The organism is Ruegeria sp. CK2, from assembly GCF_056536585.1.
Genome location: NZ_JBQFPW010000019.1, coordinates 1 through 57671, shown reverse-complemented (window position 1 = coordinate 57671; position 57671 = coordinate 1). Strand labels below are relative to the sequence as shown.

Here is a 57671-nt window from a genome sequence, read left to right as displayed (position 1 = left end):
CATGTTCCTGATGTGGCTGGGTGAGCAAATCACCGCGCGTGGCATCGGCAACGGTATCTCTCTGATCATCTTCGTCGGCATTATCGCCGAGGTTCCGGCCGCACTGGCGCAGTTCTTCGCGTCGGGCCGTTCGGGTGCAATCAGCCCGGCTGTGATTGTCGGTGTAATTATCATGGTCATCGCAGTCATCACCTTTGTGGTGTTCATGGAGCGCGCATTGCGCAAGGTTCATATTCAGTATCCGCGCAGACAGGCGGGTATGAAGGTCTATGAAGGCGGTTCCAGCCATCTGCCGGTCAAGGTTAACCCGGCGGGCGTTATTCCTGCTATCTTTGCAAGCTCGCTGCTGCTGTTGCCCGTGACGATCTCGACCTTTTCGTCAGGTGCCACGAACGGACCGGTGATGTCTTGGCTATTGGCCAACTTTGGTCCCGGGCAGCCGCTATATCTGCTGTTCTTTGCGTCGATGATCGTTTTCTTTGCGTATTTCTATACGTTCAACGTGTCGTTCAAACCGGACGATGTCGCCGATAACCTGAAAAAGCAGAACGGTTTTGTTCCGGGTATCCGTCCTGGCAAGAAGACTGCCGAATATCTGGAATACGTGGTCAACCGCGTTCTGGTTCTGGGCTCAGCCTATCTGGCGGCGGTGTGCCTGCTGCCTGAAATCCTGCGTGGTCAGTTCGCCATCCCGTTTTACTTCGGCGGCACCTCTGTTCTGATTATCGTCTCGGTCACCATGGACACGATTCAGCAGGTTCAGAGCCATTTGCTGGCGCATCAATACGAAGGGCTTATCGAAAAGTCCCAGCTGCGCGGTAAAAGCAAGAAACGCGGCAGGAAGGGACCCGCTCGTCGATGAACATCATTTTGTTGGGCCCGCCGGGTGCGGGCAAAGGAACGCAAGCGCGTCATCTGGTTGAAATGCGTGGTATGGTGCAACTGAGCACCGGTGACATGTTGCGAGAAGCCAAGGACAGCGGGACCGAAATGGGCAACCGCGTCGCCGAAGTGATGGCCAAAGGTGAACTGGTAACCGACGAGATCGTCATCGGCCTGATCCGTGAAAAGCTGGAACAAGGTGCCAAGGGCGGTTTCATTTTCGACGGTTTTCCGCGCACGCTGGCACAGGCTGACGCGTTGGGAGATCTGCTGAAAAGCACCGGCGAAACGCTGGATGCGGTCATCGCGATGGAAGTCAACGATGACGCGCTGGTCGAACGGATCACCGCCCGCTCGACCTGTGGAGGCTGCGGCGAGGTCTACAATGACATCACCAAGCCGATCCCTGCCGACGGAAAATGCTCCAACTGTGGTAAGGAAAACGACTTTAAACGCCGCGCAGATGATAATGAGGAAAGCCTCAAGACCCGTCTGATGGAGTACTACAAAAAGACCTCGATGCTGATCGGCTATTACTATGCCAAGGGCAACCTGTCCTGGGTTGACGGCCTGGGTGAAATTGACGCTGTTCAAAACGAGATTTCGCAGGTTTTGGATGGTGGCGTCGACGTCGGAAACGACTGATCCATTTCTGCCCTTGACCTGAGCGGGAAAAGCCAATATCGACCCCCATCCCTAACGGGAATCACGACCGCATGCGGGATTCGTTCCGGATGCCCCGACCACCTCGAATAATACTGGATCCTCTGGCGTCACTGCCAAGATCGAGTGTTGTGAAAAAAGGTTCCGGAACTACGGAACCGCAACAAAAAAGGAAAGTGACACGTGGCACGTATTGCCGGCGTAAACATCCCGACTGCAAAGCGGGTACCTATCGCCCTCACATATATCACCGGTATCGGAAACACCTCGGCCAAAGCGATCTGCGAAGCCGTAGGCATCGACGCGACTCGTCGCGTCAATGAACTGTCCGACGCCGAAGTTCTGGCCATCCGCGAGCATATCGACGCAAACTTCACCGTTGAAGGTGACCTGCGCCGCGAAGTTCAGATGAACGTCAAGCGCCTGATGGACCTGGGCTGCTACCGTGGTCTGCGTCACCGTCGTAACCTGCCCGTTCGCGGTCAGCGTACCCACACCAATGCTCGTACCCGCAAAGGCCCCGCAAAGGCCATTGCTGGTAAGAAGAAATAAGGAGGGTCTGACTGATGGCACGCGAAAAGACTCGTACCAAGAAAAAAGAGCGCAAGAATATCGCATCGGGCGTCGCCCACGTGAATTCGACCTTCAACAACACCAAGATCCTGATCTCGGACGTGCAGGGCAACGCCATTGCATGGTCGTCAGCTGGGACCATGGGGTTCAAAGGGTCGCGGAAATCTACTCCGTATGCTGCTCAGATGGCTGCAGAAGACGCAGGCAAGAAAGCACAGGATCACGGCGTCAAGACGCTGGAAGTCGAAGTTCAGGGCCCCGGTTCGGGTCGTGAATCGGCCCTGCGTGCGCTGGCTGCCGTGGGCTTCAACATCACGTCGATCCGTGACGTGACGCCGATTGCTCACAATGGCTGCCGCCCACCGAAGCGTCGCCGCGTCTAAGCGATATTATTACTGAGCTGGGGCTGTGTTTTTGCGCGGCCCCGGTTCGCCGTTTTGAAACCTCGGGCGTCTGCACCTGATTGGTCATGGGGCGCAGACAGGAATGGAGGGATTACATGATCCATAAGAATTGGGCAGAATTGATCAAGCCGACCCAGCTGGATGGCAAGCCGGGCAATGATCCCGCACGTCAGGCCACTCTGGTCGCCGAGCCACTGGAGCGTGGATTTGGTCTGACTTTGGGCAACGCCCTGCGTCGCGTTTTGATGAGCTCGCTGCAAGGCGCGGCCATCACCAGCGTTCAGATCGACAACGTCCTGCACGAGTTCTCCTCGGTTGCGGGCGTTCGCGAAGACGTTACCGACATCATCCTAAACCTCAAGCAGGTTGCCCTGCGTATGGAAGTCGAAGGCCCCAAGCGCCTGTCGATCAATGCCAAAGGCCCCGCCGTTGTTACCGCCGGTGACATCAGCGAAAGCGCCGGTATTGAGGTTCTGAACCGCGATCACGTCATCTGTCACCTGGACGATGGTGCCGACTTGTTCATGGAGCTGACCGTCAACACCGGCAAGGGTTATGTCTCGGCTGAGAAGAACAAGCCCGAGGATGCGCCTATTGGCTTGATCCCGATCGACGCGATCTATTCACCGGTCAAAAAGGTTGCCTATGACGTTCAGCCGACCCGTGAAGGTCAGGTTCTGGACTATGACAAGCTGACCCTGAAGATCGAAACCGACGGTTCGATCACACCTGAGGACGCACTGGCCTTTGCTGCACGCATCCTGCAGGATCAGCTGTCGATCTTCGTCAACTTCGACGAGCCGGAATCGGCAGGCCGCCAGGACGAAGACGATGGCCTGGAGTTCAACCCGCTGCTTCTGAAGAAAGTGGACGAGCTGGAGCTGTCGGTCCGTTCGGCAAACTGCCTGAAGAACGACAACATCGTTTACATCGGCGACCTGATCCAGAAAACCGAAGCCGAGATGCTGCGCACCCCGAACTTCGGCCGCAAGTCGTTGAACGAGATCAAGGAAGTGCTGTCCGGCATGGGTCTGCACCTCGGCATGGATGTCGAGGACTGGCCGCCGGACAACATCGAAGATCTTGCCAAGAAATTCGAAGACGCGTTCTAAGCGCGTCCTCCCCAATGCCCGGGATACCGGGGATGATATGGGCACTTCCGCCCCAAGGAGAGCCGGTGACACGCATCGCCGGCCAGACAAAGCAAAAGCTGAAGAAGGAACTAGAAAATGCGTCACGCACGTGGTTACCGCCGCCTGAACCGTACTCATGAGCATCGTAAGGCTCTGTTTGCGAACATGGCTGGCTCGCTCATCGAACATGAGCAGATCAAGACAACTTTGCCCAAGGCAAAAGAACTGCGCCCGATCGTTGAAAAACTGATCACCCTTGGCAAGCGCGGCGACCTGCACGCCCGCCGTCAGGCCGCATCGCAGCTGAAAGAAGACCAATACGTCGCAAAGCTGTTCGAAGTTCTGGGCCCCCGCTACGCCGAGCGTCAGGGCGGTTATGTCCGCATCCTGAAAGCTGGTTTCCGCTATGGCGACATGGCCCCGATGGCGATCATCGAATTCGTTGACCGTGATCTGGACGCGAAAGGCGCGGCCGACAAGGCCCGCGTTGCTGCTGAAGAGGCCGCAGACGAAGAATAAGAAAGCCCGGCTTTCATGCAAAAACCCCCGCGTCTCGGACGCGGGGGTTTTCTTTTTGCCTGCCAGTCAGGCCTTTCGCAACTTACTTGATCCAACCCTGTTCCCGGTAGTATCTGACCGCCCCGGGATGTAGGGGGACAACCATGCTGTCTCGGATCATTTCTGATGGTTGCAAACCCCTCAGGGCTGGGTTCTGCTGGCCCAATTGAGGCAGGTTTTCAAACGTGAATTTGACGAAGGTATAGACATCGTTATCGGAAACGTTAGTGCTGCTTAATAGTGCGGCCTTGTAGCCAAAGGTCATCGTTGATCTCGTCACTCCGGTATACACATTTGCCGGAATCGTCGCTTTGCTGAGTGTATCGGTACCCGCAACCAAGCTATTAATCTGACGACCCGACAACTCGACCAATTGAATCGGGCATGTTTGCGCTGTTTTTTGAACCCACCCAGACGGGTAAGCGACGACGCGGGCAACGGCGTCTATTTCTCCGGAACACAACGCCTTCCGCTGTGCGCTCAGATCGCCGGGCCTGAAGGTGTTGAACGCGGATGTATCCCAATTCGCTTGGTGAGGAAGTTGCCGGACCAGGCGAGAGGCCGATACGCCCAGTTTGACACGTTTGCCATCCAGATCATTGACTAACAAAATACCGGATCCTTTGCGTGCAATGACAGTCAGAGGTTCGCTGTGAATAGAAAACAGCGATCGCAATGAAGAATCCGCGCCCTTGCCTTTGAAAAAACCAGACCCATCTCTCGCGCTTTTTGCCCAGTCAGATCGCGCCACGACGAAATCAAACTTTCCACTGCGCAAATTTGGCAGGTTCTCGCGCGGGCCATCCGTTGTGCGGGCACGGCATTTAAACCCGTCCGTGCCTTGCGCAAAAGACTTGCACAATAGGTCGCCAACCCTAAAAAAGTACCCGCCTTTCCCACCAGTTCCAAAGGTCAATTTGGTGTCTGCCGCCTGAGCCGTCGGGGTGATCAAACCCATCGTTGCGGTCAGGATAAAAAGGGAAGAGAGCAGGTATACTAACTGTTTGCGGCAAAGAGTTTTGAACATAATTTATCCGTTCTGATCGATGTTTTTGAGCGGACCATTCCAATCCCGGCTTCTTAAGTCAACGCGCAAGATCGCTTAACACGCTTGCAATCCCGTCCCTTGCCTCGCATATCCGGATGGCGACTATTTGACGGAATGATCATGCGGAAACTTCTGTATTCCCTGTTGTTGGCGACGTTCGCGGTTTCAGCCTATGCCGAAACAAAGGTGCCAGCATCGCAGGCCGAAATCAGCCTTGGCTTTGCCCCAGTGGTCAAACAAGCCGCGCCGGCGGTTGTGAACATCTATGCCAAGATCGTTCGACAGGGTCGTGCAAACACTCTGTTTTCCGATCCGTTTTTCCAAGATTTCTTTGGCCGAGGGTTTGGTGCGCCGCAGCCGCGTGTTCAAAACTCGCTAGGATCCGGCGTGATCTTGTCCGGTGATGGCTATGTCGTATCCAACTATCACGTCGTGGGCATGGCGACCGAAATTCGCGTTGTTACAACCGACCGGCGGGAGTTCTCGGCCAAAGTCGTGCTGGGGAACGAGGAAAGCGACATTGCCATACTCCGCTTGGAGGAGGCCGAGGGCCTCCCTTACCTAAACCTGCGCGATTCAGATCAGGTCGAAGTGGGTGAGCTGGCGCTTGCCATAGGTAACCCGTTTGGGGTGGGCCAAACAGTCTCATCCGGCATTATTTCCGGGCTGGCGCGAACGGGTACCGCAACCGGCAACGCGCGCGGCTACTTCATCCAGACTGATGCGGCGATCAACCCAGGTAACTCTGGTGGGGCGCTGATCGACGTGAACGGGGACCTAATCGGGATCAACACCTCGATCCTAACACGATCGGGCGGATCGAACGGGATCGGTTTTGCCATTCCCGCTAATCTGGTGGCCGAGTTCTTGCGGCAGGCGCAAGCAGGCAACGACCGTTTTGTCAGCCCCTGGGCTGGTATGGCCGGTCAACATATGAGCGCTGATATCGCCGAGTCGCTGGGTCTGGTCATTCCGCAAGGCGTCGTGATCTCTGATCTACATGAGCTAAGCCCATTGGCCGAGGCTGGTCTTCAGGTCGGGGATGTCGTGACGCATGTGGATGGGGATGAAGTGAACTCGCCCGCCGAGATGAAATTCCGCATGTCTGTGGCCGGAGTCGGCGGCAGGTCGGTCCTGACACGGTTGCGCGGAGAGCAGGTCGCCGATGTCGAAGTCGCACTGATCAAAGCCCCGGAGACACCAGCAGCTGATGAGGCAACCCTGAGCGAACGCACCGTTTTGCCTGATTTGAAAGTCTCGCGGATCAACCCGGCAGTGATTTCTCGTCTGGGGTTGCTGCTGTCCCAAACTGGCGTCGTCGTGGTCGATCCGGGACCCTATGGGGGGCGTGCCGGATTGCGAGTGGGTGACGTTCTGGATGATATCAATGGCGATGAAATGGAACATCCTGGCGACGTCGAAGCGGCGTTGACCGATCCAGGTCGCAGCGTGCAGATGACTATCCAGCGCGGGGGGCGTGCCGTTTCCCTGCGGTTCCGGCTGTAGATCGTGAGCGACCTGTTCGACACCGGGGAGACCGACGCCGTGCCAGCGCCCCATCGCCCTCTGGCCGACCGGCTGCGACCACAAACGCTGGCCGAGGTAATCGGTCAGGAACAGGTTCTGGGTCCCGATGCGCCACTGGGTGTCATGCTCGCCTCGGGCAGCTTGTCCAGCCTGATCTTCTGGGGGCCGCCGGGCGTCGGTAAAACCACGATTGCAAGGTTGCTTGCACAGGAAACTGATCTGCATTTTGTCCAGATCAGTGCGATTTTCACAGGCATACCTGACCTGAAAAAAGTGTTCGAGGCCGCAAAGATCCGGCGCCAGAACGGGCAAGGCACCTTGTTATTCGTTGATGAAATTCACCGTTTCAACAAGGCGCAGCAGGACGGGTTTTTGCCCCATATGGAGGATGGCACCATCCTTCTGGTGGGGGCAACGACAGAAAACCCCTCATTCGAACTGAACGCGGCGGTTCTGAGTCGATCACAGGTTCTTGTTCTCGAACGTCTCAACCTTGCAGACTTGGAACGCTTGACCCAGCGCGCGGAAAAAGAGCTGGATCATGCTTTGCCCCTGACACCAGCCGCACGCGACGCGCTGCAGAAAATGGCCGATGGGGATGGGCGGGCCCTGCTGAACTTGATCGAACAAGTTGCGGCGTGGAATGTCGAAACTCCATTGGACCCTGACGCGCTATCCACAAGGCTGATGCGGCGTGCAGCCAAATACGACAAATCGGGCGATGAACATTACAATCTGATCTCGGCGTTGCATAAATCGGTACGCGGCTCGGACCCGGACGCAGCACTTTACTGGTTCGCGCGGATGCTGACGGGGGGCGAGGACCCTCGGTTTCTGGCCCGCAGGATCACCCGTATGGCGGTTGAAGATATCGGGCTTGCCGATCCTCAGGCCCAAGCGATTTGCCTTCAGTCTTGGGAGACATACGAACGCCTCGGCTCGCCCGAGGGGGAATTGGCACTGGCGCAGGCATTGGTCTATCTTGCGCTGGCGCCCAAATCCAATGGGGCGTATGTCGGCTACAAAGCCGCGATGAAACTGGCCAAGCAGTCGGGCAGCGAACCGCCTCCCAAACATATACTGAACGCGCCGACATCGCTGATGAAAGATCAGGGATATGGGGCAGGTTATGCCTATGACCATGAAGCCGAAGATGGGTTTTCAGGACAGAACTATTTCCCTGAAACCATGACGCGGCCCGTGTTGTACCAACCGGTCGAGCGTGGATTTGAGCGCGAGTTGAAGAAGCGGCTGGATTACTTTGCCAAGCTGCGCACGCAACGAAACAGCTAGTTAACTTCAGCCTGTTGGTCTTATCTTGAAACGTAATTTGTGGCCGAGTGGGTTAGCTTTTTCCCACAAGGTCACCGCGTTTTAGGGAGGAGCGCTTATGGCCGTTTCGATAGATAAGGCGGAAGATGTTTGGACGATCCTTCATGATCGATCCGAAGTCAGAAACGCCGTTGATACAGAACATGCAAAAGCTCTGACGGATGCCTTTCTGGATTTCGAACAGAGTTCTGCCAAGGTGGCTGTGTTTTGGGGCAAAGGCGGCAATTTCTGCTCAGGTTGGGATTTGAAACTCGCCGCGACGCTGTCGGACCCCGAGGCACGTGAGGCGTATTTCAGAACGCGCGACTTTCCGATTGGTGCCGCGCCGTCCGCGCTTGGGCCGATGGGTCCCTCTCGATTGGAGCTGTCGAAACCCGTTATCGGCGCGATTGAAGGTGCGGCAGTTGCCGGTGGGATGGAGCTGGCCTTGTGGTGTGATATTCGAGTGATGGCGGAAACGGCTTTCATGGGCGTGTATTGCCGTCGTTGGGGGATTACCCTGATGGATGGCGGCACAGTACGGCTGCCGCGCCTGGTGGGGCAAGGCAAAGCACTTGAGATTGCCTTGACCGGACGCAAGGTCGAGGCAGATGAGTGTTATCAGATTGGACTTGCGGAGAAAGTGGTGCCGCATGGCGAAGCGCGCATCGCGGCCGAAGCGATGGCCAACGAGATTGCCAGATTTCCGCAAGCGGCAGTTCGGGCAGACCGCCGCTCGATCATCGAAACCCGTGGTCTGCCGGTACGCGACGCCCTCAAGGTTGAATGGAGCAATGGGTTAGAGGCGATCCGGCGCGAGGGCACGGCAGGTGCTGGCAGGTTCCGCGATGGGGCAGGGCGCGGCGGCGACTTTTCCAACATCTGAGACCATGATCTGACGGCGCTTGTCCTTGACTCTTTTGGCTTTGCGCGCGACAGACGCGCATGTTTTCAAAGACACTGACATCGGGACAGTCCGAGCGGGGCAGCCGCACGGTGCAAGGGGCAATGGCATGAGTGGCGTGCAGATGATTACGGTTGCAGAAGGTGATGGCGATCAACGCGTGGATCGGTGGCTGCGCCGCCTGTTCCCGCATGTCAGCCAGGGTCGCATCGAAAAGATGTGCCGTAAGGGTGAACTGCGCGTAGATGGCGGTCGGGCCAAGGCTTCGACCCGGCTAGAGGCCGGACAGGTTGTGCGGGTTCCACCCTTGCCGGATGCGGATCACAAGCCTGTTGAAGTGAAACGGCGGGTCTCTGAGGCGGATGCCAAGATGATCCAGTCTTGTGTCATCTACCGAGACGATCACGTCTTGGCGTTGAACAAGCCTCAGGGTTTGCCGGTTCAGGGCGGCAGTGGTCAAACCCGCCATGTTGACAGCTTGTCCGAGGCTTTGCGGTTTGGCTATGACGAAAACCCGCGCCTTGTGCATCGTTTGGACAAGGACACGTCCGGGGTCTTGTTGATGGCCCGCACCCGCGAAGCCGCCAAAGGTTTGACAGCCGCCTTCCGGCACCGTGACACGCGCAAGATCTACTGGGCCTTGGTGGCCGGTGTGCCGACCCCCTATCTGGGGGAGATCAAGACAGGTCTGGTCAAAGCTCCCGGTCGCGGCAAACAGGGCGAAGGTGAAAAGATGATACCGGTTCATCTGAGCGACCTTAACGACACGCCTGGCGCGAAACGCGCCCATACACTGTACGCCACACTGTATCGCGTTGCTGGTCGCGCGGCTTGGGTGGCGATGGAGCCGATTACGGGCCGGACGCACCAGTTGCGCGCGCACATGGCTGCCATTGGACACCCGATCGTTGGGGACGGAAAATATGGTGGCTCGGGTCAGGAAAACATGGGCGACGGTTGGGGTGCTCAGCTGGGCGGGATCATCAGTAAAAAGCTGCATCTGCATGCGCAGCGCTTGTCCTTTCAGCATCCGACGACGCGCAAGTCGATCACAGTGACTGCGCCGCTACCCGATCATATGAAACACAGCTGGGACACGTTTGGCTGGACCGAGGATATGGCGGCCGACGACCCGTTTGAGGCGCTGCAATGAGCGCACCCTTGCGGTTGGTTCTGTTTGATGTGGATGGCACGTTGGTCGACAGCCAGGGCAGCATCGTCCACGCAATGACGGCCAGCTTTCAGGCTGCTTCCGTCGCTGCACCGGATCGTGAAGCGATTCTGTCGATTGTTGGATTGTCACTTCCACACGCGATGGCGTGTTTGGCGCCGGATCAGTCGACTTCGGTTCAGGAAGTATTGGTCGAGGGTTACAAACAGGCTTATTATGCCCATCGTAAGGAACTTGGCGCCGCCAGCTCTCCGCTTTATCCCGGCGCCAGAGAGGCTATTGAAACGCTGCACGAAACCCCCGAGATCCTTCTGGGTGTTGCTACCGGGAAATCTCAGCGCGGATTGGATGCGTTGATCGAGGCGCATGGGTTGGAGCAGTACTTTGTGACCCGGCAAGTTGCAGATCACCACCCATCAAAGCCACACCCGTCGATGGTGCAGACGGCACTGGCGGAAACCGGTGTGTCAGAGGCGAATGCGGCGATGATCGGCGACACCAGCTTTGACATGGATATGGCGGCTGCTGCTGGGGTGACCGGCATAGGTGTGTCCTGGGGCTATCACGACAACTCTGCCCTGACCGCTGCAGCCTGTGTGATTGAAACCTTCGACCAGTTGCCCGCCGCGCTGGCCAATGTCTGGACTTGAACTCATGAGCGAGTGGAAACCGAAACGCTTTTGGACAGAAAGCGCAGTTGTAGAAGCCGAAGGTGGCCATACGGTTGAACTGGATGGCCGCCGGGTCAAAACACCGGCCAGAGAAACATTGATCCTGCCGACCCGCGCCATGGCTGAGGCTGTTGCCGCCGAATGGGAGGCGCAGGAACAGGTGGTGGACCCGACCTTGATGCCGTTCACCCGCACGGCCAACGCGGCGATCGACAAGGTGCGCATTCAGCATCACGAGGTTGCTGAGATGTTGGCCGACTATGGTGATACCGATCTGCTCTGCTATCGGGCAACGCATCCCCAGGAATTGCAGAACAAGCAATCTGCCGAATGGGACCCGGCGCTGGATTGGGCGGCTGAAACGTTTTCCGCTCGGTTGGTACCTGTGTCCGGAGTTCTGCATCAATCACAATCAGATGACGCGCTGGCAATTCTGCGACAGCGTGTTCACGCATTGGATGAGTTTCAGCTGGCTGCTTTCCACGATCTTGTCAGCCTGTCCGGGTCATTGATTCTCGGGTTTGCGGCGGCGATGGATTGGCGCGCGCCGGACGAGATTTGGCGCATTTCAAGGCTCGATGAGCTTTGGCAGATCGAACAATGGGGCCATGATGACGAAGCCCATGCCGTTGCCGAAACCAAGAAAACCGCGTTTTTGCATGCCAAGAACTTCTTCGACATATCGGTTTGATCCTTTCTGACCAAAAAATTGGCCGCATGAGCAAATCCATTGGGCTCGACCCATCGTTTTCACTGATCCAACCCTTGACGTTTGTTTATGAATGCGACCAAACTCATGCCCACTAAAGGGGAGACACCTTTGGGGTAACCTTTCTGGCATCCACTTGCCGGACAGAGCCGCCTCAATCAGGGGCGGAAAATCAGGAAGAGGTAAAAATGAAAAAATCCGTAATCTTGGGCGCGGCAACAGTTGCCGGTCTGGCCGCTGGTGCAGCCGTGGCAGGAACCGTCGACGACGTTAAGGCGCGCGGTACACTGAACTGCGGTGTGACCACAGGTCTGGTCGGCTTTGCAGCGCCTGACGCAAATGGCGAATGGCAAGGTTTTGACGTATCCGTCTGCCGTGCGGTTGCTGCGGCCGTTCTGGGTGACGCGAACGCTGTTGAATTTGTTCCGACCACCGGTAAGACACGCTTTACCGCGCTGGCGTCGGGCGAGATCGACATGCTGGCCCGTAACACAACCTGGACCTTCAGCCGCGACGTCGACCTGAAGTTCGAATTCGTTGGTGTTAACTACTATGACGGTCAGGGCTTCATGGTTCCCAAGGCACTGGGCGTAAGTTCGGCCAAGGAACTGGACGGCGCCCGTGTCTGCATCCAGACCGGCACCACCACCGAGCTGAACCTGGCCGATTTCTTCCGTGCCAACAACATCAGCTACGAGCCGGTTCCGATCGAAACCAACGCCGAAGCACAGCAGCAGTACCTGGCCGGTGCGTGTGACGTATACACCACTGACGCTTCGGGTCTGGCCGCAACCCGTGCCACGTTCGAAAGCCCGGATGAGCACGTGCTGCTGCCTGAAATCATCTCGAAAGAGCCGCTGGGCCCACTGGTCCGTCACGGCGATCACGAGTGGGGCGATGTTGTCCGCTGGACTCTGAACGCCATGATCTCAGCCGAAGAGCTGGGCGTCACTTCGGCGAATATCGATGAGCTGAGCGCTGGCACCGACAACCCGGAAGTCAACCGTCTGCTGGGCACTGAAGGTACCCTGGGCGAGATGCTGGGCCTGGACGCTGATTGGGCGGCACGCGCTGTTAAAGCGGGTGGTAACTATGGTGAAGTATTTGCCAAAAACATCGGGGAAGAAACTCCGATTGGTCTGGCACGCGGTCTGAACGCACAGTGGACCGATGGCGGTCTGCTGTACTCACCGCCGTTCCGCTAAGACATAAACGGAAGAGGGCGCGGGGCAACCCGCGCCCTCTTCCACAATAAACTGCTGCGGGCAGATGTAGAGCGGGGAAAACCTCGCCAGAGTAAGTAGCCCGCAAGCTACGGGGATCCCAAAATATGTCGACTATGACTGACCCGCCGAAATCTGAATTTCGGCTGTCGATGCTCATAAACGATACCCGCTATCGCTCACTAACATTTCAGGTGATCGCGGCCATCGTTATTGCGCTTTGTATCTGGTATCTAGGCAACAACCTGATCCAGAATTTGAGAGCCGCAGGGCTCAATATTTCCTATTCATTCCTCGGCGACTCTGCCGGGTACGACATCAACCAGCGACTGGTCGAATACGACAGCCAATCCTCGCACGCACGTGCGGCTCTGGTCGGTCTGCTGAACACGCTGCTTGTCGCGTTTCTTGCCTGTATCACCGCGACCATCTTTGGTGTCGCCGCCGGTGTGTTGAGGCTTTCCAACAACTGGCTCGTGTCGAAACTTATGGCGGTCTACGTCGAGATCTTCCGGAACATTCCGGTGCTGATCTGGATCATCATCATCTTTACGATCATGACGGCCGTTCTACCTGCACCAAGCGCTTTTCGTGGCGAAAACCCGTCATCCAGCATGCTGTTCGACGCTTTTGCGTTCACCAACCGGGGTGCATATATACCGCGCCCTGAGTTCGCGAATGGGCTGTTCAGCTCAACAGCACTCAACTGGTTGCTGGTTATTGCGTTTCTGATTGGGTCCTGGTTCGCCACGCGCGAAATCGAAAAACGCGCAACAAAGAAGCAGGAAGAGACCGGTGAACGGCCCAAGACGCTGCTTTTGAAACTGGGTGTATGGCTGGTGCCCTTTGCACTGCTGATGCTTGTGATGGGCCTGACCTGGAACATCCCGGAACTCAAAAGGTTCAACTTCAGCGGCGGCATCAATGTAGGTGGCCCGCTGATCGCGCTGTGGTTTGCACTGTCGATTTATACTGGCGCGTTTATCGCAGAAAACGTGCGCGCCGGCATTCAGGCCATCTCGAAGGGTCAGACCGAGGCCGCGGCCGCTCTGGGGTTGCGTCAGGGCCGGATCATGAACCTTGTGGTGCTGCCACAGGCGCTGCGTGTGATCATTCCACCATTGATTTCTCAGTATCTGAACATCACCAAAAACTCGTCGCTGGCGATTGCCGTGGGATATGCGGATATCACTGCGACGCTGGGTGGCATCACGCTGAACCAAACCGGTCGCGCGATCGAATGTGTTTTGTTGCTGATGTTGTTCTATCTCACGGCTTCGCTGCTGATTTCGACGGTGATGAACTTCTACAACGCTTCCGTTAAGCTGAAGGAGCGCTGAGCCATGGCTGATCAAACAAACAATCCGATCGCGTTTGTGGCTGACGGGAACATCCCGGAGTCACCCCCTCCTGCCCGCGAAACGGGCGTGGTCAAGTGGCTGCGTGAGAACCTGTTTTCAGGCGTGGCGAACACGATCCTGACGGTTCTGTCGCTGATCCTGATCTATCTGCTGTTAAAAAACACGTTGCCTTGGATCTTTAATGGGGTCTGGAATGCGAATTCGTTGGCAGAGTGTCGCGAGATATTGGCGGGTAAAACCGGTGCGTGTTTCGCAGTTCTTGCCGAACGCTGGCCGCAGCTGATTTATGGCTTCAAATACCCCGTCGATGCCTATTGGCGTCCAAACCTGGCCTTTATCCTTATGCTGGTTGCGTTTGCTCCGGTTCTGTTCTTTGACCTGCCGCGCAAATTGCTGTTGTTCACAGCCGTCTACCCGTTCATCGCGTTCTGGCTGATCTGGGGTGGCAGCATCCTGGTACCGCTGGTTGCCCTGATCGGATGTGTGGTTGCAGGCGGCGTCTTCCAGAAATTTGGCAAGAACAGCTTTGCTGCGGGGTTCTTTGGGGCCATCGTTGTTGCATTGGTGATCTGGAACATCGGCGGCGCATTGATCCCTGAAAGCGCATCAGAAAATGCGTGGCTTTCACCCGTGCCCAGCCGTGATCTGGGTGGCTTCATGTTGAACATGATGCTGGGTGTGACCTGCGTGTCGCTCTCTGTGCCTTTGGGTATCGCGCTTGCATTGGGACGTCAGTCGAACATGCCGCTGATCAAGTGGGTCTGCGTCATCTTCATCGAATTCATTCGTGGCGTGCCTTTGATCACGCTGCTGTTTGTTGCTTCGGTGATGCTGGCGTATTTCTTCCCGCCTGACAGCACGGTCGACCTGTTCCTGCGCGTCGTGATCATGATCACCATGTTCTCGGCCGCTTATATCGCCGAGGTGATCCGCGGCGGTCTGGCAGCCTTGCCGCGCGGGCAGTACGAAGCAGCGGACAGTCTGGGTCTCGACTACCCTCAGGCTATGCGGCTGATCATCTTGCCGCAGGCACTGAAGATCTCGATCCCTGGTATCGTGAATGTCGCAGTGGGTCTGTTCAAGGATACCGTGCTGGTCTCGGTCATCTCGATGTTCGACCTGTTGGGCATGATTCGCGGACCGATCCTGGCTTCGACCGAATGGAATGGCGTTTACTGGGAGCTGCTTGGCTTTGCATCGCTCCTGTTCTTTGTCGTGTGCTACGGCATCTCACAATATTCGCAGTGGCTCGAACGTCGTCTTGCCACTGATCATCATTAAGGAGTTCAACACATGTCTGAACTTGCAATTGAACGTGAAATCGACCGCTCCAAAATGCAGGTGAGCGATGAGATCGCCATCGACATCAACGGAATGAACAAGTGGTACGGATCTTTCCACGTGCTGCGCGACATCAATCTGACCGTCAATCAGGGCGAGCGGATCGTGATCGCGGGCCCGTCGGGGTCAGGGAAATCAACCCTGATCCGCTGCCTGAACGCGCTGGAAGAACACCAGCAGGGTTCTATCGTTGTGGATGGGATCGAGCTGTCGAATGACCTCAAGAATATCGACAAGATCCGGTCCGAGGTTGGCATGGTGTTCCAACACTTCAACCTGTTCCCACATCTGACCATTCTGGAAAACTGCACGCTGGCCCCGATCTGGGTGCGCAAGACGCCCAAGAAAGAGGCCGAAGAGCGTGCGATGCACTTCCTGGAAAAGGTCAAGATTCCAGAACAGGCCGACAAGTATCCCGGTCAACTTTCGGGTGGTCAGCAGCAGCGTGTGGCGATTGCCCGAAGCCTGTGCATGATGCCGCGGATCATGTTGTTCGATGAACCGACATCGGCGCTGGACCCGGAGATGATCAAAGAGGTGCTCGACACCATGATCGAGCTGGCCGAAGAAGGTATGACCATGCTGTGCGTGACCCACGAGATGGGCTTTGCCCGTCAGGTCGCCAACCGCGTGATCTTTATGGATGCCGGTCAAATCGTGGAACAGAACGAACCGGAAGAGTTCTTCAACAACCCCAAAAGCGAGCGGACCAAGCTGTTCCTCAGCCAGATTCTGGGGCACTGATCCAGTTCAATATCAATGTAAGAAGGCGGGGCAGGTCCCCGCCTTTTTCTATTCCAGCAGTTCTCGCGGAATGACAAAGCCCAAAACCTCACCGCTGTGCCATTGGACATCTGCCCAATTGGCAACACCAAAGCGGATAACGGTCGTCGCACAGGTTGGATAATCGTGGAACCGTGTGTGGTTCGGAGCTTGTCGGACAATCTGCTTGGCAAATGCCGCGATCCCAGGATTGTGCCCCAGCATCAACACACAGTGCCCTGTGGCGCCCTTCAGGACGCTTAGTATGTCATGGGGCCCGGCGTGATACAAACGGTGCGTGAAGCCAGTTGAGTTGGGCCGTAGCCCCATCCTGTCAAACGTTTCGCGTGTGCGGGCAGCGGTAGAACTGATAATCTCATCAGGGAGCCAGCTATTTCTTGTCAACCAAGCACCAATGGCAGGTGCCGATTTGCGCCCGCGTTTGTTCAAAGGACGGTCATGGTCTGATTGCAGCGGGTTATCCCAACTTGATTTTGCATGGCGTGTCAGGATCAAGGTGAGGCTCATGTCGGGTGAAACGCTTTCATGTGGTGGGCTGACTGTTCCGCAAGGCGGCCCGCGCTTTTACTGAGAGGGCAGGCCAATCGCACGGCACATCCACCTGTCATGCAGATTTGGCCCGCTGCCGAGCTCAGGTAATTGTGGCAGGCGTCGACATTGTAGAAACTCTTGGCGTTCAACGCGCCCACAGGGCAGGTCGTTGTGCAAGGCGCGTCGCACGCGGTGCAGGGAGAGGGCGCCGACGCGTCTGGTAGGTCAAATTCAGATAAGAAGTGAAGCGCGCCGCGAAACGAGATCATCATTCCTACTGTGTCATGCACCAGCGCCCCGACAGGGCTGCTGAACGTTCGCCCTGACTTAAGCGCCCAGTCGATGAACGGGGCATATGGTGGGCCGCCAAAGGGAAAATGAGCCTGCGCACCTAGATTCTGAGCCATGTTTCCGATGACCCGCAAAGACCATCGGTCAACTGGATCCGGGCGTTGATCCATCCATTCGGGTGACGTCTTTAGCGCGGGCCAGAATGCTCCAGCTGCGCCGAGCAAAATCAACGTACCAGACTCGAGGTTTCTGGCCTGTGTCGCGCGGGGATGCAGCGCGCCCATCACCATCAGCCCAGCCTCGTTGGCGGCCTCTTCGATCCGGGCGTAGGAAGAATCTGGATCTGGATCAAAGGCGGCCTTTGACTGCTCTACCATGCCCCCTCCGCGCGTTTTCGGCTTAGTCTGGCCGGATCAGTGACCCCGCGCCGTGTTCAGTAAACAATTCCAGCAATACCGCATTCGGCGCACGACCGTCCAGAATGACAACCGCACGCACGCCGCTGTGCAAAGCGTCCAGCGCGGTTTCGGTTTTCGGGATCATCCCTCCGGCAATTGTTCCTTCACTCGTCATCTCGCGGATCTGTCCAGCTTTCAGTTCGGTCACCACATCACCGGCAGCGTTTTTGACGCCAGAGACGTCCGTCAGAAGCAGAAGGCGGTCTGCCTTCAAGGCCGAGGCGATTGCCCCCGCCGCCGTGTCTCCGTTGACGTTGAATGTTTCCCCGTCATTGCCAGCACCCAGCGGTGCGATGACCGGGATCACGTCATGTGAAAACAGATCATGCAAAACCTTCGGATCCATCTGCGCGGGTGTGCCTACGAACCCCAAAGAGGCATCCGTTTGTTCGCAGCTCATCAGATTGGCGTCTTTACCCGAAAGGCCGACAGCGGTGCCGCCCTGACGGTTGATGGCTTGAACGATACGTTTGTTAACAAGACCCGAAAGCACCATCTCAACAACTTCGACCGTGGCTTTGTCGGTGACACGTTTTCCATTTACAAACTCGGACTGGATATCAAGCTTGTCCAACATCGAGTTGATCATCGGCCCGCCACCATGCACGACAACAGGGTTCACACCGACCTGCCGCATCAGAACCACATCACGGGCAAAGCTCTCCATGGCTTCGTCACTGCCCATGGCGTGGCCACCCAGTTTGATGACGACAATGGCGCCGTCATAGCGCTGCAGGTAAGGCAGTGCGCTGTTTAGTGTGGCGGCAGTTGCGATCCAATCCCGGTTCATATCTCTTGTCTTCATGGCTGTCAGTCCTCTGATCAACCCTGTTAGGGCCTTTAGAACGGGCTGCCAAGACCAGATAGCAGCAATTGCTGCAATGTGGGGCCGCGCCTGTTCAGCGCAGCCCGTTCCAGATCAGCTTAGTGCCCGTTTCATTGCTGGAATATTGTTCAGGATCAGCAGATCAAAGGCCAGAACGCCAAGCAGTGTCAGGCCGACCAGCGGGAAGGCCATTGCCGTGAACAGTCCGATCAGAACGGCACCTTTCCAAAGCGGCATTTCCACCGGTAGTGGTGGGGCCGCCAACCGTCCGGCGCTTCGAGGTCGACGTTTAACCCACATCACAACACCTGAGACGCAGACGAAGATCACCGACAAGCAGAACACCACGTTGAGCACAAAGTTCCACATGCCCATCAAACCCATGTGAAACGGGATACCCAGGGCCATACTTTTGCCCATCAGCGAGTAATCCTCATATCGCACATCTGCGAGGATCTTTCCGGTGTACTGATCTACGTGAACGGTGCGGTCACTTACCGGATCTGTTGAATCGCTGCTCATGCTGTCCCGGTTCAGTGTCCAGACCCCGCTGTCACCGTTGGGGTAAGCCACGCGGAAACGGCCCGTCATGTCGAGCGCGGTTCCAAGCGAAACGAGCGCGTCGATATCGATATTCGTACCCTCGGGCACCCCGTCAACACCTGCCTCAGATCCGGACGCGGGCATCGGTGTTTGCTCGAGCGCCCACGGGACGTCATTCTGATGCCCGTGGTTCATGCTGGCATGCAGATCATCCGACAACGGGACATTGTCCCATTTCTCGGCTGGAAAACTGCTCCAGGCCTGGACGAACATACCGCCCCAGACGCCAGCCCAGGACAAGCCTGAGATTAAGAAGACCACCAGCAACCCCGACATCCAGAACCCGACGACGGCGTGAAGCGACTTCCACAGGGCGCGTCCCCTGGCGCGAAGATTGGGCACAAACGCTGACATTGCGTTTCCACGCGGCCACCAAAGGTAGAGGCCGGTAAAAACCAGAACCAGGCTTAGCCCGGCAGCAATTTCGAGAATCCGGTCTCCGGTCGTTCCGATCATGAGGGATGAGTGAACGTTGTCTGCAAAATCATACCAGCCAGCCCTGCGATCCCATATTTCCAGCACCTCACCAGCATAGGAATCTACGGCGACAAGGCGCTGACCGCCTTCCGTTTCGATGCGGAAAACAGTGGCCAGATTGTCTGCTTTTGGGCCAATCCACTCAACCACCGATCCCGGCACTTTGGTCAGAGCGACCTCGGCTTGTTGAGAAGCGGACAGGGCCATGCCCTGAACTTCGACGCTGATCTTTTCGCCATCACGGCCGTCAATTTGCGTGATGAACATCATCATCAACCCGGTTGCGGCGAGAATTGTCAGGAATGGGATCACAAATATGCCGGCGTAGAAATGCCACCTCCAGGCAGCAAAATAGAGTTTTTGCGCAGTACTGTTCTGCGCCGGGCTTTCACCCACAGTTTGGCCGTTCATTGCCATATCAATCTCCAGATGCGGAATTGCCCCGCGCACGAGGTGCGCAGGTTCAAACAGGACTTCCCTAATTCAGGAGATTTGGGGTGGCGCTCGCGCGTCATAGCGCGCATGGAAACCCGCGCTGCGGCGGGTGAATTCTGCGTGCGCCCAGCGCAGTTGTACCGGAAAGTCGAGGTGTTTCAGGGCGCCCGAATTTGGCACATGTACATCCGCAAACAGCCCCGCAAACGAACACTCCGATCGGCGGTCCGTCTCATCATGCATTGGGTCGCTTGGGTCCAGATCGACCCATTGCTCGACCGCTCCTTCTCCGGTGCATATGACAAGCAGGAGTTTGCCGTCCTGACCCTGCGTTGGCATCCAACCCTGCGGGATTGCTCCGGTCGCGACCAAAGCAAGAAGCGTCACAAGACTGAGGAGGCGCGCGATGGCTCTCATTCCAGATGCGCGATGATGGAGCGCAATGTTGGAACACCGTCATTCTTTTCAGATGACGTTAGTACGATTTCTGGGTAGGCCGCCGGGTGTTTGGACAAGGCGGTGCGCACCTGATCCAGCACTTTTTCACGATCCTTGAACTTAACCTTATCCGCTTTGGTCATAACGCACTGAAAAGTAACCGCGCTGGTGTCCAAGAGCTTCATGATCTCATCATCAACCGGTTTTACCCCGTGGCGCGCGTCGATCAGAACAAAGGCGCGACGCAGGGTTTGTCGTCCGCTCAGGTATTTTTTCAGAAGTCGCTGCCATTTCTCGACAATCTTAAGCGGCGCATTGGCATAGCCATATCCCGGCAGGTCGACCAAATACAGCTCTGGGCCCTGCGAGAAAAAGTTGATCTCTTGCGTGCGCCCCGGCGTGTTTGAGGCGCGCGCCAAACCTTTGGTGCCGGTCAGCGCATTGATCAGGCTGGATTTTCCCACGTTTGACCGACCTGCGAAACAAACCTCAAGCCGGTCAGGGGCTGGCAGGCCGTCCATTGCGACGACACCTTTGACGAACTCCGACGGGCCAGCGAACAATTTACGTCCGCGTTCCAATGCAAAGGCGTCGGGGTCTTCGGCCAGTGGAAAAGGAAGTGCGGTCATAGCACCTGAACCTTGTCACCGACACGGATGTTGCCGCCCCGAACCACGACGGCGTAAACGCCGAAATCCTGATGGTCCCAGCTGTTCAATGCGCCAAGCGTGTCGGCATCCCGCTCACCGGTCTCTGGATTGGCAGTGGTTGCAAGGCAACGCACTATGCGTTCGCGCACATGGAACACGGCCTCTCCGACCTGAACGTCCTTACCCAGCCAGTCAAATTCTTCCCATAGAGGCAGGCCATCAAACCAGATGTTCCCCCGCCAGCGGCAAATCGACAGGTCACGGCCCAGCTTCTGTTCAACTGCACGGTGCGAGGCCATGTTGCAAAAGCTGATGGACGGAAAATCGCTGTCTGTCATCCCGCGGCCCGGAACGCGAATGATGCGTGCCGATGCGGCGCGATCTGCGCGCATCAATGGCTTGACCCAGTTCAGAAACGCATCCTGCTCAGTATCCGGGGCAAACCGCAAATCTGGTTGTTGAGGATGGCTGAGCGTAACAGTGTCGCCTTCAAGACGAGCCGAAATTGCCATCAGATTTGGCGCCTTCGATCCGCGACTGAAATTGGCACAGGGCACCCATTTGCTGCCGTCGGCTTTTGACGCCTCGTGCGCGACGGCCCAAACGCGATCCCCGGGCAGTGTCTGCCCGGGAGATACGGTTACATCATCAAGGCTTTCGCGCCCGTGGCTTTTGATCGGATGTCGCCACAGACTGGTGATCGATCCGGTCATTTGTCATCCGTTTTTGGCGTTCGTTTGAACCCGGATATGATGTTACCAAATACGTCCGGCTTGTACCCCTGACTGCGCATGATCAGGTACTGCTGCGTGAAGGTGATCGTGTTGTTGGCGATCCAGTAAACAACCAGACCACTCGCAAATCCGCCCAGCATGAACATGAAGACCCATGGCATCCAGGCAAAGATCATCGCCTGCGTCGCATCAGTCGGGGCCGGGTTCAGTTTCTGCTGCAGCCACATCGAGATGCCCAACAGCAGGGGCAGGATACCAATGAAGATCAGGGCCATGATGGTATCTGGCTGTGGTCCCGCCCAGGGCAGCCAGCCAAAGAAATTCATGATCGAGGTTGGATCCGGAGCGCTGAGGTCTTGGAACGGACCAAACCAGGGGGCCTGACGCAGTTCGATCGTGACAAAGATCACCTTATACAATGAGAAGAAGATTGGGATCTGCATAAGGATCGGCAAACAGCCTGCGGCAGGGTTCACCTTTTCCTTCTTATACAGCTCCATCATGCCTTGCTGCATCTTCTGGCGGTCGTCACCTGCGGCCTCTTTCAGGGCCTCCATCTGTGGCTGCAATTCCTTCATCTTTGCCATCGAGACATAGGATTTGAAGGCAAGCGGGAACAGGATTGCTTTGATAATCAGGGTCAGGCCGATGATAGACCAACCCATGTTGCCGATCAGGGCGTTGATGTTGTGCAGCAGCCAGAAAATCGGCTTCGTCAGGAAAGAGAACCAACCCCAGTCGATGCTCTCGATAAACTTCTGCACCCCTTCCGCCTCATACTCGCGGATGGTTTCCCACTCCTTCGCCCCTGCAAACAGGCGCGTCGTCACTTGCTCGGTCGCGCCGGGTGCAACGGTCAGGGTCGGTAGAACCGTTTCCGTCTGATAAATCTTGCGACGGGCATCGTATTTTGCCGCAGCTTTGAAGGTCGCACCTTCCTCGGGGATTAGGGTGGTCATCCAATAATGATCGGTAAACCCAACCCAGCCGCCTTCTTTGACCTGAAACACCTCAGCTTGGGCGCGTTCAACTGGATCGATGTCGAAATCCTGAACGTCGCCATAATCGATTTCGTCCAGAACGCCATCGGCCATGACCATCACGCCTTCATGCAGGATGAAGAAGTTTTTCAAGTCGGGCAGGTCCCCGTCTTCGCCAATTCCGTGACGGGCCAGAATACCATAGGGGGCCATGCCAACCTCGGCCTCAGTCGCGTTTTCCACCGATTGCATGACAGAGAACATATAATCCTCGTCCACCGAAATGGTGCGGCGGAACGTCAGGCCGTTTTCATTGCGCCAGACCAGAGTGATCGGGGCGTCAACGCCCAGCGTTTCACCCTGTTCAAGCGCCCATAGGGTGTTTGGGCCGGGAACATCCGTGCCAGTCACACCGGCACCTGGCGCCCAACCATAAAGCGCATAGTAGGCGGATTCTGATCCGACCGGTGACAGGAGTTCGACAATCGGAGCGCCTTCTTTGATCGAAACCTTGTAGTCCTTCAGGAACAGCTCATCAATGCGGCCACCCGACAAAGACAGGCTGCCTTTCAGGCGTGGTGTGTCGATCTGCACGCGGGGGGCTTGATCCTCTGGCAACGTCTCTTCGGCGGAAGCTGTCGCCTCACCCACGGTGCCTGTGCCGGACGCGCTTGGGGCTTGAACCTCATCACCTTGCGCAGTGGTGATTTCGGACTGCTCGGGTATTGGTGCCGGCTCTGGTGGGGGGAACAGGACAAACCAAACCAGTATCACCAGGAAGCTGAGCGCGGTTGCGAGGATGAGATTCTTGTTCTGATCGTCCATCTGGGACAGCCACCTTGAGCAGTGAAAGACACCCGCAGGGTTCAACAGAGTGCAGGCCGAAAGGTCAAGCGGAATCGCCCTTTAATTCGTCATGCATGGATCTTCTTTGCGGTAAACTCAGGTCCTTTACCCAGTTTGCCGTCCGATTTTTGGAACACCGTTGACTTTGTTGCGATACGTGGCGATCCAATCCAGCGTCTGATCAAAGGGCATGGGCTTCCCAATCCCGAACCCCTGAACATTGTCACAGCCCAATTGCGCCATCAAAGCGTGTTCTCCGGGCGTCTCGACACCTTCGGCCAGTGTCTCGAGCTGCAATCGTTCGGCCATGGTCAGAATGGCGCTGGCGAGTTGCTGTTGGCTGGGGTCTTGATCTGATTTGGCAACAAACGATCGGTCGATTTTGATCCGCGAGACGTTGAAGCGTTTGATTGACGCAATCGACGCGTGCCCGGTTCCAAAATCGTCCAGATCAATGCAACATCCCAGGGCGGCGAGACCGGTGACGTTGCGCGTGATCACGTCGTTGGGTCGCCTAGAAAAAACGGTTTCCAAAACCTCGATCGCCAGCCTGTCCGGTGTCAGGTCGAAATGGTCCAACTCCCACTTGAGGCGATCAACAAGGCCCGGGTCTCGCAATTCGTCTGAGGAAAAGTTCACGCCAATTCGGGGAACGACGACACCCGCGCGATCCCAGGCCTGCATGGCGGTAAATGCGTGGTGGCGTATTGTTTGCCCAAGACGTTCCATGAGTTCTGCCTGCTCTGCAAACGGTAGGAAGACATGCGGTCCCAAAACGCCCTTTTGCGGGTGTTCCCAACGCGCCAGAGCTTCAAAACCTGTAATGCGCCCGGTATCAGTAGACACCTGCGGTTGGAACCAGGGGCAGATCTCTCCGCTGCTTAGTGCAGCATCAAATTCCTTGCGTAAATTGGTCCTGATCCGCGACCTGCGCCGTGTTTCCGTTGAAAACGCCCTGATTGTAGATGGTCCACTTTGCTGCGCCTCCACCAGTGCGCCAGTTGCGGCGTTGATCCACTGTTCTGCGGTGCTACTTGTTTCGTTCGTACTGAGGCAAAAGCCGATGGAACACGACATGTACAAACCCGTGCCGTTCAGCATCACGGGGTCCTCGACTACGGATTGGATGCGTCCCGTCATCTGAATACATGCTTCCAAATCTAGCTGTTGAGCTGGCCGCAAGCCGATCAGCATTTTGTTTCCACCGACGCGCGTGGCGACGTCGCGGGTGCGGATCATGGACAGAACGCGGGTGCAGAACTGTTCCGTTACGTGGTTTGCTGCCGCTTGTCCGTGAAGATCAAGCAACTGGTTGTAGTCGTCCAGCGCCACAGCAATGCAGGCCGAGGTTTCGCCGCTGCGATTTGCAGCCTCAAACACCTTTTCAAGCTCAAGTTCAAACCGATCATTTGCCACTAAGCCGCCAGTGTGCCGGTTGGATCGTGCTGCGCCGCCCACACCTAGTATGCCAACGCCCGCATACGCCAGTGGCAGGCCCAGAGCCGCAGCAACAAGCGCGCGCTCCCCTCCGACCCAAAAGGCACCTAGGCATAGCGCTGGGAGAAAGGCCAACGCGGCTGGGCTGTTCAGAGTTCTGATAAGAGAATGGGCAAATCGGTCAAAAGAAGGATGGTTCCGCATTGGTTTTCGGCCTTGGGCATAGATCGCGCACGGCCGAGCGTAGGAAACCAGTCTGAGTCAGTTGTTAACGCAACACAGGAATTTCGTCCGAATTTTCTGCGTTTTTGTCTAACTTCAGAGAAAGACCCGTGAAATCAAATAGTTTCGGATCCAAAAGATGAGATGGACGCGCGTTTGTCAGCGCGCGGAACATGACTTGCCGACGACCCGGGGTGTTCTTTTCCCACTGATCCAGAATCTGTTTGACCTGCTGACGCTGCAACCCGTCCTGACTCCCACACAGGTCACAAGGAATGATGGGATATGTCATGGCTTTGGCAAACTTCTCGCAATCCGCCTCGGCCACATGGGCCAGCGGGCGATACACAAACAGATCACCTTCCTCATTCACCAGCTTGGGTGGCATCGTGGCCAACCGTCCGCCGTGGAACAGATTCATGAAAAACGTCTCAAGGATATCGTCCCGGTGATGACCCAGGACAACGGCCGAGCATCCTTCTTCACGCGCGATGCGATACAGGTTTCCCCGCCGCAACCGCGAGCACAGCGCGCAGAACGTGCGTCCCTGCGGGACCTTATCCATAACCACTGAATATGTGTCTTGATATTCGATCCTGTGGGGCACGCCCATCCGGTCCAGAAACTCTGGCAATACGGTGGCTGGAAAGCCCGGTTGCCCCTGATCCAGGTTGCAGGCCAATAGATCCACCGGCAGTAATCCGCGCCACTTCAATTCGTATAGAACCGCCAAAAGGGTATAGCTGTCCTTGCCGCCCGACAAACAGACCAGCCAGCGAGGCGCTTTGCCGTCCTTGTCATGTGCAGATGGCGCCACCATCCCATACTGCTCAATAGCCTCGCGGGTCTGGCGCACGATGCGTTTGCGCAGCTTTTTGAACTCGGTGGTCGAGGGCGCCCCGGCGAATAGGGGATGGATGTCGCTGTCATCGTCCAGCATGTCGGCTCTCCTCAGGCTTGCGGGCGTATGCCATGGAAGCGCCGCGCTGCAAAGACCTGATTCAGGAGACAATTTGTGCTATGCTGTGCGGATATTTTTTGAAAGGATTGATCGATGGACTACTTTTTTTCCGTCCGCGGCCGCGATGGCAACCATTATTCGAACAAACCGGGGGGCACGCGATATCTGGCCATCCCCACCAATGCCAGACGACCTGCACGGCAGCACGAAATTCGGGTTTCGGATTGGATACAAAGGGTTCAGGCCGAAGCCGGGGCAAACGATGAAGAGAATGGGCACATCGTCATTTTCGTGCACGGCTTCAACACTGAGCAATTCGAGATGTTGGAACGCCATCGTAAAATCCGCTCGGGGCTAGAGGCGCACGGATTCAAAGGGACAGTTATCAGCTATGATTGGCCTAGCGACGGGTCGGTGCTTGGCTACAATTCGGACCGGGCTGATGCGCGTCGTTCGGCGGACAAATTGTTCACCCATGGCATCAAAAGGCTATCGCGGATGCAGACGCCTGATTGCCGCTATAATATCCATGTTCTGGCGCATTCCATGGGAACGTATCTGGTGCGCGAGGCAATGGATTATGCAGATGATGATCACACAACCGCGCAACACAGCTGGACCACCAGTCAGGTCGCCTTTGTGGCCGCGGATGTTTCGTCGAAATCACTTGGCGTTGGCAATCCTAAGTCGTCATCGCTTCTGCGAAGATGCACTCGGCTGACCTGCTACTACAGCCCCTTTGACGAAGCTCTGTCGATTTCCGAGGTGAAACGTGTTGGCGTATCACGCAGGCTTGGCCGTGTAGGTTTGCCCGCTGAACACCCCGAAAAGGCCGTGAACCTCTATTGTGGCAAGTTCTTCAAAGACAATCGCGCTGACTTTTCGGACGGGAAATCAGCAAGCCACAGCTGGTATTTCGACTCGCCGCGGTTCTACGAAGACCTTCACCATACCTTTATGGGCAAGCTGGATCGTGAGGTGATTCCAACCCGAGCACTCACGGATCGGGGCAACTTGGCGTTGCTCTGAGAAGTTCAGTCTTTTTGGTGATCGGGAACCGGGTCATATCCATCGCCGCCCCAGGGATGGCACCGGCCGATACGGCGTGCGGCCAACCACGCGCCTTTGATCGCGCCGTGTTTTTCCAAGGCCTCCAATGCATAGGCTGAGCAAGTCGGCTGGTAGCGGCAATTGAAGCCAACCCACGGGCTGAAGACCAGACGATAAGCCCGCACGGGCAGGGCAAGGATATGCGCAAGCAAAGTCATTTCTGGGCAGTGTGCAGCTTGCGCAGCGCGTATCGAAAGTCGTCCAAAAGGGAATCAAATTGACGTGCGGCAGTCACATCGGCACGTCCGATCAGGACATAGTCCCAGCCATCAAGGCCATGGGCAGGCAAAACGGCGCGCGCGACTTCGCGTAGCCGACGTTTGGCGCGGTTACGGGCAACCGCATTGCCAACTTTCTTGGAGCAGGTAAAGCCAACGCGAATCCCGGTTGCCTCATCCGAGGCGCGCTTGCGGGCCTGCACCATCATCGAGGACGTGCCTTGCCTGCGCGCCCGCGCTGCCTTGAGGAAATCGGAACGGTTCCTGAGAATAGTCAGAGATTCAAGCGCGCAAACGGACGCCGCCGGGGGCGTATCCCCGGGCTGGTTCTTACCATCCTCAGGGGCCTCCGGCGGCGTCATGTTCATAACCTGATCGGTGGGCGGTTTTATGCGCTCAGCGATTTACGACCGCGGGCGCGGCGTGAATTCAGGATTTTGCGGCCGGCTTTTGTAGCCATGCGCGCGCGGAAACCGTGGCGGCGTTTGCGAACCAGGTTCGAAGGCTGATAGGTGCGTTTCATCGCTCCGTCTCCAATCTATGCGGTCGGGTGCGGCGCGGATTCGCCTGCCCGTAGTGTTCGAAGCCCGTCCTCTACTGCTAAGAGTAGGGTAAGTCAAACCCCATGGACGCGGTTTTCGCGCCTTTTGCAACAATTCTGTAATCCGTCGTCGCAAAACATTTCAAAAACCGGCTTTTATACAGAAAACACTCACATTCGCGGCGGGAAACTTCAAGGGGCCGTGAACACTCTGTTGTTGCGCGCGCAGGCAGCGCATCTTGTGAGGAGAATGGAACCCAAAAAACCGGACAACCAGATGAGCGAAACGACCCAACCGCCACGCAGCGGGATTGCACGTCACATCCCATTGCTTGTTATCCTTACCGTCGCCACGGTCGGGTTCTTTACACTTGGGGACTACTTGACCTTTGAAACTCTGCGCGACAACCGCGAGGCATTGCTGGCGTGGAGAGATGCGAATTACTGGGCGATGACGGTGGCGTTTATTGCGATTTACATAGTGGTTGTGGCGTTTTCCTTGCCAGGCGCGGCCGTTGCGTCGATGACCGGCGGGTTCCTTTTTGGACTGGTTGCCGGAACCGTGTTCAACGTTTTTGCAGCCACGGTCGGCGCTTCGGCGATTTTCCTAGCGGCACGTTGGGGCCTGGGTGAGTCGTTGACAGCGCGATTGGAATCCTCAGAAGGCTCCATCAAAAAGCTTAAGGACGGGCTGCGGGAAAATGAAATCTCAGTGTTGTTTCTGCTGCGGCTTGTACCAGTAGTTCCGTTCTTTGTCGCAAACCTTGTTCCGGCTTTGGTCGGCGTGAAGTTCCGCAACTTTCTGCTGACAACGGCGCTGGGCATTATCCCCGGTGGGATCGTCTATACTTGGATCGGTGTTGGCTTGGGCGGCGTATTCGACCGAGGCGAGACGCCTGATGTGTCGCTGTTGTGGGAACCTTTTGTGATTGGCCCAATCATTGGTTTATGCGTATTGGCTGCATTGCCGATCGGCATCAAATACCTGCGTGGCCGAAAGGACGTCTGAAACATGAAAAACCTGAAAACCGATATCCTGGTGATTGGGGCCGGGTCGGGTGGTTTGTCCGTTGCCGCGGGTGCCAGCCAGATGGGCGCCGATGTCATCTTGCTGGAGGGCCACAAGATGGGAGGTGATTGCTTGAATTTCGGTTGTGTGCCGTCAAAGGCTTTGATTGCAAGTGGCAAAGCAGCCTACGGACAAGCACATTCGGCGGTCTTTGGTGTTGCTGATAGCGCACCTCAAGTGGACTACGCTGCTGCCAAGGACCATGTCCGAGATGTTATCGCCCAGATCGAGCCCATGGACAGTCAGGAGCGGTTTGAGGGGTTTGGCGTCAAGGTGATCCGTGAATACGGTTCATTTGTCTCTCCAACTCAAGTTCAGGCGGGTGATCAGGTGATCACAGCGCGACGCGTGGTGATTGCGACAGGGTCTTCACCATTGGTCCCGCCTATTCCCGGGCTCGACAACGTCCCATTCTACACAAACGAAACCATCTTTGAGCTGCGAGAAAAACCTGGCCACCTGCTGATCATCGGGGGTGGCCCGATCGGTATGGAGATGGCCCAGGCCCATATTCGACTGGGATGCAAAGTGACCGTGATCGAAGGCATGAAGGCACTGGGCAAAGATGACCCCGAGGCGGCAGATGTCGTGCTCGATGCCTTGCGCTCGGAAGGGGTCGCCATTCACGAGAACGCAATGGTCGCGCAAATCCGGGGCTCTGATGGCGCAGTCGAAGTTGTCACCGAAAACGGTGAGATTTATGCTGGTTCCCATCTGTTGCTGGCGGCTGGGCGCAAGGCCAATGTCGAGCGTCTGAATCTTGAAGTGGCAGGCATTGACCGAACGCGGACCGGGATAAAAACAGATGATGCGTTGCGCACGACAAACCGCAAGGTTTATGCCATTGGGGATGTCGCTGGCGGGATGCAATTCACCCATGTCGCCGGGTACCACGCGGGCATTATCATCCGGTCGGCCTTGTTTGGTCTGCCGTCCAAAGCCAAGACAAACCATATCCCATGGGCCACATACACGCAGCCGGAACTGGCACAAGTTGGGTTGACCGACGCGCAGGCGCACGCGCAACACGGCAAAAACGTCGAAATTGCACGGTTTGACTTTCACCACAACGACCGTGCTGTGGCGGAACGAAGAACAACCGGTTTTATCAAGGTTATGGTTGTCAAAGGTCGTCCAGTGGGTGCCACAATCGTTGGCCACCAGGCGGGTGAATTGATCAATTTGTGGTCTCTGGCGATAGCCAATAACCTGAAAATGGGTCAGATTGCTGCGATGGTGTCCCCATATCCGACAATCGGAGAGCTTAACAAACGCGTCGCGGGGGCCTATTTCTCGCCAAGGCTGTTTGAGAATCAGACAGTTAAACGAGTGGTCAGATTCGTCCAGCGCTGGATCCCCTAGCCGAAAAAGGAGCGCCCATTGAATTCGCTGTCCGGACGTTTCCTGATCCTGACAACGGTCTTCGTGATGTTGGCTGAGGTATTGATCTTCGTGCCTTCGATTGCACGGTTTCGGGAAGATTTCCTGCTGAACCGCCTGGAACGTGCTCAGATTGCGTCGCTGGCCCTGTTGGCCGATGACATGCTGGCCGAAGATCTTGAGGCCGAGCTGCTGGCAAACGCTGGTGTCTATAACGTCGTTCTGCGCCGTGACGAAGTACGTCAGTTGATGCTGTCATCCCCCATTCCTGAACAAATCGCTAAAACCTACGACCTTAGGGATGCTGGACCATGGGTTCTAATCCGTGACGCGATGACTCGTTTATTCACTGTCGAAGACCAGGTCATCCGTGTGATCGGCGAGCCGGTCAAAGGCGCCGGTCTTCTGATCGAAGTGACAACTGACAGCGCCCCCCTGCGAATGGCGATGACGGATTACGGATGGCGTATTCTGGGCCTGTCCTTTGTAATTTCCATCATTACTGCCTCGTTCCTGTTTCTCGCGGTGCGGGTGGTGCTTGTCCGACCAATCAAAAGCGTGGTCGGCTACATGCAACGCTACGCCAGCGCGCCCGAGGATGCCCGGGGTATCATCTCGCCGAACTCCAAAGTGACCGAGCTGCGCGAGGCGGAAGAAGCCTTGAAGATGCTGCAAACGGATCTGACCCAGGCGCTCAAACAACGTGAGAGGCTGGCTCAGTTGGGTGGGGCAGTGGCCAAAGTCAGTCATGATTTACGTAACATTCTGACATCCGCTCAGCTGTTTACCGATCGGATTGAGGCCAGCGATGACCCGCTTGTGCGGCGGATGGCTCCAAAACTGGTGAACTCGATAACACGCGCGGTTTCGCTTTGTGAAAACACGCTTGCCTTTGGCCGCGCCGAAGAGCCCGCTCCGACGCTGAACATGGTCCGATTGCGGGATTTGGCCGAAGATGTTGCAGCAAGCGAACAACTCGCGATCGCAGATGCGTGCGTGGAAGTAGTCAACGATGTGCCCAACGACCTCGTTGCCCGAGCGGACCCAGAACAACTGTTCCGAGTTATCATGAACCTCGTCCGGAATGCCAGGCAGGCTTTGGTCGCATCTGGCAAGCCGGGTCAGATCACTATTGCCGGCCGTGAAGTTGAAGACAGTTGGTGCCTCGAGATCCGCGACACAGGTCCAGGATTGCCGCCCAAAGCGCGCGAAAATCTGTTCACCCCGTTCCAGGGCGGGGTGCGCAAAGGCGGGTCTGGTCTGGGCCTGGCAATTTCGCAGGAACTGGTTCGTGGCCATGGGGGCGATCTTGTCTTGAAAGACACTGGACCTAAGGGAACCACGTTTGAAATAAGGCTTCCTCGCGGGGAGATGACTTTTTGAAGGTTTTTCGAAGAATCGTCTTGCACGTCCTACGTCCCGGGTCTAAACAGCGCCTCACCAACGCGGACCGATAGCTCAGCTGGATAGAGTACTTGACTACGAATCAAGGGGTCGGGGGTTCGAATCCTCCTCGGTCCGCCACTGGTTTCTTGTTGAACGTCACACGAACCTGACCCAACCGTCATAGTTGGACCAGAAACTAGGTGAACGTTCGACATCAGAAGGCGCCCCCAACGTTGGACATCAGTTGAATTTGACCATTGCGTCATCAACTAACACACCGCCCCCATTTTATGCTCCCGCAGGCAGTTTGATTTGTTCTGTCTTCCCTTTCGGAAAATCAGAGCTGATTTGTAGGACAGACAGCGAAGCTGCTGTTCCTGCTAATCTGCCACGTGGCGAACGCGGGAGGGGGCGAGGCAACGCTATTCGACAGGGGTGGTGCGGCCCGCAGGCAAAGCCGAGGACACGGCCCTGTTTAAAAGGGTTGCCCGAGGGGGAGGGCAGCGCCCTCACCCTGACGGCCAGGGGCGTTTGGCTTGTCCAAATCCCGCTGGCCCACGAAAGGAAAATGAGGGGAAGAAGGCCTACCGCCATTTGCGATTGTACCATTCTGTCAAACCGCAAACAGCATTAGGGCCACCTTGCGGACATTAGCCAAATGCGCAGCATAAGTTACCCGCAGCGGCAGCTTTTGACCAAAAGTGGAATTCACAAAGTCACAAAATCCGCGCGGATATAGTTGAAACCCGCACGATTCTTTGCAGACAGTTTTTCGTCCATACACTTAACCAAGCTAAGGCTACGGCATAGAACAAAGGTTTTGTATTCCCATCAAACTCACTGGACTGATCCGCGAGCCTTCCCATCTTGGAAGAGATTGTGGGTCGGCCCGATAGCCTTCAACCAACTTGTCGAGGTCTTCTTTTGTGGCATTGCCGAGTACAGGCTGAACCCGCTCAAAATATCGTTTCGACCGCGATCGTTCAAAAATCTCAAATGCTCGGTGACCATAGCCCAAATAGACCAATGAATCTGGATACCAACGGTCATAGGCGCCGAGATCTGCGAGTTCGGCACGCAAGAACAATAAAAAGTCGACTTCCATAATTTTTGAAAAATCGGTGCCTGAAGCGCCTGCGCGGTCATGAAGGAAATCCGCAGCCAGTGATAATCTATTCAGGTTGAGCCTCCGATTTCGGATTTCTAAGGACTTCAGGTAGTGCCGGAACTCTGTAAAATTGCCCATCGGTTCTTGCCCGCGATCAAGTCCATGCGCCAGATAATAAGGTGTCGCCACTAGATGGTTGAACGCTTCATATCGCCCAGAGGATATTAGTGTCGCTCCAACATGCAAGAACAGCTCGTGTGCAAAAAATTTGAAGTTGTCAAAGTCAGTTTCGCGGTAACTATTCACATTCTTTGGTGGATGAAAATACCCATGGAAACGCTCAAAGAATGCGTGGAGAAGTTCGATGTATTTTTCATCTTCGGTGTAGTCGGATATCGCACGCACGACTTCTATGCACTCATCTCGATACGGTGCGAAAGACTGGAAATTCTCTGAAAATTCATCACTTTCGGGAGAAACATCGGGTGGCAGTCGAAATTTTTCCAACTCGCGACTGAGGAGTTCAAGATACTCCTTGGCGGCAGGGTAAGCGAATGTCTTTGAGTTTGTCAGGCCATCCATCGCTCTGCGTTTGGCGGCACTGGTCGCCAAGACGACCGCGTCGTCGGGTTCAGAAATGTACTTTGGAAGGCTCCCAAGTTCAGGTTTTTTGTGGATTGGCTTATCTGCTATCCACCGCAAGAGTTGTTCAAAACTGCCTGCAAACTTGCTTTCGTCGGTGAAGTCGATGAATATTCGTGAAGTATAGTATGCCGGGACGAACGCTTTGCCATCGTCGCCCAACTCCGTAACGGCAACTACAAACTTGTTTTGATCTTCTTTAGAGAAAATCTCGGACGAGATAATCTGCGCCTCGGTTCCTGCCCCGCCGGTTCGCTTATTGGATTTTTCTGAATAAACGCGATCCGAAACGATAATAACCTTTGATATTTCAGGGTCGGAAACCATCTTTTCCATGAAAGCATTGGCTTCATGACCTTCTTTTAGGTCCCATTTGTCCAAGATAGCATCGACACCAGACTCCCTGAGATCGGTCGCAAGGCGAAGAACCCAATCCTCATGTTCTGGACTAGACCAACTGTATGAAATGAATACCTTAATAGCTGCCAATACGTATACTCCTGCTCAAATTTGGCTTGGCGTTTCTTTACCGAATAGGACGAGGGGAGGCCAGTGGATTGGGGTTGAGCAGGTATCTTATAGCCGCATCACCTATATATGTGATCGTTGAGATGACTGCTTCGCAGCCCGAAGCGGTCATTCCATCAAACTCCTGTCTTTGAGTTAGCAGACGCTCCACAATTGATCAAAGTTGGTTGAGATGGCTACCTAGCAGACCTTCGCTGCAGCTCAGTGCGAACGCACAATCCAGCACGGAGCGAAAGGTAAGTTCCCTCAACACCCTCCGACGATAGCTACTGTTCGTCTGGCATATGCGCGGACTTCGTCGCTGTCGAATGGAGTGTTCGGATCATGATGAAACGGGGCCGTAAAACTGTTAATATCTTCCAGCTCGTTATACTGCGGTGTAAGTGGGTGCGTTATGTCAGCTCTTATTGCCCCTATCATATCGCCAAGCCACTCTTTCTTTGAGGCTAGGTTGGGAAAGCGGTAACGGATATAGCGCTCAAGCAGCGGTCGCATAATCATCCGCATATCTCTTGCGTTGCCGCCTCGACCTTCGACGAATTCCTGAAGTCTCAAATGGTCTTGCAAATAACCCTCCGTCACCTCTTTTTCGAGGTTCCATGGCTCAATGGATGAGCCACTGGCGCACGCAGAAATTTGAAATGGCGTACAAGACGGCCCGTAGATTTGCGAGCTAACTGTATCAAGGAAGTATTTGTCATGACTAAGCACGATGACCTGCGCCGCCTTATCCGTCGCACCGGCTCGCACGATTTCTTTGGCCGTCATCGTTCTACGGAAATCGTCTAAGCTGGTAAACGGATCATCAAAAACAATCATTTTTTGCTTGATATCTGGATCGCGCGCGATCTGCGACAGGAAGAATGCGAGCGCCAAAGTGCTTTTGTCGCCTGCACTCATGGTAGTGTCGAAGCCAGGATCATCGCCACTCGTCTTCGTAACGTCAACATCACTCGAATCAAAGCGCAAATAATAAGTCGATTGCGGAACTTTACCTACGTAGTTTTTGCCAAATTGTGCGAGGCGGAAGCTTACGCCGAACGATGAAAGAAAACGATTAATGTCAGCTTCATAGCCTCCAAGGATTGAATTGTCGTGCTTATCCAGAGCTTCCTTTTTTGATTTTTTTTTCGCAACGAGCGTGGTCTTTTCACTTTTTAGGTTCTCATAGTTGGTTGCCAGGCTGAGTACTGGCTCGCTATGGCGTTTTTTCTCAGCCTTTAAGGTGGCCAGAACGGCTTCCGCATTTGCTTTGTCTGCAGTCGCGTTCACATCCTTAACGTTTTGGATGAGACGGTTAGCTTCCCTGAAGGTGTCAAACTCGGCTTCCAACTTTTTGATCGTTGCCGACCATTTTTCTTGAGCATCAAGGAATTCAGCCGAAGCTTCTACAGGCTCCAATGGAGAAGACTTTTTTGCTTCCAGCATTGCCTTCGCCGAATCCAAAAGAGCTTCTACCTCGATGCTAATTCGATTTGCAGCGCCTGACGGCTCATATTCAATATTGCAAAATCTTTTCCAAAACTCCGCATCACTTGCAGCGTCGCCGAAAGCCTGCTCTAACTTGAGTGCTTCAGTCGAAGAAAGTGACTGGGTGAGAGTAGTTTCCATTTCAGTGATAGCTATCTTGTGGGAAGTATAGGCTTCACTAAAATACCCCCGATAGGCATCAATCAAGCTGTTGCCCACCAGTGAGGTTGCGCAAAAAGGGCAGTGTTCATCAACCGCATGGGATAAACCTTCTGACAACCAAGCCTCGCCGCCTTCTCTGAACTGGTGGCCGGCTAACTGTTGCCGGACGCGTTCTGTGGCGTCAGCACTAACGCCATCAACTCCTTTTTCGAGTAGTTCGATAAACCCGTTTGGCAGCGCCAAGAACCTGGGCACGCTAAGTAGCTTTCGTGACTCGATGGCCGCACTGTTGTTGATCGCGCTGAGAGTTTTTTCGGCATTTTCGATTTCTTTGTCGATTTCTACTTTAGCTTTCAACTTCAGAAACGGTTCGAGCTTCATGCCGGCTGGCAAATGTTGCTCTAAGATCCTCTTCGCAGTCGCAATCTCCGTTTGCTTGGACGCTACGTCAGCGTCAAGCGCATCCACTTCTCCAGCAAGGGCGACCCCAGTAGCGCCCACTACAACGCGATAGAAATTTCGACGCTGCTCAACGCCCACATGCTCACCACCGTGAACGTTCTCGTTCACAAAGTGTTGGTCGAAAATATGAATGTCCGGTTGTGTGGTGTCCCAAGAACCATTTGCAAACTTTACAGGCCCACTATCGAGAAGAACAGTGACTTCGGGCTCGGAATCGGCTCTAAAGGTTTTTCGTCTTTGGATAAAAGCCGGGTCGCCTTGTTGAAGTGAGCGGAGAATAGAGCAGAATGTGGTTTTGCCGCGACCATTGCCTCCATAAATCAGCGTGAAGTGACCATATTCACCACCGCTGATTCGTGCAGATTTGAATCGGCCCACATTTTTGATTGCCGCAAACTTTTTTAGAAACATGCATTGTCCTCAAATCTATTCTTCTAAGCCCTTAAAAGGTTAGCTTCACTAGTCCAACCATTGATATCGAATTTCAAGAGCTGTCCGTTAGGAAAGCGTTGTCAAGACAAGTATTTCGATCAGGAAAACTCTCCCAAGAGGCGATTCTATGAAATCCAACACTCCCACACGAAGGCAATGATTTGAATGACTTACATCAATTTTTTCTTCTGAAATTTATGCTGGATTGTACTCACGCTCTTAGCATTTGCCTTTAAATTGCATTGTACGCAACGCCGAACAATTGCAGAGCAAATTCGGGCGATGAGCGAACCTTTCTAGCCGCAGCATCCCGTGCCAGCAGTAATGGCGGCAAAGGGCTCTTACCAGAAGTTGAAGCAACGAGAGCACGACGCTGACACACAAACTTAATGGCAATGCCGCAGTAAACTATGTGAAAACGCTGAACGGCCATGCTCTGCGCTTTAGGGCGCCGCTCAGTACGTACTCGCAGCTAGTAGTGGGTTAGCACTTTCGTTGCCGTGTGTTTCAGCGCGAGATATCTGAAGCGACGCAGAGTATCAAAACAGCAGTTCTTGAAACTCAAGCCATGCTTGCCCGTCGCTGTAAGACTTTGAATACCCCTTTTCCAAAGACAGCCCAATCGCAGTCTGGACCTTGGCAGCCTGCGAAGACAATATCCGTTACGCATGAAGGCCTAACAATGGAGCGAGTGGCCATTGGATGAAAATGTAGATGGCGAGGGCATCATTGGAGAAGGCCTTCGATCAAGCACAAGAATTTACAGAACGGTGTCGTTTAAAAGACTTGAGGAAATTCTAGTTGAAAAGAGAAACACACTTGTTCACCCGTCAAAATGGCCCGACACATTCGAGGACTTGTTAGGTCAATCCACCTTTTACAGTCAAACGAGACGGATCGGTAAACTCGGCAATGCACATAGGTTTTTCGGTCAGTGTTGGACTTTACACACCGCATCGGATGCAATTTGGCAAATTTACTCAAATGGAAATGATGGGTTTAGAATACGCACAAACGTTGGCAAGCTAGTCAAATCTTTGAAATCGAAAGTCGATTTCCCAGCGGTTACTTGCCACATTGGAAAAGTTAAATATCTGAATGATAGAGAGCTAGTTGAGTGGGGGCGCAGACACTTCAGATCCGGAGGCCAAAGTTTACATGCTGCTACGGCAGCCTCTTATATGGTTAAACGCAAAGCCTTCAAGCACGAGAGAGAAGTTCGGCTTGTTTACTATAGGACCCGAGCGGATCAGGTAGAGAAACTGTTTAGTTATTCTATTGAGCCAAATGATTTGATTGACCAAATCATGATCCACCCACAGGTTTCAGTCACTAGATACAAGGAACTGAAAAGGGAACTACAAGCTCTTGGCTTTAACGGCGCGATAAAAAGATCGCTGCTCTACGCGCCTCCAAAGGACTTTAGATTCCACTTGTAGTGTCTCAACGCTCGCTACGTCGAATGGCCGGCTGAGATGACATGACTGCGTTGGAATGCGGTCGTGCGCCTCTCAGCGGCTAGCGCATCTTGCATAGCACTCCTTGAGTGAATGAAAACCGCGCAGAAAAGTGAGAAAGCATTCAACTCCCGATAGAGTCCGTTCACAATTTGCTGGCAGATCGGTTTCTGTTCTTATTGGATTTGACGATAACCGACAGCAGATTCGAAGAAGTTCTTATATGAAGCGCCATCAAGGAGTGCTGCTTTGCACATATTCATTGACGAGTCTGGGACATTCACTGGTTATGGCGCAAGCAAGCCAGCCGTTTCCACGCTGGGCGCTCTAATTGTCGCCTCACACCGTTTACCCAAACTAGTTAAAAAATATAAGCGGCTCCGCGCAAATCTTCCGAAGCGAAAGGGGGAAGTCAAAGGAAGCCTTCTCAATGAATCGCAAGTTGCATCGGTTATCGACATACTGTGGAAAAACGGTGCTTTGTTCTGTGCTTCAATGATCGACGTGTCAGTACATACGGCCGAAGACATTGCGCGACATCGAACGAACCAGATTGCCAGCCTTGCCGAGAACCTAACCAGCGGACACACTCAAGAGCTCAGGGACAGCATTGCTGAGCTGCAAGAAAGAATGAAGGGGTTTTCGGATCAATTGTATGTTCAGGGAGCAGTTACAATCGATCTGCTCCATCAAGTCATGCAAGATATGATCGTCTATCACTGCCAACGCTTCCCAAAGGAACTAGGCAAATTCCATTGGGTCGTGGACGCAAAAGGCGCAACGGGGATCACAAATTGGGAAGATTGGTGGTCAAAGACGCTTGTCGTTTGGCTTCAATCGATGTCACTGCAAAGACCCGGAGCCTTGCTTCCAGGCGGCGACTACCGCCATTTTCGCCGTTTTATCATTGATGATATTCCTGAATATCTCCGAGATGTCGCTCCTCCTGTTAATCGAAAATACGGTGCGGGAGTCGATCTGCAGAAGATGTATCGTGAAAGTTTCAGATTTTCGAGTGAGCCAGAGCCGGGGCTGGAGTTGGTAGATATTGTTACGAATACTCTGCGTCGTGGTCTTGTCGGGAATTTGGGAGAAACGGGTTGGCTACCGTTGCGCAGTCTTATGATTCATAAGAGCCAAATCTATGTAAATCCAGTGAGCTTTCTACCGCCTGGATGTAAACTAACTCAACCATTGCAAGGCCGAATGAACAAATTTCGTAAGGGAGGGCGTATCATGGCTACCCCCAATCTTAAATGGCCAGACGAAACAGTCAGCTAGGGTACTCAGTGGCCCGCCAATGAGCAAATAGTACTTTAGCTTCACTCTGAGCATAGGCCTGATTTAAGCTAGCTCCGCCGACTGCATCCTCAGCATTCAAGTCGCTAGAGAGTGAACGTCACACATTGTGCAATCATTGTCTGCATTGGACAGAAAGCTGTCCAATGCAACTGCGGAAGTCAGGACAAATAGCGATGTCCACGATGGGCTCTCATCGCAGGCCCGCAATCGTTCTGTGAGCGTAAAGATCTAGCGATCTGTCTTGGCGCACATTGCAATTCTCGAGCACTAAGCATCAAATGGATGCCTATCCTTCAAAAGATTTCCACTGCTCTTTGGCTTTGTCCCAAGAAGACCCTAACCTTCTGCTCAGTTCTTTGACTGAAGGGCAGTCTTGAAGTGCTTTTTGAACTTCGATGCTATCGAATTGAATAGGAGGCCTTCCAATGCGAATTGGAACTTCGCGTTGCTTAAGGCCGTTGGAAAGTGTCGTTTGTTTCAACCCATGACGTTTTGCTACCTGCGCCAAAGGTATATCAGATTTATAGTCCTTGATGGCGCGCTCCCACGGATCCAAACCCAGTTGATCAAGCAGCCTCCAGAGAGACTTGCGAGAACAATAGTACCGTGCACGTAAATCCTTGAGCATTTCTACGGCGTGAAAGTCTGCAACGAGATGCCTAGACGAGAACCGGAAAGGTAGCCCTGTTTTGGCTTTCAACCAGACCGTCGCACGGAGATCACCATTTTTTTCCAAACGAATATGACAGCGTGTAACTGCCGCCGGGTCTATCTTTCGGAAAGTATCGTAGTCGTTCTGAACCATTCACACATAGCGGGCAAACTACATACGGCTTTGTCTTCAACTTGCCATTTCTATGCTTTTGCTTTCAAGAAGGTGCTTTTGCAATTTGGGGCATCGTTTAAAAGATTTGACTGCCGTGCGCACGATCAAATCTATTTGGGATAGTTGAAAAATCGACTCCATTCGCGAGGTCAAGTCATGAGACACAACGATATCCCTATCGACCGGGCAAGGCACGCGCGGATCAAGTGTGAACTGGAAATCAGAGGGTTGAAGCTCACGGACCTAGCGCAACGGATCGGTGTCGGAGCCAGCGCCGTCAGCTCTGTGTCGCTTGGGAAAAGCCGTTCGGAGAAAATCGAAAAGTACCTGGCTTCTGTTTTAAACCAGCGGGTCGAGGAGCTGTTTCCTGAGCGCTACGCCCAATCAGAGGTGGTCGAGGGGCAAAGCCCGGGAAGGTCGTAAATCCGAGGTTCTGGAAAGGTTGTGGCGTTGCGATGGGACCCATTTGTGAGCCAGAAAGGACCGAGATCCCGTTTTTCAGACAGAGGCCAGACAACAGTCTATTGGGTGTGGGCTCGCCAGTTTACGCAAACTACTGAAATCGCGCATCGAGCAAGTCTTGGCTGATGTCATCGATGCACCTGTCTTCGTGCTGTTCTAGCCACTTCAAAGAAAGGAGAACAAAAATGAGCCCCTAGAAAAAGCAAAGCCCCCGAGAGTTGCAGCTCTCGAAGGGCTTGGTGCAAATGAATAGATCCTCTTTGCACCTCATTCATGACCCAAAATTTGTGGCCCGTCAACCGCGCTGATCGTTTCAGCGGGCGGGTCGCCTTTTGTCTCCACAAATGAAGAGGAGCCGAATGGCGCGGGCAGAGCTCGCAGCCACGGCAAGAGATATGTCTAAAGATGACGACGACGATTTCTATCGTCCCCCCGAGCCAACCACGGCTGGGCTGATGTTTCCTGCGCGCTCAAAATTCACTGTGCGCGGTTTTACGTTGGCCATGACGCCTGCCGAAATGTACTGGCGGCAGATTATTTCTGCCAGCCAACATGAGCGGGCCACCTGCCTTCTTGCGCTGGCAGACCCCAACCTTTGGAACCTGCATGATCAGCCTCGCCCCGTTAGCTACATTGACGCTGTCGGTCGACAGCGTTCGCACCGCTTTGACTATCTGGCCGAGTTTCGGGACGGATCCAAAGTCGCGATGGCTGTCAAACCTTCCGAACGGGTTGAAAGGTTAGACTTCCGAAGCACGCTGGCAGCTATCCGTCGTGATCTGCCGAAAGGATTTGCCGACAAAGTCTGCCTCATCACAGAGCGCAACCACCACCCAAAAGAAGTGCAAAACGCTGAGCTGCTGAATTTCTTTCGGCGTTGCCCGGACCAAGAAATCGATGAACTGGTCGCCGAGCGCACAATTGGGCTCACAGAAGAGCTGTCCATTGGTGAACTCATCCAGCCCCTGGATCTTGGCGCGCGCGGGTTCCGCGCGGTTTTCCGAGCCATCTACGCGGGGCTTCTGAAGGCCAATACACGTGAACTCATCTCCATCAATACAATCGTTGCCCCCGGAAAGGATAAGCCATGAAAGATATCCAGTTTCAACTCAACATCAGCCATGAAGATGCCGTGCTTGGAAAGGGTGAGCTTCACTTTGTTCAAAAGGTCTCGGATTACACGGTGACCCTGCTGGCAAAGCATGCGGGAGCTGTACCTCTGACGTTTACCCATGCGGAGCTCGCGAGTTTGCTCGAAGATGGGCATTTCTCAATCGAATATGGCTATTTCTCCGATCGACAGGCTGCACGCCGGGCGCGGGCTGGGCGTGCGTTGCTCTCGCGTTTGTCTCTGAAGACCCAGTTCAGGGCGTTCATTGGCGAGGCCTGGTGTGAATCGATGAGTGAGGGTGAAGACGAAGAGTGGTTCAACAGATCATCAAAGCGGTGGCCTGAGTTTCTGCCGAAGCTGCAGGAACGCGTACAGCAGAAGCTCCGCGATGGGCTGCTCAAAGGCATGAATGGCGAGGGGGTCGATCCTGCATTGCTCTCCTATGTGCCCGGTCGCAGTAGCATTATGAAAAAATACCGTGAGTGGGAAAAGACCAGAGATCCGATGATCTTCGTCAAAAAATCGATCTTTAACGGTCAAAACGGGAAGCGCGTCCAGCCCCAGGTTGAAGCGATCATTCAGCTTGAGCTCTCAAACTACCTTCACCCCAACGAGATCTACCCTTCTCAAGTGTTGGAGGCCGTAAATGCTGAAGTGCGGCGAAAGAATACTGCCCTTGGCTTTGCTGGCGAAGACCTTCTTTTGGAAGCCTCCCAGAGCACGATTGAACGGCGCATCAACGAGTTGGATCGGTTTGAAGTCGAGGCCGCGCGCAACGGCGTCGCGCATGCCAAGAACAAGCTGGGCGCCCATACTGGCGGCATCAAGCTTCACGCACCACTGCTGCGCGTCGAAATGGATGAATGGGAAATTGATCTCATGTCGATCTTGCAAGGCGCAGGGGCCGATATCACCCATCCGAGTCTGCGTGATCTTGAGCTTGGCCGCTACTGGGTATGCGCCGCCATTGATGTCGCTAGTCGCTCGATACTCGGTCTCAAACTTTCGACCAAGCCAAGTGCCGAAGATGCGAAAGCAGTTGTCTGGATGGCCATGCGAAACAAGACCATGCTCGCGTCCCAGTTGGGGTGTGAAACGTCCTGGTCGCAGCATGGACATGTCTGTCATGTTGTTGTCGATAACGGCCCGGCATTTGTAAACGCAGATTTCAAGGCAGCGCTTTCCGATTTGGCGATCGACTATTCTGTCCTACCTGCTGGGGTTCCCAAATTGAGAGGGGTTATCGAGCGTTTGTTCCGCTCGATGGCGACTTTGTTGATGCCATATTTGACGGGGCGCACTTTTTCCAACCCGCAGCAAAGGGGGGATTATCCATCGGAAAAATACGCGGTTCATACCGCCGAGAGTATCCTGGAGTTGCTGGTGCGGTTCACCGTCGATGTTTACCACAATCGCAATCACCGGGGATTGGAGTACGCAACGCCCAACAACATGTGGGACAAGCTGGTCAGCGAGTTCGGCTGGTCTCCCCCGATGAGCAAGCACAAGCTCCGTCATATCCTGGGGCTGAAATTCAATCGTGAGACTGGCCGGCACGGTGTCCTGATGAACGGCGTGAACTATCATTCCAAACGTCTGGCAGAACATTTCCAAAAATACGGTCAGCAGAGTGTCGAAGTCAGTATCGATCCCGAAAATATGGGGCACATTTCTGTCTGGTTAGAGCGCGGAAAATACAGTGGGTGGTCTACGCTGGCCGCAAGAATAGAAGGGCTCGAAGGGGTATCGCTCGCCTCCTGGGAGCGGTCAGTCTTTGAATTGCGTCAGAACAATCGCGCGGCCGCCAGTTTGACTCAAAGTGTGGTGGACCGTGCAATTCGCAGGATCAAGGAGATCGACGCTGAGCAATGCGCAGTGCGGCAGCTTGGCCCGATCAAGCTCACCAGCGATCAGATCAGACGTGCGCAGAAAGAGACGTTCTGGGGTCTGTCTTTAGGTTCTGATCCGGACATTGCCTCTGACAAAAAGGCGGCAATACCTGATCCGGACGTTGGTTTCCTATCAGATGAAATTCCCTACCTTCCTGGCCCGCTGCCCGATGAGGAGCCAATACTGACAGAGGAGAACGAGAGGGAATGGCTCTTCAGTGATGAACTCGAGGACGACGATGGTGATCGGAGCGGATCAGACGATTCCCAGGAAACCGAGGAGAAGGGCGATGAATAAGCACAGCATTAAGTTTCAGTTTGACAAGATCATTCGCAAAACCGTGCAAAGCTTGAGACAGCTCTACATCCCGCTATCAGAATACGACAAGCTAGATGCGCGTTTTGGCAGCATTCTTGAACAGCGACGTGCCGATGAGGCCGATGGTGTCGCATTCCAAGCACGAAGCATCATGCTGGTGGGGCCATCCGGGAGCGGAAAAACTACTGCCGTGCGGTATCTCAAGCATAAATACAGGCACGCGTTGGCGACGGACCCGGAGAAGGAATTCTGCGAGTTTGTTGACCTTCAGGTGCCAAGCCCGGCAACTATGAAGTTCGTTGGGGCAGCTACGCTTCGGGCGCTGGGATACCCCTACGCTGGCAACAAGCAAGGTCCGGCAATCTGGGATCAGGTCAAAGTGCAACTCAAATTGCGGCGGACGCTCTTTCTTGGTTTCGACGAGGCGCAAGATTTGGCCCGTTACCAAACCGAAAAAGAGCGCCAGTCAGTGGTCAACACCCTGAAGTCCCTGATGGAGAACTCCGTCTGGCCGGTAGGACTGCTGCTGTCGGGGATGCCGGATCTCAAGAAAATCGTAAATCAGGATGCACAGCTCGCTCGGCGGGTTGATCCAATCGAATTCAAACGATTGCACGCGGTGCGCGATGTCGAGCATGTCATCAAGATCGTTCAAAGATACGCTGATCGGGCGCAGATCGATGTAGATGCTTCGGTTAGGAACGAAGCATTTGCCATGCGGTTGATTCATGCGGCGGACTATCAGTTTGGACTCTTGGCCGAGATTGTTGTCCTCGCGGTTTCACATGCGCTGTTTACAGAAGGGTTCGAAGCAAAACTGAGCATTCGGCACTTTGCTGAGGTCTACAGCGAAAGGAATGGAGCAGAGGCCTGGATGAACGTCTTCATCGCCGAGGACTACGGGCGCATCAATCCAAGAAAGCTTCTGGACGACGGAGACAGGCCTGAAGATGGAGAAGATGCATGAGGCCCCTGCTGAACCCAATTCTCCCCTTCACAGAAGGGGAGACCCCGTCAAGTTACGTTGCTCGGTTGGCCCGACTGTTCACGAGCACGCCCCGTGATTTTTGCTCGGATCTTGGAATGCGATGGCCCCATATCTGCTCGGCGCATTTGGACCAGTTGGAGACGTTGTCACTGCTAACCAGTGTGCCGCTTAACACACTGGATCAAGGAGCGGCCAGGTTGATTGGTCCCTGCCGGTATCTCGTCGGGCTGTCATCAGCCACCAATGGTACGCTACGGCGTGCAACCATCCGCATTTGTCCGAGATGTATTGTGGAGGCTATGGAGGCTTCTGGTCCCGGGAGCGCGTTTCAACTTCTCGAGTGGTTGGTGCTGCCGATCGGGACCTGTGCCAAACACGGCGCTCCGTTACTCCAGCTTCCCAATGCACCGCATGCACATCTCACCTATGACGTGATTGAACAAGTGGCGCGTCATAGGGATCTGATCTTGGAGGCCGCTCAGGTCGCGAAAACACATGGGCGATCCTCGTTTGAAACTTACCTGAGCCGCCGTATCAAGAATGGAGTTTGTGGTGACTGGTTAGACTCTTTGGACCTGACACATCTTCATCAAGCCGCTCTTACATTAGGCATGACACTTGCCATGGATCGAGGCGTTAGTCGTTCGGATTTGGACTTCGACCAGGAGCGTACCGCCATGTCGGCTGGGTTCGAGGTTTTGCAGAGTGGGCCGGAAACCCTGAAATCTGAGTTGGAACGTGCCAGGCGCCGGTCTTCCTCCAAGCGGTCATATTTCACAACAGATATGGGCGAATTCTATACTTGGCTCAAAGACACTGAAGAGGACCCGGCGACAGCAGTGCTAAGGGCTTGCGTGCAGGATTTTGTACGGGAGAACTATCCGCTGCAGACCGGCGCGAAAGTCCTGGGTGCGGAAATCTCTGCGCCCAAACTCATCACGCTTGAACGCGTACGAGAGCTACATGGGGTTGGCGAGGTTCGGGTGCGAGGCATTCTCGCCCATCTTCGCGGTAAAAACGCGAGCGACCTGTCAGATATGAAGGATGTCAGCCATGAGGATCTGGCTGCCGTGCTCGATTTCTGGTCTGGGTTGCTGAATATCAAATCCACCGCGACGCAGCTCAATATCCATCCGGTCCAGGTGAAGTCGCTGATCCGACGGAATGTTCTGGAAGCCCATCGTTTCGGAACGTCTCTGCGCTATGTGTCATCCTCCTCTGTGCAAACCTTGCTGACCCGGCTTGAAGGCCTGCGCGTCGCATCACCGGCGCGTCATAGGTTGCCCCTCGCAGAATACTGCCAACAGAGCTGGTTGCCCCTGGCTCGCGTTGTCGCCGATTGGGCAACAGGCCGACTGACCAGTGTATCGAGAGACCCGGACGTGGATGGATTGGCAGGAATTCTGATCGACTACACTGAGACCTTGGAAAAATCGGAGCGTGTGTTTTCCGGCGATCTGTCGATTAAGGATGCGGCGGCACGCCTGAGAATTAGCGTCGGTTCTATCCGACGGTTAAGGGATGGTGGATATCTGAAGCAGATAAAAGCGCGAAACCCGGACACGCAGCACTACCGGTGTTACATCACTGAAGAGAGCATTCAGGCGTTTGCAGAGGTGTATGTGACGCTTGGCCAAATGGCAGAGCACATTGAGCTCGCAGCGATCCATTTGGCTCGGGCGTTGGACCGAAGAGAAATCGAGACGATCCCCTGTGACGCCGGGTTTGTTCGCGCTTACCCGAGAGAGACACAGGGAGTAGTTCGTGAACTGGCGAACAGAGTAACGAGTTAAGCTGATCCAACTGTCTCAGTAGCCACAGCGCCGCGGTTGCTCCCCCAGGTCTTGTTGAAAAAACCATGATGTACCGTTCCAGATGGCCGTCTTGATACTGCGAGAAACCCAATGAACCGTCTAACTTTCGCGTCCAGCGTTTCGCCTGAGATCGACCAGGTCATCCAATCTAAGCTTACCGCTTTAGAAGCGGATCATGATGTCCGAGTGCTGTTCGCCATTGAAAGCGGCAGCCGCGCATGGGGTTTCCCGTCTCCCGATAGTGATTACGATGTACGATTCATCTACGCACATCGGCCAGGCTGGTATCTGAGCATTGAGCCCGGTCGTGATGTTATCGAACTGCCAATTGAGGGCGATTTGGACATAAACGGGTGGGATATTCGTAAAGCGCTTGGTTTGTTGATCAAACCTAACCCCGTAATGTTGGAATGGTTGTCCAGCCCTATCAGGTACAGATGGAATGATGCGGCATGTGAAAGGCTGATTGCCTTCGCAGCCAAGACGACGTTCGGAGAATCCTGCCTGCACCACTATCGAAACTTGGCGCAGAAACAGTGGGACAAGCATGTCGGTGAGAGTCAGGAGGTGAGTTTCAAGGCGTATTTCTACATACTGAGACCCGCCTTGGCGATCTCCTGGATCAGGCAGATACCCGATACGCCACCCCCAATGAACCTGCATGATCTCATTAAAGATCAGGACCTGGCACCCGACCTCATCGGGCATATTGACGAGTTGTTGGCGCTGAAGAGCAAAACCAAGGAAATGGGCCGCGGACAGCGCATAGCGATCATTGATGATTTCATACACGATCAAATAGCGTGGGCGACCGTTGTGAAAAAGAACGAAGATCGCCTCGACCTTAGGGCCGAGGCCGATAACTTGCTGCGGCACATCGTGAGAAAAGAAGCGGGACTTGGTTTGTGATCTAACGATGGCCGCAACGGGCCAAACTGCTTCGGCGTCTCAACGGCCACCTGAGTCAAAGTGCGCGGCGGAGTGATGTGATGCTTCCGCCGCACATTCTCACCAATAGTAGTGGTGGGGTTTGCGCCCATCGGGCCAGACTAGGTCGTCAGGATCAGCGCCTTTCAGGATGCCGAACGCAAGAGACTTGGATTTGCGTCTCCTTGGACGCGTGTGAAAGGCGATGTCGTGACAGCGTGGCCAATTGCCGAGCCAGCGGACATCATCCGGGTCTTTTCCGAGACGACGGCTCAGACCTAGGCGTGAGTACCCGTTCCCAAGCACGGTACGGGGACGTTTGCGTTTGTAATGGGCCATGTCATTGGCCTTTCATGTAGTTTCTGAACTACATGGCACCCTCCATCGGTTGGCTCGTTGGTTTTGGGCTGGGCTCGGATAGACGGCCGAAAACGCAGCCGGTCTGAATATCGGACTGGGCGAACAAGATCAATGGGGCGGGAAAAAGCCGCTCAATGTGGTGTTAGGTGATTGAGCCGGTAGGCTGTGGACGGACGGTCCACTCAACCAGAGATCGCTTCACATAACACCCGTCAGCGACGTTCGTATTTTGTTACAGTGTCGCCAATCACCTAGTGGTTGCGAAATATACCATTCGAAATGCTGTTTGCCGATAATCGCAATACGGACAAAGCCAACCTGCGGTCCATCAAAGAAACTGGAGATTCTGGTCCAATAGCTGACACTTGTCTACTTGTTCTAAGTCGATCCAAGTGGACATTCTCTCCCATCAGATTTCTGTTTGTAAAACACTGTTATTCAGCGCCGCTCGATTCCTGCTTCATCTATCCCAATTGCATGAGGGTTGGCTTTCACCCCTGACAACATCTTTAACACTTCGGCTTTCCAGCCCGCCTTGATCTTTAAAGCCAGCTGAGACGGTGGTCGGTGAACGGGCTCAAGGAGCGCATATTCGTATCTGAGCGGTTTTTTGAAGGGCACGAACGCGACTTTTCCGTTGGACAGGTTTAGTTCTCGTTCAGTCGCTACGGTCAACGGATCCACGATCGAATAGCACTGACCTGAGCTCACAAATGGTATCAAGGGTAGAAAGTACTGACAGGTCACTGTTGGGTTGTAGTTAGCTGAAACATCTTGAAACTCTTGTCGAATTTTGCGCTGGAACGGATGCGTAGCATGCAATCCCCCCATAGGGACCCCGTCGAGATCGGAAAAGGATACGTTCCTGCGCGAAACAAGCGGGCTGTCATGATCAACGGCGCAATAACAATCTGCTTGGATCAGTTCTGTTGAATACTGAGGCTCATTCCCGGATGAATGTTGGAAGTCGGCAAAGCCGAAATCAATATTCTGCGTCCCGGCCAATTCCATGATCTGAGGCGAGCTGCGCGTTGACAACGTAATGCGTATCTCGGGGTTCTCACCGACGGATTGGCTTATGAAACGCGGGAACAAGAAGGCCGAAGGGCCCGGCATTGTCGCGATGTTCAGACTACCGGAATGCCCTTTTATCAGCCCTTCCATTGTACTGGAAATTGTCGCAAGACGGTCCAGAATACCTGTTGTTTCGGCCAAAAGGTATTGCGCTTCGGGAACCGGGGCCAATCGCCGTCCCTTACGTTCGAACAGTGTCAGCCCAAGGGTCTTTTCAAGGTTCTTCAAGGCCAGACTGATCGCAGGCTGGGTGCGGTTCAGTTTCTTGGCGGTCTGAGAGATAGAGCCGGTCTCCATCACCTCGCGAAAAACGGTCAACTGCATTAGGTTCATGGTCAATATATAAGCTAAACCATAGTTTTATGAAATATAACAAATTTGTATTTATGAAAATTGCTACTACGCTTGCAGGATCGAAATTCGGCCAAACCGAATCCGACGATCCAACAAGGGAGATGATGATGAAATTTGTGAAATGTTTGACGGGACTGGCCCTGGTAGGCGCGCTTGCCGCCCCTGCGTTGGCGCAGGACCCAACTTTTTTCCGCATCGGCACGGGCGGCGCAGGCGGAACTTACTTCCCCATCGGCGGCACTATCGCAAATGGAATCTCCGCCCCTCCGGGTTCTCGCCCCTGCGAAGAAGGCGGCCAGTGCGGCGTACCAGGGCTGATTGCTATCGCACAGTCCACCACCGCGTCGGTGTTCAACAACGCCGCCGTTCAGAACGGAGAGCTTGAGGCCGGTCTCGCCGCAGCCGACGTCACCCGCTCGATGTATCTGGGTAAGGCTAAGTTCGAGGGCAAACCTCACCCCAATCTTCGCATCGTGGCCAACCTGTTCCCCGAAGACCTGCACTTGGTTCTGCCTGCCGGTGAGACAATCAACGATCTGAGCGATCTGGAAGGTAAGCGCGTCGGCATCGCGCAAGCCGGTTCCGGTACACAGGTTGCCGTGCTGCAGATGCTGGATGCTTGGGGCGTCAACCGTGACAACATGGATGAGGCCGAGCTGAACAACAGCCAAAGCGCCGAGCGTCTGGCTGACGGTCAGCTAGATGCCTATTTCTACGCTGCAGGCTGGCCTGTTGCCGCGATGGTGCAGCTGTCGTCAACTAAGGGCATGAACCTGCATTCCTTCAGCGACGAAGACATGGCGAAGATCAACGAGATCATCCCGGCATACATCCCCTCGGCCATCCCGGGTGGCGTCTATGAAGGTATCGACGGTGAAACCAAGACCCCGGCGGTCAGCGCAATGCTGGTCGTTTCCTCGGAACTGTCCGACGAACTGGTCTACGGCCTGACCAAGGCGCTGTGGAACGACAATACTCGCAAGCTGTTGGACAATGGTCACGCCAAAGGCAAGCAGATCACGCCCGATACGGCACTGGATGGTGTAGAGGCGCTGGGTGTGCCTCTGCATCCTGGGGCCGAGAAATTCTATAAAGAAGCCGGTCTGCTTCAGTAATCGTAGCTTACTGACACCTTTCGTCGGTGCCCCTGCGCGGGGCACCGCACTCTGGAATTGTGCAAAATCGGGGGGCCATCATGTCCGAGACCCAGAAACTTGATGACCACGAACTGACGGCCGAGGAACTGGCCGCCATCGAAGAACAGTTCGACGAAGGCGCCGCCGTACGGCAGGTGACGCCCACCGCAGGCAAGGTACTGCGCGTTGTTGCCCTGATCCTTGCGTTCTACGAATTCTTCACAGCCGGTTTCGGCTTGCCAGCCGACCATTGGCACATGGGTATCTATCTGGCGCTGTTGTTCATTCTGGTCTACGCGACGATTCCGATTATCGGCTCTAAGAACCTCTATGCGCTCAAAGTCAGCCGGTTCCGTGTCGGCAACATCCCTCTGTACGACTTGGTCTTTATGGCGCTGGGGATCATCGCGGCGTTGTATGTTGGGGTCGCGTGGCGCGGCATTCCGTTTCTGGGGATCGAGGAACAGACGTTTCGAATGGGCAACCCGAACACCTATGACGTGGTTTTGGGTGGAATCATCATCCTGCTGGTTCTGGACATCGCACGCCGCACGCTGGGTTGGGTGCTGCCACTGATCATCTGTGTGTTTATCTCATACGCCCTGTTGGGCCCGTACTTTCCCGGCTTGTTGCAGCATCCCGGTGTGAACTTCAAAACCTTCGTATCGTCGATGTATTTCCCGCAGGAGGGCATCTATGGCGTCACCCTCTGGGTCGTTTCGACCATCGTGTTCCATTTCGTACTGTTCGGCGTGATCGCTCAGCGCACCGGATTGGGGCAACTCTTCATCGACAACGCAACGATTTTGGCGGGCCGCTATACTGGGGGGCCCGCAAAAGTGTCGGTGGTATCCTCGGCCTTTTTCGGCACGATCTCGGGTTCATCGGTGGCCAACACCGTATCGACCGGCGCGCTGACCATTCCCAACATGAAGCGTCTTGGGTACCCCGGCCATTTTGCGGGCGGGGTCGAGGCCGCATCCTCGGCCGGAGGGCAGATCACGCCGCCCATCATGGGCGCCGCGGCCTTCATCATGGCCGAATTCCTTGAGGTCCCCTACACCACCATCGTGATTGCTGCGATCTTCCCAGCTATCCTGCACTATGTCGGCGTCTTTGCCGTTGTGCACCTGATGGCGCGCAAGCTGAACCTTAAAGGTCTGGCGAAAGAGCAACTGCCGCAGCTCAAGGCCGTCTGGGCCGAAGGCTGGGCCAACATCGTGCCTCTGATCGGGCTGCTGGTCGTGCTGTTCACAGGATATACGCCTTTCATGTCCGCCTTCTGCGGCATTTCTCTGGCAGTGATTGCAGGCATGTCGCGCATCAAACAGCCGCCCACGCTGATCTATGCCGCGGCTTTCCTAGCCTTCGTGCTTTGGAAATTCTCGGATGGCGGGTTCGATCTAACGATGACAGCGATCCTGTGTGCCTTGTCGGTAATCGCCACGCTGAACCCACAGAAACGCATCGAAGTACCCGAGATGCTGCAAGCAGTTGAGTTGGGCGTGAAATACTCGCTGGCCGTGGGTGCTGCAGCCGCTGCAGTAGGTATCGTCGTCGGCGTGATCAACACAACCGGCATTGGCTTTCGTATCGGGTTCATGGTCACTCAAGGCGCAGGCAATCTGGCCTCAGACTTGTACAATATGATCTCGTTCGGCAGTTGGCAGCTGTTTGCTATGGAAGACCTGCAATTGTTCATCTCGCTTGTCTTCATTGCCATCGTTTGCATCCTCATGGGCGCAGGCATCCCAACCACTGCGCTTTACATTATGCTGGTCTCGGTCGCACAGCCCGCGCTGGCGCAGCTGGGTGTCCCACCGATCGCGAGCCACCTGTTCGTACTCTACTACGGTGTGGTGTCCGAGATCACGCCGCCAGTCTGCACTTCGGCCTATGCGGCAGCAGCCATTGCGAACTCCAACCCGTTCCGAACTGGTCTCTCTGCCTTTACCCTTGGGTTGGGTAAGGTGATCGCGCCAATGGCCTTCGTTTATGCGCCGGTCCTATTGTTCGTGTCCTCAACCGGGTTCAACCTGTGGGAGTTCACCTACACCGCCACCAGTTGTATCGCCGGGGTCATCGCCCTGTCCGCAGCCGTGGTCGGATACTGGCTGAAACCGCTGAACATCGCGTCGCGTATCCTGATGGCCATCGCGGGGGTGATCTTTGTTGCGCCCAGCCTGATGGCTGACCTGATCGCGCTGGCTGTGGCCTCGCCGGTCATTGTCTCCCAACTGATCGCGCGCAATCGCAGCCACTCCCCGGCCTGATGCGATGACAGAGCAAGTGACCATCATCGGCGCAGGGATCGTCGGTATTTGTTGCGCGCTGTCGCTGCAAGAACGGGGCATATCGGTCCGTCTAGTCGACCGGAGCAATCCGGGACAGGAAACCTCGTTCGGCAATGCGGGGGTTGTGTCGCCCTGGTCGATCATTCCGCAGGCTGTTCCAGGCATTTGGAAAAAACTGCCCCAGATGCTGTTGGATCCAAAAAGCGCACTTTCGGTGCGGGCGCCTTTCTGGCCGAAGATGATCCCGTGGGGGCTGCGCTTTCTGGGTAAGTCCGGCGAAAAGACGGTTCGCGAAGTCTCGGATGCGATGGAGATTTTGTGTCGTCCGTCCATTGATCTCTATCGTCGGCACCTGCAGGGCACGGGCCACGAAGCGCTGATCGTGGACAGCTACTATATTCACGTATTCCGGAACCCTGAACAAGCCAACCTGGACGATCTTGGCTATCTGATCCGCCAGGAAAAAGGCGGTGAGTTGGAGCGTGTGGACGGTGTTGAATTGCAGCGCCTGGAACCAGCGCTGTCAAAAGACCTCAAGGCCGCGATTGTGATCAAAGGTCAGGCGCGGGCAACGTCTCCCGGGCGTTTGGGCGCTGTATTGGCCGAAAAAGCACGTGCGCAAGGGGCCGAGTTTGTGCGGTCCGAAGTCACCAATCTGATCCACACCGAAGACGGCATTTGGCAGCTTGCCACGTCACATGACACGCTGCACGCGCGCAATATTGTCCTCGCGGCCGGAGTGTGGTCTGCGGACCTGCTCAAACCTCTTGGCCTACCTTTGCCGTTGGTGGCCGAGCGGGGTTACCACGTTGAATTTTCGACCCCTTCGGCTGTGCTGAACAACTCGGTCATGGATGTGGACGCAAAGGTCGTCGCAAGTTCGATGCAGAGCGGCCTGAGGGTTGCCGGTACAGCCGAGTTTGGCAGTGTCGATGCCCCAGCCGATCCGCGCAAGAAAAAGATACTGACCGATCAGGCAAAATCTTTGGTGCCGGACCTCGATACTGGCGAGGCAAAGTTCTGGATGGGCCGACGCCCCTCTTTTCCCGATAGCCTGCCAGCGATTGGGCCGCTGAACGGAAAGGACGGGCTTTTTACCGCGTTCGGCCATTCTCATTACGGGCTGATGATGGCGCCAAAGACCGGAGAGCTTGTGGCGGATCTGGTGTCCGGACGCAGCCCGAATATCAACCTGGACCCGTACTCGCTGGCCCGTTTCTAAATACCCTATTCGAAAGGACCTGAGCACTATGCCAATCTATGAAGGCGGCCAAAACATCTGCGGGGCTTCAATCGGGGTTTTGTGCCTTGAAAGCTATTTCCCGAAACCGCCCGGGCACATCAAAAATCCGTCCAGCCTTCCGTTTCCCATTCTTTACGAAATGATCGACGGCATCACCGTACCGACCCTGCTGAACAACCCGACGCCCGATCTACTGGCACCCTTCATCAAGGGCGCGCAACGGCTTGAGGCCGAGGGCGTTCGGGCAATCACGGGGAGCTGCGGATTTCTGGCTTTGTTTCAAAACGAGCTAGCTGCGGCTGTTTCCGTACCCGTCTTTGCATCCAGTTTGATACAGGTGCCTCTGGCCTTTCACATGACCGGAGCCAATGCTCCAGTGGGCGTCTTGACAGCAGACGCATCTGCCCTGACGTCAAAGCATTTCGAAGGGGTCGGCGCGGCTGGAATTCCAGTCACGGTTCAAGGCCTAGAGGACACCAGCGAATTCGCCGAGGTGATCCTGCGAAACACACGCACCCGCATGGACACTGATTTAATTGAAGCCGAAGTCCTTGAGGCGGCGCGGCGACTTAAACATCTGGCGCCAGACATACGTTCGCTGGTTTTGGAATGTACCGATTTGCCGCCTTATGCAGTGCGCCTTCAGGACGAGTTGCAGCTTCCCGTCTTCGATTTGACGACTCTGGCGCAGATGGCGCATACCGTTGCGACGCGCAAATCCTATGTTGGCATCATGCCTTGGACCTAAAGGAACAGCAGTATCGCGCGGGACTTGGGGGATATTATTGTCCGTTGACCTAGCCATTTTGCTGGTTGCCATCGGTATTGGCGCAATGCTGCAAGTCGGCGTCGGCATCGGGTTTAGCATCCTTGCCGGACCGCCAATGATGATCCTGCTCGGTACGTCAACGGCTGTACCAATGCTGCCGCTTTTGAATACCGTCGTTTCAGCGGTCGCGACAGACCAACAGGTGCTAAAGGCCGACCAACAGACCAGTCGCACGGCAATCATCGGATGCCTCGTCGGAGTGGTCGCGGGCCTTGTCGTATACCCCTAGCTGAGCGAGGCGTTTGTCCTTGCCCTAACGCCAGCCTGTTGCTGATCGGGCTTGTGACAACCTTGCTGCCCCTGCGTCGCTCAATTGGAACAGCAGGGTTTTCGACCGTTTCCGGCTTGTCCGGGCTGGCGACTGTTTGGGCAGCGACGCCCGGCCCGCTTATGGTTTTCGGATTGATTGCGAAAGGCCGCTCAGCCAAAGAGGTTGCCAAGTTGGTTCAACCCATTGCGCTGGTGGCGTACGACATCGCATTCCTGTTGCACAGCCTGTCCGAGACGCAAGCCTTCGCCTATGGCTCGCAGCTATGGGGCTTCGTGGCGCTCACATTGATCGGCAGCCTTTTGGGTCGTGCAGTAGGCCCCCATTTGTCTCAGACCATGGTCACAACGGCGATCCGCGTGGTTTCTCTGATAGCCTGCGGTATTCTCTTTCATCGCGCATTTGCGATCGCATAAACTCGAAGGGCAGACGATGACACAAGACAACAAATTGGACAGATTTCCTCGCGCCCAATTCATGTCAGGCCCAACCCCATTGGAGCGGCTGGACAGGTTGTCTTCGGAGTTGGGCATCGACCTTTGGCTGAAACGCGATGACCTAACCGGGCTTGGATTTGGAGGAAACAAAACGCGGCAGCTTGAGTTCTATTTCGGCGATGCCCTTCAGAAAGGTGCCGATACCATTCTGATCACCGGCGCAGTTCAGTCAAACTTTGTTCGGTCTGCTGCAGCCGCCGCAGCAAAACTGGGCATGCAATCCGTCCTGCAACTGGAAGAGCGTGTGTCGGATATGAGCGAGGCGTATTACAGCTCTGGGAATGTGTTGTTGGCACAAATTCTGGGTGCCGAACACATGACCTACCCCGAGGGTGAGGACGAAGTCGGTGCAGACGCTGCATTGCACGCTCGTGCCGACGAGTTGAAGGCAGAAGGGCGCAAACCTTATGTCATTCATCTGGCATTAAACCATCCGCCTTTGGGTGCTTTGGGCTACGTCGTCGCTGGACAAGAATTGTGTCAGCAGATGCCGGATATCGATGCGATTGTCGTACCCTCAGGTAGTGGAGCCACACATGGAGGCTTGTTGACTGGAGTAGCATTGGAAGAAAACGCCGCTTCTGTGTTTGGCGTTTGCGTACGCCGGGATAGTGATAAGCAAATGGCCCGAATGGAAACTGTTCTTCAGAAACTGGCGGATTTGTTGGATATCGACGCAGCGCCCTTGCAGGACAGGCTTAACGTCATGGATGAAGCACTGCCTCCCGGCTACGGGAAACTCAGTGGAGGCACGCGGGCTGCATTGGACAAGATGGCTCGCACCGAAGGAATATTCCTTGATCCTGTCTATACGGCGAAAACCTTCGCTGGATTGTTGCATTTGGTAAGCGAAGGGAAAATCCAACCCGGAGAGAAAGTCGTCATGGTGCACACGGGTGGGTTGCCTGCACTCTTTGGGTACCAAAACGAGTTGGGAGATAACCAACCCTAATTCCACCCAAAGCACCATAAAACTCACTAACAGGAATAACTCGAAACATGACTACTACTCGGATCGAAACCGGCCAACGCATGAGTCGTATTGTCAAGCATAACTGCGTTGCTTACCTATGTGGCCAAACCTCAGGCGCACCTACAGTACCAGACACGCCGCCACCGATGAACCTGCATGATCTCATTAAAGATCAGAACCTGTCACCCAACCTCATTGGGCATATTGACGAGTTGTTGGCGCTGAAAAGCAAAACCAAGGAAATGGGCCGTGGATCACGCATAGCGATCATTGACGATTTCATAGAAGATCAAATGGCGTGGGCAACCGTCGTGACAAAAAACGAAGATCGTCGCGACCTTACGATCAAGGGTGACAACTTGCTGCGGTACATCATTAGGGAATATGCTAAGGCCTGAAATGCTATTGTCGAAAGCACTTGAGAGCAGGTCGAGCGCTCAGCCAGAGATCGCTTCACATAACACCCCTGTCAGCGACATTTGCGCGTCCTGATAACGCCGTCCGATCATCCAATGATTGTGAAAAAACATGCAGAATGAAGAAAACCGCCGTCGCTTCGGGTGCTGGTTCTGAACTGCAGGTTGTGAACCAGATTCTTGCGGATGAGGTCAAGGCGCGCGCGCCTCCCATTGCGGCGCGGTTTTTTGTCTGGCGGCTCTCAAAACCGGGCGTTTCAGTCCTCAAAACCCCACTCTCGGCCAAGCGATTTCCTCTGGTCCAGACCCACGAGGGTCGGGAGCTATTTGCCTCAAGTACGGAGCATCTTGGATCTTAGTGCCGCCCGCGGGTAGCGCCTGAGGCAGGGTTGACGCAAACCAGTTTCAATGAGGTCGTGCGGGTAGCCTTCATTCTGTTTCGCGGGAGGGATGCAAGCCCGCCAGAAACGTTT

56 protein-coding genes and 1 tRNA gene (1 of these 57 running past the window's edge) are annotated in these 57671 nt (G+C 54.9%); 38 read left to right on the top strand and 19 right to left on the bottom strand.

Going from position 1 to position 57671, the window contains the following annotated elements:
- The 6 genes from secY to rplQ form a co-directional block, all read left to right on the top strand.
- Positions 1-862, top strand: the 3' portion of a protein-coding gene (gene secY, locus ACR0BU_RS21930; protein ID WP_480738920.1) for a preprotein translocase subunit SecY. It extends 503 nt beyond the left edge of the window; the window shows 862 of its 1365 coding nt (coding positions 504-1365); its start codon lies beyond the left edge, outside the window; the stop codon is at positions 860-862.
- Positions 859-1527 (top strand): adenylate kinase, encoded by a 669-nt coding sequence (locus tag ACR0BU_RS21925; RefSeq protein WP_480738921.1) that lies wholly within the window; start codon positions 859-861, stop codon positions 1525-1527. The genes secY and ACR0BU_RS21925 overlap by 4 nt, the downstream gene beginning before the upstream one ends.
- Before the next feature lie 201 nt (positions 1528-1728).
- Entirely contained in the window at positions 1729-2097 is a 369-nt protein-coding gene (gene rpsM, locus ACR0BU_RS21920; protein WP_058272383.1) for a 30S ribosomal protein S13, read from the top strand.
- 14 nt (positions 2098-2111) lie between these two features.
- On the top strand, positions 2112-2501 hold the full coding sequence (gene rpsK, locus ACR0BU_RS21915; protein ID WP_037311698.1) for a 30S ribosomal protein S11: 390 nt from the start codon (positions 2112-2114) through the stop codon (positions 2499-2501).
- A gap of 116 nt (positions 2502-2617) precedes the next feature.
- Positions 2618-3634 carry a DNA-directed RNA polymerase subunit alpha gene (locus ACR0BU_RS21910; protein ID WP_170403678.1) on the top strand — a complete coding sequence of 339 codons (1017 nt, stop codon included), beginning with the start codon at positions 2618-2620 and terminating at the stop codon, positions 3632-3634.
- A gap of 117 nt (positions 3635-3751) precedes the next feature.
- Entirely contained in the window at positions 3752-4174 is a 423-nt protein-coding gene (gene rplQ, locus ACR0BU_RS21905) for a 50S ribosomal protein L17 (protein ID WP_298937843.1), read from the top strand.
- 82 nt (positions 4175-4256) lie between these two features.
- Here the strand turns inward: rplQ and ACR0BU_RS21900 are convergent, their stop codons facing one another.
- Positions 4257-5240 carry a TAXI family TRAP transporter solute-binding subunit gene (locus ACR0BU_RS21900; protein WP_480738923.1) on the bottom strand — a complete coding sequence of 328 codons (984 nt, stop codon included), beginning with the start codon at positions 5238-5240 and terminating at the stop codon, positions 4257-4259.
- Positions 5241-5381: 141 nt separating this feature from the next.
- Here ACR0BU_RS21900 and ACR0BU_RS21895 point away from each other — a divergent pair, with 141 nt between their 5' ends.
- The 10 genes from ACR0BU_RS21895 (at position 5382) to ACR0BU_RS21850 (ending at position 16223) form a co-directional block, all read left to right on the top strand.
- A complete protein-coding gene (locus ACR0BU_RS21895) occupies positions 5382-6767 on the top strand; it encodes a trypsin-like peptidase domain-containing protein (RefSeq protein ID WP_480738925.1) in 1386 nt (461 codons plus the stop codon).
- 3 nt (positions 6768-6770) lie between these two features.
- Positions 6771-8081: a replication-associated recombination protein A gene (locus ACR0BU_RS21890; RefSeq protein ID WP_480738927.1), complete on the top strand. Its 1311-nt coding sequence runs from the start codon at positions 6771-6773 to the stop codon at positions 8079-8081.
- Between the two features lie 97 nt (positions 8082-8178).
- Positions 8179-8985 (top strand): crotonase/enoyl-CoA hydratase family protein, encoded by an 807-nt coding sequence (locus ACR0BU_RS21885; RefSeq protein WP_299077827.1) that lies wholly within the window; start codon positions 8179-8181, stop codon positions 8983-8985.
- Between the two features lie 127 nt (positions 8986-9112).
- The gene (locus ACR0BU_RS21880; RefSeq protein ID WP_480738928.1) at positions 9113-10156 is read left to right on the top strand and encodes an RluA family pseudouridine synthase; all 1044 of its coding nucleotides are present in this window, start codon (positions 9113-9115) and stop codon (positions 10154-10156) included.
- The gene (locus ACR0BU_RS21875; protein WP_299891615.1) at positions 10153-10824 is read left to right on the top strand and encodes an HAD-IA family hydrolase; all 672 of its coding nucleotides are present in this window, start codon (positions 10153-10155) and stop codon (positions 10822-10824) included. The genes ACR0BU_RS21880 and ACR0BU_RS21875 overlap by 4 nt, the downstream gene beginning before the upstream one ends.
- Positions 10825-10828: 4 nt before the next feature.
- Positions 10829-11536, top strand: coding sequence for an ATP12 family chaperone protein (locus ACR0BU_RS21870; RefSeq protein WP_480738930.1), 708 nt, complete (start codon positions 10829-10831; stop codon positions 11534-11536).
- Positions 11537-11742: 206 nt separating this feature from the next.
- A complete protein-coding gene (locus tag ACR0BU_RS21865) occupies positions 11743-12759 on the top strand; it encodes an amino acid ABC transporter substrate-binding protein (protein ID WP_298937849.1) in 1017 nt (338 codons plus the stop codon).
- Between the two features lie 125 nt (positions 12760-12884).
- Positions 12885-14117 (top strand): amino acid ABC transporter permease, encoded by a 1233-nt coding sequence (locus tag ACR0BU_RS21860; RefSeq protein ID WP_298937850.1) that lies wholly within the window; start codon positions 12885-12887, stop codon positions 14115-14117.
- Positions 14118-14120: 3 nt separating this feature from the next.
- The gene (locus ACR0BU_RS21855) at positions 14121-15419 is read left to right on the top strand and encodes an amino acid ABC transporter permease (RefSeq protein WP_299891622.1); all 1299 of its coding nucleotides are present in this window, start codon (positions 14121-14123) and stop codon (positions 15417-15419) included.
- A gap of 12 nt (positions 15420-15431) precedes the next feature.
- Positions 15432-16223: an amino acid ABC transporter ATP-binding protein gene (locus ACR0BU_RS21850; protein ID WP_298937852.1), complete on the top strand. Its 792-nt coding sequence runs from the start codon at positions 15432-15434 to the stop codon at positions 16221-16223.
- 48 nt (positions 16224-16271) lie between these two features.
- Here ACR0BU_RS21850 and ACR0BU_RS21845 read toward each other — a convergent pair whose 3' ends face one another.
- From ACR0BU_RS21845 to ttcA, 10 genes are all read right to left on the bottom strand, one after another.
- On the bottom strand, positions 16272-16769 hold the full coding sequence (locus ACR0BU_RS21845; RefSeq protein ID WP_480738932.1) for a SixA phosphatase family protein: 498 nt from the start codon (positions 16767-16769) through the stop codon (positions 16272-16274).
- Positions 16766-17461: a ferredoxin gene (locus tag ACR0BU_RS21840; RefSeq protein ID WP_480738933.1), complete on the bottom strand. Its 696-nt coding sequence runs from the start codon at positions 17459-17461 to the stop codon at positions 16766-16768. The genes ACR0BU_RS21845 and ACR0BU_RS21840 overlap by 4 nt, the downstream gene beginning before the upstream one ends.
- Positions 17462-17483: 22 nt before the next feature.
- Complete coding sequence (gene argB / locus ACR0BU_RS21835) at positions 17484-18347, bottom strand: acetylglutamate kinase (protein WP_480738935.1); 864 nt, start codon at positions 18345-18347, stop codon at positions 17484-17486.
- Between the two features lie 114 nt (positions 18348-18461).
- A complete protein-coding gene (locus tag ACR0BU_RS21830) occupies positions 18462-19865 on the bottom strand; it encodes a PepSY-associated TM helix domain-containing protein (RefSeq protein ID WP_480738937.1) in 1404 nt (467 codons plus the stop codon).
- Positions 19866-19931: 66 nt separating this feature from the next.
- Positions 19932-20300 carry a DUF2946 family protein gene (locus tag ACR0BU_RS21825; protein ID WP_298937856.1) on the bottom strand — a complete coding sequence of 123 codons (369 nt, stop codon included), beginning with the start codon at positions 20298-20300 and terminating at the stop codon, positions 19932-19934.
- On the bottom strand, positions 20297-20950 hold the full coding sequence (gene yihA / locus ACR0BU_RS21820; RefSeq protein ID WP_299077802.1) for a ribosome biogenesis GTP-binding protein YihA/YsxC: 654 nt from the start codon (positions 20948-20950) through the stop codon (positions 20297-20299). The genes ACR0BU_RS21825 and yihA overlap by 4 nt, the downstream gene beginning before the upstream one ends.
- Positions 20947-21684, bottom strand: coding sequence for an MOSC domain-containing protein (locus ACR0BU_RS21815; RefSeq protein WP_480738939.1), 738 nt, complete (start codon positions 21682-21684; stop codon positions 20947-20949). Before ACR0BU_RS21815 ends, yihA begins: the two co-directional genes overlap by 4 nt.
- Positions 21681-23510, bottom strand: a complete 1830-nt coding sequence (gene yidC, locus ACR0BU_RS21810; protein WP_480738941.1) for a membrane protein insertase YidC — start codon at positions 23508-23510, stop codon at positions 21681-21683. The genes ACR0BU_RS21815 and yidC overlap by 4 nt, the downstream gene beginning before the upstream one ends.
- Before the next feature lie 126 nt (positions 23511-23636).
- Entirely contained in the window at positions 23637-25172 is a 1536-nt protein-coding gene (locus ACR0BU_RS21805; protein WP_480738943.1) for a putative bifunctional diguanylate cyclase/phosphodiesterase, read from the bottom strand.
- Positions 25173-25236: 64 nt separating this feature from the next.
- The gene (gene ttcA, locus ACR0BU_RS21800) at positions 25237-26130 is read right to left on the bottom strand and encodes a tRNA 2-thiocytidine(32) synthetase TtcA (protein ID WP_300074043.1); all 894 of its coding nucleotides are present in this window, start codon (positions 26128-26130) and stop codon (positions 25237-25239) included.
- 114 nt (positions 26131-26244) lie between these two features.
- Between ttcA and ACR0BU_RS21795 the strand changes: the two genes are divergently transcribed.
- Positions 26245-27180: an alpha/beta fold hydrolase gene (locus ACR0BU_RS21795; RefSeq protein WP_300074046.1), complete on the top strand. Its 936-nt coding sequence runs from the start codon at positions 26245-26247 to the stop codon at positions 27178-27180.
- A gap of 5 nt (positions 27181-27185) precedes the next feature.
- On the opposite strand, the gene yidD is transcribed toward ACR0BU_RS21795, so the two are convergent.
- From yidD to rpmH, 3 genes are read right to left on the bottom strand one after another with little or no spacing between them, the layout of a single operon-like run.
- Positions 27186-27419, bottom strand: a complete 234-nt coding sequence (gene yidD / locus ACR0BU_RS21790) for a membrane protein insertion efficiency factor YidD (protein WP_298937863.1) — start codon at positions 27417-27419, stop codon at positions 27186-27188.
- Positions 27416-27841 (bottom strand): ribonuclease P protein component, encoded by a 426-nt coding sequence (rnpA, locus tag ACR0BU_RS21785; protein WP_480738945.1) that lies wholly within the window; start codon positions 27839-27841, stop codon positions 27416-27418. The genes yidD and rnpA overlap by 4 nt, the downstream gene beginning before the upstream one ends.
- A 26-nt stretch (positions 27842-27867) precedes the next feature.
- Positions 27868-28002 carry a 50S ribosomal protein L34 gene (gene rpmH, locus ACR0BU_RS21780; protein ID WP_005632162.1) on the bottom strand — a complete coding sequence of 45 codons (135 nt, stop codon included), beginning with the start codon at positions 28000-28002 and terminating at the stop codon, positions 27868-27870.
- 295 nt (positions 28003-28297) lie between these two features.
- On the opposite strand from rpmH, the gene ACR0BU_RS21775 reads away from it, so the two are divergent.
- The 4 genes from ACR0BU_RS21775 (at position 28298) to ACR0BU_RS21760 (ending at position 31993) form a co-directional block, all read left to right on the top strand.
- Positions 28298-29029 (top strand): TVP38/TMEM64 family protein, encoded by a 732-nt coding sequence (locus ACR0BU_RS21775; protein WP_299077780.1) that lies wholly within the window; start codon positions 28298-28300, stop codon positions 29027-29029.
- A gap of 3 nt (positions 29030-29032) precedes the next feature.
- Positions 29033-30451 (top strand): dihydrolipoyl dehydrogenase family protein, encoded by a 1419-nt coding sequence (locus ACR0BU_RS21770; RefSeq protein WP_480738948.1) that lies wholly within the window; start codon positions 29033-29035, stop codon positions 30449-30451.
- A gap of 18 nt (positions 30452-30469) precedes the next feature.
- Complete coding sequence (locus tag ACR0BU_RS21765; RefSeq protein WP_480738949.1) at positions 30470-31852, top strand: ATP-binding protein; 1383 nt, start codon at positions 30470-30472, stop codon at positions 31850-31852.
- Between the two features lie 64 nt (positions 31853-31916).
- Positions 31917-31993, top strand: a tRNA-Arg gene (locus ACR0BU_RS21760).
- A 661-nt stretch (positions 31994-32654) separates the two neighbouring features.
- Here the strand turns inward: ACR0BU_RS21760 and ACR0BU_RS21755 are convergent.
- Both ACR0BU_RS21755 and ACR0BU_RS21750 read right to left on the bottom strand, forming a co-directional pair.
- Positions 32655-34094: an SEFIR domain-containing protein gene (locus tag ACR0BU_RS21755; protein ID WP_480738951.1), complete on the bottom strand. Its 1440-nt coding sequence runs from the start codon at positions 34092-34094 to the stop codon at positions 32655-32657.
- Between the two features lie 285 nt (positions 34095-34379).
- Complete coding sequence (locus ACR0BU_RS21750) at positions 34380-36638, bottom strand: AAA family ATPase (protein WP_480738953.1); 2259 nt, start codon at positions 36636-36638, stop codon at positions 34380-34382.
- A 791-nt stretch (positions 36639-37429) separates the two neighbouring features.
- On the opposite strand from ACR0BU_RS21750, the gene ACR0BU_RS21745 reads away from it, so the two are divergent.
- Together ACR0BU_RS21745 and ACR0BU_RS21740 are read left to right on the top strand one after the other, a co-directional pair.
- The gene (locus ACR0BU_RS21745; RefSeq protein ID WP_480738986.1) at positions 37430-38098 is read left to right on the top strand and encodes a DUF2971 domain-containing protein; all 669 of its coding nucleotides are present in this window, start codon (positions 37430-37432) and stop codon (positions 38096-38098) included.
- 267 nt (positions 38099-38365) lie between these two features.
- Positions 38366-39397, top strand: coding sequence for a DUF3800 domain-containing protein (locus ACR0BU_RS21740; RefSeq protein ID WP_480738954.1), 1032 nt, complete (start codon positions 38366-38368; stop codon positions 39395-39397).
- Between the two features lie 307 nt (positions 39398-39704).
- Here ACR0BU_RS21740 and ACR0BU_RS21735 read toward each other — a convergent pair whose 3' ends face one another.
- A complete protein-coding gene (locus ACR0BU_RS21735) occupies positions 39705-40223 on the bottom strand; it encodes a hypothetical protein (RefSeq protein WP_480738956.1) in 519 nt (172 codons plus the stop codon).
- Positions 40224-40400: 177 nt separating this feature from the next.
- Between ACR0BU_RS21735 and ACR0BU_RS21730 the strand changes: the two genes are divergently transcribed.
- The 6 genes from ACR0BU_RS21730 to ACR0BU_RS21705 all read left to right on the top strand — a co-directional run bounded on the left by ACR0BU_RS21730 (position 40401) and on the right by ACR0BU_RS21705 (position 47736).
- Complete coding sequence (locus tag ACR0BU_RS21730) at positions 40401-40667, top strand: helix-turn-helix domain-containing protein (RefSeq protein ID WP_480738958.1); 267 nt, start codon at positions 40401-40403, stop codon at positions 40665-40667.
- Positions 40668-41101: 434 nt separating this feature from the next.
- Complete coding sequence (locus tag ACR0BU_RS21725; RefSeq protein ID WP_480738959.1) at positions 41102-41797, top strand: hypothetical protein; 696 nt, start codon at positions 41102-41104, stop codon at positions 41795-41797.
- Positions 41798-41889: 92 nt separating this feature from the next.
- On the top strand, positions 41890-44004 hold the full coding sequence (locus ACR0BU_RS21720; protein ID WP_480738961.1) for a DDE-type integrase/transposase/recombinase: 2115 nt from the start codon (positions 41890-41892) through the stop codon (positions 44002-44004).
- Positions 43997-44992 (top strand): TniB family NTP-binding protein, encoded by a 996-nt coding sequence (locus tag ACR0BU_RS21715; RefSeq protein WP_480738963.1) that lies wholly within the window; start codon positions 43997-43999, stop codon positions 44990-44992. The genes ACR0BU_RS21720 and ACR0BU_RS21715 overlap by 8 nt, the downstream gene beginning before the upstream one ends.
- Positions 44989-46806, top strand: coding sequence for a TniQ family protein (locus ACR0BU_RS21710; RefSeq protein ID WP_480738965.1), 1818 nt, complete (start codon positions 44989-44991; stop codon positions 46804-46806). Before ACR0BU_RS21715 ends, ACR0BU_RS21710 begins: the two co-directional genes overlap by 4 nt.
- Positions 46807-46917: 111 nt before the next feature.
- Entirely contained in the window at positions 46918-47736 is an 819-nt protein-coding gene (locus ACR0BU_RS21705; RefSeq protein ID WP_480738967.1) for a nucleotidyltransferase domain-containing protein, read from the top strand.
- A 99-nt stretch (positions 47737-47835) separates the two neighbouring features.
- On the opposite strand, the gene ACR0BU_RS21700 is transcribed toward ACR0BU_RS21705, so the two are convergent.
- Positions 47836-48093: a hypothetical protein gene (locus ACR0BU_RS21700; RefSeq protein ID WP_480738969.1), complete on the bottom strand. Its 258-nt coding sequence runs from the start codon at positions 48091-48093 to the stop codon at positions 47836-47838.
- A 459-nt stretch (positions 48094-48552) separates the two neighbouring features.
- Positions 48553-49512: a LysR family transcriptional regulator gene (locus tag ACR0BU_RS21695; protein WP_480738970.1), complete on the bottom strand. Its 960-nt coding sequence runs from the start codon at positions 49510-49512 to the stop codon at positions 48553-48555.
- 137 nt (positions 49513-49649) lie between these two features.
- Between ACR0BU_RS21695 and ACR0BU_RS21690 the strand changes: the two genes are divergently transcribed.
- The 9 genes from ACR0BU_RS21690 (at position 49650) to ACR0BU_RS21650 (ending at position 57557) form a co-directional block, all read left to right on the top strand.
- Entirely contained in the window at positions 49650-50657 is a 1008-nt protein-coding gene (locus ACR0BU_RS21690; RefSeq protein WP_480738972.1) for a TAXI family TRAP transporter solute-binding subunit, read from the top strand.
- An 80-nt stretch (positions 50658-50737) separates the two neighbouring features.
- On the top strand, positions 50738-52951 hold the full coding sequence (locus ACR0BU_RS21685; RefSeq protein WP_480738974.1) for a TRAP transporter permease: 2214 nt from the start codon (positions 50738-50740) through the stop codon (positions 52949-52951).
- A gap of 4 nt (positions 52952-52955) precedes the next feature.
- Entirely contained in the window at positions 52956-54194 is a 1239-nt protein-coding gene (locus ACR0BU_RS21680) for an NAD(P)/FAD-dependent oxidoreductase (protein ID WP_480738975.1), read from the top strand.
- 28 nt (positions 54195-54222) lie between these two features.
- Positions 54223-54963 carry an aspartate/glutamate racemase family protein gene (locus ACR0BU_RS21675; protein WP_480738977.1) on the top strand — a complete coding sequence of 247 codons (741 nt, stop codon included), beginning with the start codon at positions 54223-54225 and terminating at the stop codon, positions 54961-54963.
- Between the two features lie 37 nt (positions 54964-55000).
- Positions 55001-55273, top strand: coding sequence for a hypothetical protein (locus tag ACR0BU_RS21670; protein WP_480738978.1), 273 nt, complete (start codon positions 55001-55003; stop codon positions 55271-55273).
- 53 nt (positions 55274-55326) lie between these two features.
- Positions 55327-55728: a hypothetical protein gene (locus ACR0BU_RS21665; protein ID WP_480738980.1), complete on the top strand. Its 402-nt coding sequence runs from the start codon at positions 55327-55329 to the stop codon at positions 55726-55728.
- A gap of 16 nt (positions 55729-55744) precedes the next feature.
- Entirely contained in the window at positions 55745-56761 is a 1017-nt protein-coding gene (locus ACR0BU_RS21660; protein ID WP_480738981.1) for a D-cysteine desulfhydrase family protein, read from the top strand.
- Positions 56762-56808: 47 nt separating this feature from the next.
- Positions 56809-57180: a DNA polymerase beta superfamily protein gene (locus tag ACR0BU_RS21655; RefSeq protein ID WP_480738983.1), complete on the top strand. Its 372-nt coding sequence runs from the start codon at positions 56809-56811 to the stop codon at positions 57178-57180.
- A 137-nt stretch (positions 57181-57317) separates the two neighbouring features.
- Positions 57318-57557, top strand: a complete 240-nt coding sequence (locus ACR0BU_RS21650) for a hypothetical protein (RefSeq protein ID WP_480738985.1) — start codon at positions 57318-57320, stop codon at positions 57555-57557.
- The last annotated feature ends 114 nt before the right edge of the window (positions 57558-57671 follow it).

Coding starts and splice junctions, on each gene's coding strand:
- ACR0BU_RS21925 (WP_480738921.1), top strand. CDS start 859: ATGAACATCATTTTGTTGGGCCCGCCGGGTGCGGGCAAAGGAACGCAA.
- rpsK (WP_037311698.1), top strand. CDS start 2,112: ATGGCACGCGAAAAGACTCGTACCAAGAAAAAAGAGCGCAAGAATATC.
- ACR0BU_RS21910 (WP_170403678.1), top strand. CDS start 2,618: ATGATCCATAAGAATTGGGCAGAATTGATCAAGCCGACCCAGCTGGAT.
- rplQ (WP_298937843.1), top strand. CDS start 3,752: ATGCGTCACGCACGTGGTTACCGCCGCCTGAACCGTACTCATGAGCAT.
- ACR0BU_RS21900 (WP_480738923.1), bottom strand. CDS start 5,240: ATGTTCAAAACTCTTTGCCGCAAACAGTTAGTATACCTGCTCTCTTCC.
- ACR0BU_RS21895 (WP_480738925.1), top strand. CDS start 5,382: ATGCGGAAACTTCTGTATTCCCTGTTGTTGGCGACGTTCGCGGTTTCA.
- ACR0BU_RS21885 (WP_299077827.1), top strand. CDS start 8,179: ATGGCCGTTTCGATAGATAAGGCGGAAGATGTTTGGACGATCCTTCAT.
- ACR0BU_RS21880 (WP_480738928.1), top strand. CDS start 9,113: ATGAGTGGCGTGCAGATGATTACGGTTGCAGAAGGTGATGGCGATCAA.
- ACR0BU_RS21875 (WP_299891615.1), top strand. CDS start 10,153: ATGAGCGCACCCTTGCGGTTGGTTCTGTTTGATGTGGATGGCACGTTG.
- ACR0BU_RS21870 (WP_480738930.1), top strand. CDS start 10,829: ATGAGCGAGTGGAAACCGAAACGCTTTTGGACAGAAAGCGCAGTTGTA.
- ACR0BU_RS21865 (WP_298937849.1), top strand. CDS start 11,743: ATGAAAAAATCCGTAATCTTGGGCGCGGCAACAGTTGCCGGTCTGGCC.
- ACR0BU_RS21860 (WP_298937850.1), top strand. CDS start 12,885: ATGTCGACTATGACTGACCCGCCGAAATCTGAATTTCGGCTGTCGATG.
- ACR0BU_RS21855 (WP_299891622.1), top strand. CDS start 14,121: ATGGCTGATCAAACAAACAATCCGATCGCGTTTGTGGCTGACGGGAAC.
- ACR0BU_RS21850 (WP_298937852.1), top strand. CDS start 15,432: ATGTCTGAACTTGCAATTGAACGTGAAATCGACCGCTCCAAAATGCAG.
- ACR0BU_RS21845 (WP_480738932.1), bottom strand. CDS start 16,769: ATGAGCCTCACCTTGATCCTGACACGCCATGCAAAATCAAGTTGGGAT.
- ACR0BU_RS21840 (WP_480738933.1), bottom strand. CDS start 17,461: ATGGTAGAGCAGTCAAAGGCCGCCTTTGATCCAGATCCAGATTCTTCC.
- argB (WP_480738935.1), bottom strand. CDS start 18,347: ATGAAGACAAGAGATATGAACCGGGATTGGATCGCAACTGCCGCCACA.
- ACR0BU_RS21830 (WP_480738937.1), bottom strand. CDS start 19,865: ATGGCAATGAACGGCCAAACTGTGGGTGAAAGCCCGGCGCAGAACAGT.
- ACR0BU_RS21825 (WP_298937856.1), bottom strand. CDS start 20,300: ATGAGAGCCATCGCGCGCCTCCTCAGTCTTGTGACGCTTCTTGCTTTG.
- yihA (WP_299077802.1), bottom strand. CDS start 20,950: ATGACCGCACTTCCTTTTCCACTGGCCGAAGACCCCGACGCCTTTGCA.
- ACR0BU_RS21815 (WP_480738939.1), bottom strand. CDS start 21,684: ATGACCGGATCGATCACCAGTCTGTGGCGACATCCGATCAAAAGCCAC.
- yidC (WP_480738941.1), bottom strand. CDS start 23,510: ATGGACGATCAGAACAAGAATCTCATCCTCGCAACCGCGCTCAGCTTC.
- ACR0BU_RS21805 (WP_480738943.1), bottom strand. CDS start 25,172: ATGCGGAACCATCCTTCTTTTGACCGATTTGCCCATTCTCTTATCAGA.
- ttcA (WP_300074043.1), bottom strand. CDS start 26,130: ATGCTGGACGATGACAGCGACATCCATCCCCTATTCGCCGGGGCGCCC.
- ACR0BU_RS21795 (WP_300074046.1), top strand. CDS start 26,245: ATGGACTACTTTTTTTCCGTCCGCGGCCGCGATGGCAACCATTATTCG.
- yidD (WP_298937863.1), bottom strand. CDS start 27,419: ATGACTTTGCTTGCGCATATCCTTGCCCTGCCCGTGCGGGCTTATCGT.
- rnpA (WP_480738945.1), bottom strand. CDS start 27,841: ATGACGCCGCCGGAGGCCCCTGAGGATGGTAAGAACCAGCCCGGGGAT.
- rpmH (WP_005632162.1), bottom strand. CDS start 28,002: ATGAAACGCACCTATCAGCCTTCGAACCTGGTTCGCAAACGCCGCCAC.
- ACR0BU_RS21775 (WP_299077780.1), top strand. CDS start 28,298: ATGAGCGAAACGACCCAACCGCCACGCAGCGGGATTGCACGTCACATC.
- ACR0BU_RS21770 (WP_480738948.1), top strand. CDS start 29,033: ATGAAAAACCTGAAAACCGATATCCTGGTGATTGGGGCCGGGTCGGGT.
- ACR0BU_RS21750 (WP_480738953.1), bottom strand. CDS start 36,638: ATGTTTCTAAAAAAGTTTGCGGCAATCAAAAATGTGGGCCGATTCAAA.
- ACR0BU_RS21735 (WP_480738956.1), bottom strand. CDS start 40,223: ATGGTTCAGAACGACTACGATACTTTCCGAAAGATAGACCCGGCGGCA.
- ACR0BU_RS21730 (WP_480738958.1), top strand. CDS start 40,401: ATGAGACACAACGATATCCCTATCGACCGGGCAAGGCACGCGCGGATC.
- ACR0BU_RS21725 (WP_480738959.1), top strand. CDS start 41,102: ATGTCTAAAGATGACGACGACGATTTCTATCGTCCCCCCGAGCCAACC.
- ACR0BU_RS21715 (WP_480738963.1), top strand. CDS start 43,997: ATGAATAAGCACAGCATTAAGTTTCAGTTTGACAAGATCATTCGCAAA.
- ACR0BU_RS21710 (WP_480738965.1), top strand. CDS start 44,989: ATGAGGCCCCTGCTGAACCCAATTCTCCCCTTCACAGAAGGGGAGACC.
- ACR0BU_RS21705 (WP_480738967.1), top strand. CDS start 46,918: ATGAACCGTCTAACTTTCGCGTCCAGCGTTTCGCCTGAGATCGACCAG.
- ACR0BU_RS21700 (WP_480738969.1), bottom strand. CDS start 48,093: ATGGCCCATTACAAACGCAAACGTCCCCGTACCGTGCTTGGGAACGGG.
- ACR0BU_RS21695 (WP_480738970.1), bottom strand. CDS start 49,512: ATGCAGTTGACCGTTTTTCGCGAGGTGATGGAGACCGGCTCTATCTCT.
- ACR0BU_RS21690 (WP_480738972.1), top strand. CDS start 49,650: ATGAAATTTGTGAAATGTTTGACGGGACTGGCCCTGGTAGGCGCGCTT.
- ACR0BU_RS21685 (WP_480738974.1), top strand. CDS start 50,738: ATGTCCGAGACCCAGAAACTTGATGACCACGAACTGACGGCCGAGGAA.
- ACR0BU_RS21680 (WP_480738975.1), top strand. CDS start 52,956: ATGACAGAGCAAGTGACCATCATCGGCGCAGGGATCGTCGGTATTTGT.
- ACR0BU_RS21675 (WP_480738977.1), top strand. CDS start 54,223: ATGCCAATCTATGAAGGCGGCCAAAACATCTGCGGGGCTTCAATCGGG.
- ACR0BU_RS21660 (WP_480738981.1), top strand. CDS start 55,745: ATGACACAAGACAACAAATTGGACAGATTTCCTCGCGCCCAATTCATG.
- ACR0BU_RS21655 (WP_480738983.1), top strand. CDS start 56,809: ATGACTACTACTCGGATCGAAACCGGCCAACGCATGAGTCGTATTGTC.
- ACR0BU_RS21650 (WP_480738985.1), top strand. CDS start 57,318: ATGAAGAAAACCGCCGTCGCTTCGGGTGCTGGTTCTGAACTGCAGGTT.